Source organism: Streptococcus sp. W151, assembly GCF_053010205.1.
This window is the reverse complement of record NZ_JBRKNT010000001.1, coordinates 633541-690973: the sequence shown is the minus strand read 5'-3', so window position 1 is coordinate 690973 and position 57433 is coordinate 633541. Positions and strand designations below refer to the sequence as shown.

Sequence of the window (57433 nt, the reverse complement as noted above, 5' to 3'; positions counted from 1 at the left end):
AGGCTGAAATACTATTATCTAAACAATTTCCTAAAATAACAGCTAGAATATCAGGCTGAATAGATAATTCTTGAGGGACAAAGCAGTCAATTTCTAATTCAATTTCATCTTCAACATCGTGCAGTTTTTGATTCAGTAAAAAATTAATTGTTGGATTTTTGGAGTAAAAGGTTTGTTTTCCTGAAATACTATCGGTTAACGAGTGAAGATACTCTCTAGCCTCATCTGGATTTTCTTCTAGAAGTGCCAATAGAGTTAAATGTTTATTTTTTAAGTCATGCCGAAGACTTTGCAATCGTTGGTATTCCTCTTGAGACTGTTGTGTTTCTCTTAATTGGAATTGAAGCTGTTCTTTATCTAATTTATTTTGATAATAAGCGTGCTGTTGTTGAGAAAGATGTAGGGTAAAATAAAGCGAGGAAAACGATAATACAATAAGAGACAAGATTGAAATGACAGAAAGATAATCTGGTCCAAATACTTGCCCTTGAATAGCTGATACAGTAAAGGCAAAAATAATCGATAAAATCGGCACAATAAATAGATACAGCCAATTTCTTTTAGATGTTGCCATGCCTAACTTTTGATGTGTTCGAAATAACTGTCGAATAACAAGTGTTATGATGGTTGAAAAAAGAAAACTAATGGCAAGGTAACCACTAATCAGTCCTAAATTTTTCGATACTTTTGACAGTGGAAGAAAAAGTTGGATAGTTTGATTGAGGACAGCTCCTGCTAATAATGTCAGGCTTGTCTGTAAGAATATCCAAAAGGAAGAATCACGAAAGGAGTAGCCAAAATAGAGTCCTACAAGAGAGGATTCTACAATACTTAGAAAGAGATTGCTCACTAAAAAAACGCGACTTTCTAAAAATATAAACACAAGAGCTACATGAAAAAGAAAGCAACAACAAAGGACAAAAAGTGTCTCTTTTGATTGTTTACTTTTGGATATTGGCCTAAAAAATAAAACACTTGCCAGAAATAAGTCGAACAAGATACTAATGATCCGTAATCCTATTAGCATTAGAAATTCCTTTCACTGAGGTAGTTATAGTATTTTTCTTTAAAAGAAGACTGGAACTTACGACTAATTGGAAGTGAATGCTCCTCGGTTCCATTTAGCAAAATAGTCACTGTTTTCGCATCAAAATCTTTGATATATTTGGGATTTACAATATAAGAAGCATGAATTTGAATAAAATAATCAGGTAGTTTATCTAAAATGTCTTGAGTTTTCAGTAAGGACTTATAGGTATCTGCTAGCGTGTAAATAAAAACGGAACGCTTATCTTTCTCAAAATAGGTAATGTCACTTAAAGGAATAGAGTAACTTTGTTTTCCAAATGAGAAGTTAAAGATGGTTTGTCCTAAATCTAAATAACGTAAAACTCTGTCTACTACCTTATTTAGCCTTTGAGGTTCAATTGGTTTTACTAAGTAATCAAAAGTCTGTACTTCAAAAACTTGTTCCATATAATCACGATAGCTAGTCACAAAAATAATGGGGATAAAAGGATTGAACTGCCGAATTTCACGAGCAAGGTCAATTCCAGTAATTTGTGGCATATCAATATCCAAAAAAACACAATGAGTATCCCTTGTTAATTGTTCTAGCATTTTTTGTGGATTGGTATATAGTTTTGTTTCTACAGGAACCTTGTCGTAAGAAAGTAAATACTGTTCTAACTGACTAGCATCTCTAGTTGAGTCATCACAAATAACGACGTTTAACATAAGTCCCCCTTATCAAATTGAGTTGGCTAATTATGACACTAAAATGGTAAATCATGACGTAAACCTTGGAAAGTCATATGTTTATTATACAATAATCTTATCAAAAATGAAGGAAGCTGGGAAAATCTTCTCAGTCTTGAGTGATGAGATGAAGACATTTGCGACACTGACTATTAGAGATTTGACAAAATCATTCGATAAGCAACATTTTGCTAATAACCATATTTCCTTAGAAATAGAAACTGCTAAAATTACAGCCTTTTTGGGACACAATGGTGCTGGTAAGTCCACCCTCTTAAATCAAATGATTGGTTTTACCAAACCTGATCAAGGAGACGTTTGCTATGGAGATATTTCTTTTGTTCAAAATCGTAAACAAGCTCGCTCAATGATGAGCTATATGTCTCAACAGTATGCCCCACTTGAGAAATTGACGGTGGAACAAAACTTAGAAATGCTTGGAAGAATGAGAGGGTTAAACACCTTGGATTTGCAAAAAGAAATGGATCAGCTCTTAACCGAGTTGGAAATTAAGGAGTACCGAGCAAAACAAGGAAAGGACCTTTCAGGTGGTTTAAAGCGCCTGACCTCTTTTGCAATGGCTTTAATCGGGTCTCCGACCATCATTCTTCTGGATGAGCCGACGAACGATGTTGATCCAATACGTCGTGAAAAACAATGGCAATTATTACAGAAGCTAGCGCATAAAGGTCATACCATTATTATCGTGACGCATAATCTCTTAGAAGTTGAAAAATTTGCTGACAACTATGCCTTATTTAACCATGGGAAGTTAATCAAATCAGGACCAGTTCAGCAAATAACCTATCAAAAACAGTATCAAATATCTTTTGAGTTTAGAAATAAAGATAGCTTAGCTCTGTTTCAAGATTACACCATTATCAATGGTTCGATCTGCCAGATTGAAATAGAAGAGAAGGAGTTAACGAGACTGCTACCAAAAATCAAACAGGAATTGGATAGAAAGAATATTTTTAATCTGTCACTTGATCAGAAAAACATGTCCATTTCAGATCTTTATAGAGAGGAGTTGACAAACTGATATGACTCAATTTTTTTACTTACTTCGTTGGAACTATCTTCGTCAAAAAGATCTATTTCTACTCTTTACGCTAGCTCAGGTTCTGTTATCCATTTCACTTCTTTTTGGTTATCCACTAGTGATAGGTGAGATTGATACGACAGCTGCCTACTATCTCTCTTCTGGTTCAGTTCTGATAGGAATTATTTCTATCGGCTGTACTATCTCATCACCTGTTATAGCAAATGCGAAGTCAGAAGGACATGTAGACTATGTACGAGCCCTTCCAATACCACGAATTCTGATTTCCTTAGCAGATCTTTGGATGTGGATGATTGCTATTTTACCTGGAGTGTTCCTTTCTGTTATACTGGGCTATTTTCGTTTTTCTGTCCGCTTAAATGTATCTATTCTGGCTGTTTTCATCCTATTACTTATCTGTCTTACAATGATCAGTCTTGGATTTGCCATTGCGTATACTTTTTCTCCCAATATTGTCACGTTGATGTCTCAGTTAATTCTTATGATCGGTTTGATGTTTTCGCCAATTATGTACCCAGCAAGTCGTCTTCCAGATTGGATAAACCATCTCTACCATATTCTTCCTTTTGTCCCTTCTGTTAACCTCCTACGAGCTTGCGTCTATGGCCATGACCGCATTTCATTGTTTGACTTCACTATTCTGATTATTTGGATTTTGCTAACACAGTTACTAATCTTGAGAGTTCTTTATAAGGAAAAATAAAGGAAGGAGGGTAGATAGAAGGTTCTTCTACGAAACAGTCATCCATTTAAAAGGAGTTCAATTGAAGAGATATTCCTACAACAAAAAGCAACAACTGTGTTCAGATGTTGCTTATTTTAGTATGTTCGTACCCTTTGTATCTTATTTGAAATACCAGTGGTGTTTGAGGCTGGCAAAAATTGCTTTGCTAGTGATCGTGATGATGATCAGTTTAATGAGGTCGGCAAGGATAAAGGGAGCAACGACTAAAGCAAATGCTTTTTGGATATCGGTATGCGTGACCAGCATAAAGCCGATAGCTCCAGCCACAAAGAGGAGAGCACTACTGAACAAATTTGCAAGGAAAATGGTCAGCACGCTGGATTTAGCATTTGTAAATAGAGACGTGATCCATGCTCGGAATGGGAAGAAGAGGAGGAAACCAGCAGTAGGGCCAAGGAAATGCGAAGCACCACTAGCACCACCTGCCAATACTGGGAAACCTAAGAAGCCTAGAAGTAGGTAGAGGCAGACTGTGACAAAGGCATGACTGGGTTTATAGATGGTCCCGATAATCCCGATCATGAGCGTTTGCAGGGTTAAAGGAATTGGACCAAATGGAAGGGTAAATTGAGATAGGACGGAGATCATAGCTACTCCGATGGAGATGAGCGCTAAAGGAAAGATTTTCTTCATAACAGTTAACCTCTATTTTATTTTATGGTAACTATTCTACAATATCGGTTTCAAACTGTCAATAGTCCCAGTCGTTTTAGGTTGTTTTAAGTAAAAATTTAGGCCTGTTTAAGACTTCTAAAGTATAATCGCCTTACTTAAAGGATCGAGCTCCCTTTAAAATTTAAAAGACAAGTACTTGTAAAAAAGATAAAAGGTAAAAAGATGAATCAAAAAGATACAAAACAAGTAGTCGAAACGCAAGAATCCAAAGAAAAAATGGTCGTCCTAAAACGAAGTCCTAAGTGGTGGATCGGCATGGCAGCAGTTGGTGGATTATTGGTCGGTGCTGGAAGTGGCTTTGGGGTCGGTGTCATCGCCTCACAATCTTCCAATAACCAACAATTTTCTAAACCGGTCCAAACGGGTCAGAACCAAGGAACCAATCAGCAACAAAATAGTCAAAATGGCCATGCTTCACATGGAAACCAGCAAACTGGTGGCCCGCAAGGAGGAGGACCTGGTCAAATGCCACAGGAAGGTAATGGTGGCCATCAAGGAAATGGTCCAGAAAATGGCATGAACCAATCTGGCGGACAACAAGAAGGGAACCAGGATTCCTCTAACAAGTCCAACAAAAAGAATTCGAAGAATAAAAACAAGACGAGTGACAGTCAAAGTAACAAAGAAAACACGACAAACTCATAAAACAAGCCTTCCTCTGATAGACTGAATTTGATCATCAAACCAAGTTCTAAACTATAGGAAATGAAGGTAAGTCGTGTTATAATGGTTAAGAATAGATTAGAAAGACTCACTCAGGAAAGAGAAGAGGAAGCCACGATGATTAAAATTCTATTGGTCGAAGATGACCTTGGTTTATCAAATTCAGTATTTGATTTTTTAGATGATTTTGCGGACGTCATGCAGGTCTTTGATGGAGAAGAAGGTCTGTACGAGGCAGAAAGTGGGATCTATGATTTGATTCTGTTGGACCTCATGCTTCCTGAAAAAGACGGCTTCCATGTTTTAAAAGAGCTGCGTGAAAAAGGTGTGACAACACCTGTTTTAATCATGACAGCCAAAGAAAGTTTGGATGACAAAGGGCATGGATTTGAGCTGGGGGCAGACGATTACCTCACCAAGCCTTTCTATCTTGAAGAGCTTAAGATGCGGATTCAAGCTCTTTTGAAGCGCTCAGGTAAGGTCAGTGAAAATACCCTCAATTATGGCAATTTGAAGGTCAACTTATCCACTAACTCGACTTATGTGGACGATAAGGAAGTAGAACTTCTTGGGAAGGAATTTGATCTCTTGGTCTATTTCCTTCAAAACCAAAATGTCATCCTTCCAAAGACACAGATCTTCGATCGCCTTTGGGGCTTTGACAGTGACACAACCATCTCAGTGGTTGAAGTCTATGTTTCAAAAATTCGTAAGAAATTAAAAGGAACAGATTTTGTGGATAGCTTGCAAACATTACGCAGTGTGGGGTATATCTTAAAAGATGCTAACAAGGATTAAGAAAACAGTCGGAGAAGATGACTTTTCTTACTTCATCCGATATTTTGGTCTCTTCACCTTGATATTCTCAGCCATGACCTTAATTATTATTCAGGTCATGCGCTCGAGTCTCTATACAACGGTCGATGAGAATCTCAAGACCTTGAGTCAGGATCCTTACTCGCTTGTAGCTATTGCTTATCGAGATCAGCGACAATCAACTAATAAAGATGATGATAACGATCATGGGATGATGTTACCTGACCATGACAAATCAGAACCTAAAGGAGATGTCACATCGAATACCACTGTTGTTTTGCTCAATAAAAAATATGAAAACTTGACAACTGGTAACGGGTTTCTAAACTTTAAAACAGTGACGTTTGGCCGAAAACTTCTCAACAAGGTTTCTCAGCTTCAAATTACCAATAGCTATGGGAAAAAAGAAAGTTATCGGGCCTATATGGCAGAGTTGAGTCTATCTGATGATGAAGATGAAAGTAATATCAAGTATGCGGTCATCATGACCAATATTAGTCAGCTAGAGCAGACCAGTGAGGAACATGAAAGCCAGATCGCTCTTATCATGATTTGCTTCTGGGGAATCTCCTTATTCGCTAGTCTCTTCCTAGCACGTCTCAGTGTTAAGCCCCTACTTGAAAGTATGCAAAAGCAAAAGTCTTTTGTAGAAAATGCTTCTCATGAGTTGCGGACGCCTCTAGCAGTCTTACAAAATCGCCTCGAAACGCTTTTTAGAAAGCCTGAAGCGACCATTATGGAATCGAGCGAGAGCATTGCATCTAGCTTAGATGAAGTTCGAAATATGAAGCTCTTGACCACCAACCTTCTCAATATCGCCCGAAGAGATGATGGCTTGAAGCCAGAGATGGAAGACATCGAACCAAGCTTTTTCGATCAGACCTTCTCGAATTTTGAGATCATTGCGGAAGAAAATGACAAAATCTTCCGAGGAGACAATCAGGTGGACAAAGTCATTTGTTCTGATAGAACGCTCCTCAAGCAATTGATGACCATTCTCTATGATAATGCTTTGAAATATACCGATGAAGATGGCGAGATCCAGTTTGAAGTTCAATTGAAGGACAAAAATCTACTTTTGAGGGTGCTGGATAATGGTCCAGGGATTCGAGATGAGGATAAGAAACGGATCTTTGATCGTTTTTACCGGGTCGACAAGGCCAGAACCCGTCAAAAAGGTGGATTTGGTTTGGGGTTATCCCTCGCTAAGCAGATTGTAGAAGCCTTCAAAGGGACCATTCAAGTCAAAGATAATAAACCAAAAGGGACCATCTTTGAAGTGAAATTATCCATTAAGACGGAAAGTCGTAAAAAAAATCGTTCATAATCTTTAAAAAATAGAAAAGAGGAAAACCTATGAGTTCAAAAATGTTGCACACTTGCCTTCGTGTGGAAAACTTAGAAAAATCAATCGCTTTTTACCAAGATGCTTTTGGTTTTGAAGAAAAACGTCGGAAAGATTTCCCAGACTACAAGTTCACTATCGTGTACTTAGGTCTGCCTGGAGATGACTATGAGTTAGAATTGACTTACAATTACGATCATGGTCCTTATGTCATTGGAGACGGCTATGCTCACGTCGCATTGAGTACTCCTGATCTAGAAGGTTTGAATGCCGAACACAAGGCTAAAGGCTATGAAGTGACGGAACCAAAAGGTCTTCCAGGAACACAGCCGAATTACTATTTTGTTGTAGATCCAGATGGTTATAAGGTAGAAGTCATTCGCGAAAAATAAGAATGATTAAAAATTAGGGCCGTTGTCGGCGACGACAGTCGGCCTCTTTTTTATGAAACCATTTACAAAAAAGGAATGTTTTTTCGAGAGAAATTTGCTATAATAAAGTAATGAGATTCAAACACACGAAAACTATTTTATTAATCATTATAAATCTCCTTTTTCTGAGTCTTTTGTATATCGGGTATCAAAAGATTCAAAGGCTTCGTGAACAAAAAGCCTATCAGGATCAGTTTGCTAAGGTTACCCAACTAGAGAAAAGCTCTGAAAAAGGGAAAGATGTTCAGGCACAGGAAGGAATTTTAGGAACTTCTTATGTGACCGCTTTTTATCCTACAAAGGATGGACAGCCTGTTGAGATTATTAAAGAGAAGATCCAAGAAGACCTTCAGCGTCTAGGAACCGATGAGAAAACCAAAGAGCCTAAGCATCTGACCTTCTACCATAGTGAAGAAGCAGAAGCACCTTTTGTTGGTTATCATCCTATCCAAATCAAACGGGCTGAATACCAGTACAAAAAAGGGAAATTCATCAAAGATGAGACGGTGAAGTTGCCCCTCTTTTACTTGGATGATGAGAACAATCCTCTGACCCTGAGCCAGGTTTTTGCGGATCCAGATGGAGCCAAGCAGATCTTTTTGGAGGAACTACGAGGGAATCTAGCCTTTCGTCAGCTAGATGAGGAAAGCATTGATCAAATGGTTGCCCACTTCTCAGAGTTGGACTTGAGCCAATGGGAATTCCAATATGAAAAAGGGAATTTCACCATTCCATTTCCAAACAAGGTTAAAGGAGACGATACCTTTACTGTTCCCTTATCTAAATTCTATGACGTGATTGATACAGAGCGCTTGCTTCCTGATGATTTAGCTTCTTACCAATCCTATATTGAAGAACGCCATCGTAAGATGATTGCCCTGACCTTTGATGATGGACCGGATCCAACGACGACTCCTCAGGCACTGGCTATCTTGAAGAAATACAATGCTAAAGCTACCTTCTTTATGGTCGGAAAAAATGTCAGTGCGAATCCTGATATTGCTAAGCAAGTCCGCAAAGAAGGTCATCAAATCGGGAACCATACCTGGGATCACCCTCAATTGCCAAAATTGAGCTTGGATAATGCCAAAAAAGAGATCTTGGATACCCAAGAAGCTATTCAAAAAGCGACAGGTGTGCAGACAAAGATCACGCGTCCTCCGTATGGAGCCATCAATAACGCCATCCAATACAGTGTAGACCAGTCCTTCATCATGTGGGATGTGGATAGCCTGGATTGGAAAACTCATAATACGACGGCTATTCTCAATGAAGTGAAAAAAGAAGTCAAACCGGGTTCGATTATCCTCATGCATGATATCCATCAAACCACGATTGATGCTCTTCCGACCGTCCTTGACTACCTTAAATCACAAGGCTATACCTTTGTAACGGTAGATGAATTGTTGGATTATCAACTTGAAAGTCATCGCATTTATTACAATGGAAATTAACTAAAAAATCCTCTGCAGTAAATTTACTAGCAGAGGATTTTCTTATTCATTTAAAAATAGTTCGGAATTTTTTAAAACAAGTTCACGGACAGAAGCGTATTTTTTCAAAGATTTGAGTTCTTCTGGGTGGGTGATAAAGGTGATCACATAGCCATCACGCCCCATTCGACCTGTTCGACCGACACGGTGGGTATAGGTCTCTACGTCACGAGGAATATCATAGTTAATCACACATTCAAGATGTTCAATATCGATTCCACGAGCGACCAAATCGGTGGCCAGTAAGAGGGTTAGCTGATGATCTTTGAAGCGTTCGAGAATGACCTTGCGGTATTTGACATTGACATCACTAGCCAGCGACACGGCCTCAACACCCCGGTATTGTAGTTTTTCTTCAGCACTACCCAGATCAGATAGGCTGTTGAAAAAAGCCAGACCACGAAAATCTTCGACGTAGGCGAGTTTGCGGAGCAATTCGACCTTGTCACGCCGATCCACTTGCATATAAAAATGTTGAATATTGTCCAAAGAAACTCCATCAACCGTAATGCGAAGGGTATTTTCTTCTAATTGGTCTGGAGCGACCTTGGCTGTGGCGCTCATGTAGATGTGTTGGTGGTCGCGGGGAGCATAGTGGCTGATCTTGTCGACGAAGTGGTACTGAGAATCACTCAGTAATTGGTCAAATTCATCTAAAATGATGGTTTCCACATTCATCATTTTGATCTTTTTCAGCTTGATCAGTTCAAAGATCCGACCAGGCGTCCCAACCAGGATTTCGGGTCCTTTTTTGAGACGTTCGATTTGCCGTTTTTGACTGGATCCTGACAGGAAGAGTTGGGTCTGGAGCCCAAGAGGCTCTGCCCATTGCTTGGTGACATCAAAAATTTGTCCTGCTAACTCTGTATTAGGAGCTAGAATCAAGAGTTGTTGGGCCTTCTTCGGTTTGAGTTTGAGCAAGGTTGGAAAGAGGTAGGCAAGTGTCTTACCAGTACCGGTAGGACTGATCCCAAGGACATTTTCTCCTTCATAGATAGGAGTGAAGATTTGCTCTTGAATTTCAGTGAATGTATCAAATCCGAGTGTTTCTAGCTGATCTTTCCAGCTTTGTGGAAATTGTTCTTTCATTCTTTTTCATCCTTAAATTGTATTCCAGCGCTCTGACGCATCTGGTAGAGGGTTTCATGGACCTGCGCAGCCGTTTGTAACCATTCGAGATAAGCAGCCTCCTTGTGACCAGCCATGGCATGGGCAAAGGCTTCTGCCTCTTCTTGCATGACATGACTGCAAGGCGTGAGAGGAAGGTCGATGACCTCACCAGCATGGCTGATGAAGCGGGCCTGGTTGATGGCTGCTACAGCATTTAGAGTTAGTGTTCCAGTCTTAGTATAGATTTCAGCAGGTAGATGGCTGGTGATATTTTTCCCCGCCTGAATGGCAACCTGAAACTCTGGATAGATCAAAACACCCTGACCATAGAGATCAACCGAATTGGGTAATTGCTGAGCGGTGTAGTGGCTGGAGATTGGAGCTCCAAAGAAGCCAATGGCCAGGTAGAGGCAGTAGATACCCAGATCCATCAAGGCCCCACCTGCATAGACATCTGAGAAAATATTCGGCATCTCACCAGAAAGGAGGGCAGGTAACTTGGAAGAATACTTGGCAAAGGTAAAGTTAGCACCTAGTATGTCCTGATTCGAGAGGAAATCTTTAACGACTTGAAAGGCTGCTTCTTGGTAATTTCTAGCAGCTTCAAAGAGATAGACCTGGTGCTCCTTAGCAAGCTTCACCAGTTCCTTCCATTCAGAAGGCTTCGTCACAGCCGGTTTTTCAATGATGACATGCTTCTTTGCTAAAATAGCAAGCTTGGCCTGAGCGAAGTGAAGAGAATTAGGGCTAGCAATGTAGACCACGTCCAGCTCACTGTCTAAGAAATCGACCAAGTCTGTGTAGCAAGAGCTCACCCCATAAGGCTCACAAAAATCTTGAGCTGTCTTCATTTTTCTCGAATATACAGCCTGCAAGTGATAGTGACCCGTTTGGTGAGCAGCATGTATAAATTCATGTGAAATCCAACTCGTTCCAATAATTCCAAGCCTTAGCATAAGATGTCCTCCCGTAATCAATTCACTCTATTATACCATGAAAAGGAGGAGGGGCGGGGTGAAAAATGTAGGGCAACTTTTGAAATTATTTTTGAATTATGGGATAATTAAGGTAATTTATTTAAATGAGGACAGTATAATGAAATATAAAATATTAGTAACTGGTGGAGCTGGATTTATCGGTTCTCATACCATCATTGAGTTAGTAAATGCAGGTCATGAAGTTGTCATCGTTGATAATTTAGTAAATAGTAGTGAGAAAAGTATACAAGAAGTAGAAAAAATCCTAGGTAAATCTATTACTTTTTATAATGAGGATATTCGTGATAGATCAAAGCTTTTAGAAATTTTTCTAAAAGAAAAACCGACTGGTGTGATTCACTTTGCTGCATTGAAAGCAGTTGGAGAATCAGTTCAAATTCCGCTTACTTATTATGAAAACAATATTAGTGGAACGTTGACTTTGCTTCAGGTGATGGAAGAGGTGCAGTGTAAAAATATCATCTTCAGTTCATCAGCAACTGTCTATGGAGATCCACATACTGTTCCTATCTTGGAAGACTTTCCTTTATCTGTTACAAATCCATATGGTAGAACGAAACTCATGATTGAGGATATCCTTCAAGATATTTACAAAGCGGATCCTTCATGGAATATTGTATTATTGCGCTACTTTAATCCAATTGGGGCTCATGAAAGCGGGAATATTGGTGAAAATCCAAATGGTATTCCAAATAATCTATTACCATATGTAACACAAGTAGCAGTAGGAAAATTAGAGTCTGTGAATGTGTTTGGAAACGATTATCCAACACCAGATGGAACTGGAGTACGCGATTATATCCATGTAGTTGACTTGGCGAAAGGCCACGTTGCTGCATTGAAAAAAATGAACCCAGATTCAGGCTTGAATATCTATAATCTTGGGACCGGTAGAGGTTACTCTGTATTAGAAATTATTCAAAATATGGAGAAGGTTGTGGGAAAACCAATTCCATTCAAGATTATTGATCGACGACCTGGTGACATTGCAACCTGTTATGCAGATCCATCCAAAGCACGTGAAGAACTAGGATGGAGTGCCCAATTTGATATTCATCGGATGTGCCAAGATGCTTGGAGATGGCAGAGTAAACATCCAAATGGATTTGAATAATAACGAATCTTAATGAATCGCTTGATATTTATAACTAATATCAAGCTTTTTTACTTAAAATAATTGTATTTGATAGTATTAAGTTTCTAGATTAGTGGATAAAACATTATGGTTATTGTATAATGGTTAAAAAGAATTTTAATGGAGGACAAAGGAGATTGAAATCCTCAGATTTATTGATTATTATCCCAGCTTATAACGAGGAAGGTTCTATTCAAACGGTAGTAGATAATATTATTCAAAATTATTCTCAGTATGATTATGTGATTATCAATGACGGTTCTCGAGACCGAACTTCAGAAATTTGTCATAAAAATGGGTATAATATTATTGATTTACCAGTTAATCTCGGTTTAGCTGGAGCGTTTCAGACAGGATTATTATATGCTTATCAACATGGCTATGAAAAAGCTGTTCAATTTGATGCAGATGGTCAACATCTTCCAGAATATATTGCCGCTTTAGAAGAAGAAATTGATAAAGGCAATAAAATGGTTATAGGTTCTCGTTTTGTTTCGGAGAAAAGACCAAATTCATTTCGTATGTTGGGAAATACACTCATTAGTTTTGCTATTAAATTAACCACTGGGAAAACGATTAATGATCCAACTTCAGGAATGAGAATGTTTTCTAAAGATCTAATACAAGTTTTTGCAAAGAATATTAACTATGGACCTGAACCAGATACTGTTTCCTATTTATTACGAAAAGGTGTTCCAATTTCAGAAGTTCAAGTTCGTATGGAAGAGAGACAAGCAGGAGAAAGCTATTTAACTTTTTCACGTTCCATTAAGTACATGATTCACATGTTCGTGTCTATTTTATTCATTCAGAATTTTAGAGAGAGAGGAAAATAGAATGTCAATCTGGTTTCAAGTTGTATTAGTTATTGTTTCATTGGGAACATGCGGGTTCATCCTTCAGAATATTAGAAAATCACGTGTTCAGATTAATGACGCCTTGTTTTGGATTTTCTTCTCATTAATTTTATTAGTTTTTAGTATTTTTCCAAAGTTAGCAGAGATTATTGCAGCATCTTTAGGAATTGCATCCGCTGTTAATTTTATTTTTCTTTTTATTATTTTCTTGTTATTAATGAATCAGTTTCAATTAACTGTACGATTGTCAAAATTAGATACTAAGTTAAAAAATCTTGTTCAAGTTATCGCTTTAAACAAAAATGAGGAGAAAGATGAATAATACTCCTTCTCAAAAAAGTATTTACATTTGGAATTTACTAGGCAATCTAGCTGCAGCAGCAGTTTCAGTTTGTTTTCTTATTATAGTTTCTAGGTTTCAAAGTCCTACTATTGCGGATCAGTATAGTTTGGCAATTTCTGTTGGGAATTTATGGGTAATCATAGGCCTCTTTCAAGTCAGGAATTATCAAGCAACAGATATTGTTAATAAGTTTTCATTTAAGAATTATTATATAGCCAGGATTATTTCCACTATATTAATGTGGATAACTCTCTATCCTTACTTAGTTTTTATCCATTATGATTTAAGTTCAAGTTTTGTTATTGGCTTAACTATTCTTATTTTAGCTTACCGTACATGTGATGTATGGTCTGACCTTTATCAAGGTCTGTTTCAACAAAAATCTAGACTTGATATTGCTGGTAAATCTATGTTCTTTAGGTATCTTATAAGTGTAGTTATCTTATTTGTATCCCTAATGATTCAGAAAAATTTATTGGTTGGCTTTCTTCTAGTGGTCATTTATAATATTTTGTTTATAGTCGGTTTCGATATTAAATTTTCAAAGTTGTTTCATTCTTTGGATAATAAACGAACTTTTTCGAAAAATGATCTTAGACAAGGACTTTTAATTTTAAAAGATTGTTTTTCTTTATTTATATATGGTTTTCTTATTAACCTGATTTTTAACGAACCTAGAATTATCATTGCACAACAACTTCTTAGTCAAAAAATGCAATCAGGTGTACAACGTGATTTTAATATATTATTTATGCCAGTGTTTTTCATGAGTTTGTGTATTCTAGTAATAAGACCTCTGATTACTTCGTTAGCAGAAAAAAGACAAGCTGGTAAAATGATCCAATTCTACAGTATTATTAAAAAAATATTTGTTTTTTTGATTCTTGTTGGTTTATTTACTACCTTAGTAAGTTATTTAATTGGTACACCAGTTCTTAGTCTTATTTTCGGAGTTGACTTGAATCGTTACCGACTAGAATTAACCGTTCTAGTATTTTCAGGGATTTTGTATTCAATTGCTTTAGTATTTGAAAATATTTTGACTATTTATAGGAAGCACAATTTATTATTGGTAGTTTATAATATTATGTATATTGCGAGTGTCCTATTAAGTAAACCCTTCATAATCTCTCAAGGTATACTTGGTGCATGTTTAAGTTTTATGCTGGTAATGGTAATATATGTTATCGGGGGATTTAGTTTATTTCTTTATGTGAAAAGGAGATTTTAAATGAATTTAAAAGAAATTCATACTTTTGTTATCTGTGCATACGGGAATTCCTCCTATTTAGAAGAATGTATGCTGTCATTAGTTAATCAACATAATCAATCTTCTATTATTTTATATACTTCAACACCTAGTCTTCAAATTGAGGAATTATGTAAAAAATATAATATTGCATATTATCATGGTAGTGGTGGTTCAATAGGAAAAGATTGGAATAATGCATTGTCATGTGTAAAAACAAGATACGCGACAATCGCCCATCAGGATGATTATTATGAGCCTCAATATTCAGAATTAATTATTAAAAAATTCCAATCAAATCCAGATGCTTTAATAGCATATTCGGATTATTTTGAAGAAAAAAATGGAAAGAAAATTGAACGTACACTCAATCTTAAGATAAAGAGATTAATGTTGAGAACTATAAATTTATTTCCAAAAAGCAAATTATGGAGAACTAGAGTCTTGGCATTCGGGAATGCAATATGTTGCCCTTCAGTTTCATATGATTTATCTGTTTTGAATGGGTTTAAGTTTGATGAAAAGTTGAAAGGAAATCTAGATTGGATTGCTTGGTATCAGATTGGAAAAATGAAAGGCTCATTTGTATATGTAGACAAACCATTAATGTGTCATCGTATTCATGAAGAATCAGAAACCTCGAAAACAATCTCTAATAATACTCGTAGTCAAGAAGATTTAGAAACATTGGAAATTTTTTGGCCAAAATGGATTGCTAAGTTGCTGATGAAGCAATATTTGAAGAGTCAAAATTCGAATAAGTAGGAGAAACTAATGGGATTTTTTGTTGATAGTTATGAGCGAAATAAAAAGTATTTAGGAGCTTTCGCGGTTCTGGCCTTTTGTATGACAGTCATTTATACAAAGCGTTTAGTAGATTTTCCCAAAATTGGTGTGCTACTATTTATAGTATTTGCTTTTCTCATTTTTCTTTTACCGAAGAAAAATATAGGAACCTTCATTGCTATGCTTATTGGCGGTCTTTCCTTTGCTTTCATTACACCTGTTTTGAATACACCCGATGAACAAGTTCACCTATCAAGAACGATTCATATTGTGGAAGGTAACGTCAATATGGGAAATAAAAATATCCATATTACGGAAGATTACTTTGATGTATATAAAAATTTCAAAAAACCATTTACCAAATCTTCTTTGTTTAAAGAAGGGCAGACGACCAAACAAGTGAAGTTTGGTAAAGAAACGGATTACAGGGCAACCAACTCATATTGGTTTATTGGATACATTCCTCAGGCTCTTGGATTCGGGATTGGAAAATTTTTGAACTTGAGCGTAGGAGTCTCCTATTATTTGGGTCGAATTTTTAATGTCATCGCTTACTGTATTTTAGCTCTCATTGCCATTAAATTAAGTGGAAAAGCGAAGCAGTTGATGACAATGGTGGCGATGTTTCCAATGAATCTGGTTCTGGCTGCTTCTTATAATCAAGATAGTGTAGCATTAGGGTTAACCTACATCATTATTGGATTGTTCTTGAACTATGTAACAGATGATGAAAAAGTTGTTAGCATCAAGGATTTATTGCTGTATGCTTTGCTTTGTATCATCCTTGTAACAATGAAACTTCCTTATGTCTTGCTAGTAGGACTATTGCTCTTTATACCGAGAAAGAAAACGAAGTGTAAAAACTACTATCTCATCTCTCTCGCATTGATTATCGCAGTCTTTGTCTTTACGATTTTTTGGTACGTTCTTACCCAGCAAGTTCGAATTGAGAACTTTAAACTGGATGGAGCGGATGTGAAGTCTCAGGTACTTAGTATCATTTCAAAACCTCATTGGTATCTTCCAGTGATTTTGAAGGAGATGCTATTATCAGTCAGTCATTTAAATCAACTCTATACCTTTGGTTGGTTAGATTTGTCGATGTCAGAGGTTCTTATTCCTATCTATGCTGTGTATACCTTGATTACTTTTTCAAATTTTGGGAAGATCAAACTTCCGAAAGTATCAGTAGTAGGAGCAAGTTTGGTTTCTTTTGCAATTGTTGGGTTAATCACTTTAACCTTGTATCTAACCTGGACACCAGTAGGAAATTTTGAAGTTTTAGGAGTTCAAGGTAGATATTATCTAGGCGTTGTCGCTCTGACTCTGCCAGTAATTTGCAGTTTGTTTAAGCAAAGAATTTCAGATGAACAAACGTTTACGGATCATTTTGTAGTAGAAAGTAGTCTCATTATTATAGGGTTAACGATACTACAAACGATTTCTGTTTTATATGCTGTAGTATAATTAAAAGACTAAAATCAGTTAATACTAGGGGAAACCCTAGTTTTTTGTTACAATAGAAAGTGAATAAGTCAAGGAGTAAGAGATGACACTATCAGTTGTAGTCCCATGTTTTAACGAAGAAGAATCAATTCCATTATTTTACAGAGAAATGGAACGTGTTCGGATGGAGATGGGAGAAAAGTTTGAATATATTTTTATAAATGACGGCTCATCAGATAAAACGCTATCTGTCCTTCGGAAGCTACATATTACAGATTTGAATGTGCACTATCTTTCCTTTTCACGGAACTTTGGGAAGGAAGCAGCACTTTATGCCGGCCTTCAACATGCCACCGGTCATTATGTAACCGTCATGGACGTGGATCTACAGGATCCTCCAGAACTATTGATCGAAATGAAGCAGAAGTTGGATGAAGTGCCTGACCTGGACTGTGTCGGAACCCGACGCGTAACCCGGGATGGTGAACCTCCGATTCGGTCTTTCTTTGCTCGGATGTTTTATAAATTGATCAACCATATTAGCCAAGTGGAAATGGTCGACGGGGCGCGTGATTTCCGTCTGATGCGCCGTCCTATGGTCGATGCCATTATGGAGTTATCAGAGTACAATCGTTTTTCAAAAGGGATTTTTGCTTGGGTAGGATTTGAGACAGAATACCTCGAATATAAAAATGTAGAGCGCGTGGCAGGAGAGACGTCTTGGAATTTTTGGTCTCTCTTCAAATACTCGATTGAAGGGATCGTTAACTTCTCAGATGCCCCACTAAATATTGCCTTTATTGGTGGACTTCTATCTTGGATTTTAGCATTTGTCATGATGATCTTGATTGTGATTCGTACTTTGGTGTTTGGAGATCCTACTTCTGGATGGCCATCCCTCATGACAGTGATTCTTTTCCTAGGAGGGTTCCAATTACTAACCATTGGGATTTTAGGAAAATATATCGGTAAAATCTTCATGGAAACCAAGAAACGTCCTATCTATGTTATTAAAGAGAAAAGTGAAGAATGAACAATATCCTAAGTATGAGTCTTGCTGTTAAGCAAAAGATAGATAGATTTTACAAGGAAATTGATCGGCTCCTCGATAAAATCAATCAGTTGGATATGGTAAAAGGGATCCGTAGTCATATTGACCGGCTTATAGATATTTTCAACCAAATTAGTAATAAGTTGATCTATTTATTATTAACTTCCTATGCGTTCATTTTTACATTTGTATCTTTCAATCTGATCAATTTTCAAAGTCGCTCATATGACTATGTGTTCCATTTATCACGCATTGTCGGCTTGGCGGAATCTATTGAACATTGGGATATCATTCCCAATCTGAATTTTTTATTTGCATTTGGTACAGGATATGCTTCTCCCATGTTTTATGGTAATTGGCAGTTTTATCCGTCAGCTATCGTTTATATGATGACGAACGATGGAAATCTTGCTTATAGTATTTTTGCCTTCCTGATCACTCTTTGTACAATTCTATCAAGTTATATTGTTGTTTCGAAAATAGTAAATAATAAGATAACTGGCTTAGTAGTGGCTTTGACAATACCGTGTTATTATACCTTATTTGGTTTTGGAATGACCATGGTAGTGCCGATAGTCCCAATTCTTATATATTCTATTTATCGTGTGCTCTACTTAAATAAAAAGAACCCTATCTATTTGGGGATTGTAGTAGCACTTTTAATTCAAACCCATATTTTATCAACGATTATATTAGCAATCTTTTCTGCGGTATTTTTATGTTTAAATTATAAAAAGCTCACACTTGAAAAGATCGTTTCCTTTGTATTTTCTATCCTGTTTGCCTTATGCTTGTCGGCAGGATACATTTTTCAATATCTTGAACAGGTTTCATCACAAAAGTTTTTCTTCACATGGACAGCGAGAAGTTTTCCTGTCGACGTGAAAGATACTTTTTTGGTTCCTTTCCCATTCCAAGCAGATCGATATGGTTTTTATAAGCCTTTCACACCATTAGAGTGGCCGATCCATCAATTTGTACGAGATGGACTATTTTATGCGAGTATGATCGTATTCTTATTCTATCGTCGTCTAGGAAGATTAAGTAAGACCATGTTTTGGACTTGTTGGATTTTATATTTTTCTGCGACAAGTATTTTGCCTTGGAATTCTATATTGAAATACAGTTTTATAGGGAGTATGCAGTATTCAGGGCGTTTACTATTTTTCATTCCCCTGTTGTTCCTATTCTTTCTTGCTGTTACAAATAGAAATGGTTTCTTCTCGATCGTTTTATGTATCTTGAGTTTATCTTTCTATTTCAGTCATGTTGTTCCTCAATTTGATTCCTCTTCAAAAAATTACAAACAGATGCGTGAGGATAATAAAAAGAATGAAAAATTACTAAAATCGGTTTATAAAGGTGATAAATCCAAATATATTGATCCTGTAGGTGATGAATATTACAATCTTGATGTCAATAACCAAGATATACGCTTACCACAATTTACAGAATTTCAAACAGGGAAGGATGTAAAAATATCAAATATTAAAAAAAGATACAATCTTTTAGAATTTGATATAAAAGTTCCTGATGACAAAAAAGAAACTAGCGTCTCTATACCAATGATATGGTACAAAGGATATCGCGCAGAATATTCTAGGGGAGCTGAAGGATCTCAACCTGTACTGAAACAGCGTGCTTTTACCGAATCGGAATTAAAAGAAAATAAAAAAGCTCGGAGACCAACTGTTTCAGAAAAAGTTTTAAATGATGGTAAAATTTATTTATCTATTAGAAATTCTGGTCATGTAAAAATTTCTTATCACAAGACATTTATACAGTATCTTGGTTTCATGATAGAATGGATCTCTTGGATACTAGTGTTCTTCATTTTTAAACAGAAGTTTTCAAAAAATAAGGGGCAATTCCCATCCTAAAAAGCAGAAAACTTCTGCTTTTTTTGCTATAATGATAGGGAAAAAGCATTCGAAAGGAACGTAACATGATTTTAATTACAGGAGCAAATGGTCAACTTGGGACAGAGCTTCGCCATTTGTTAGATGAACGAAATGAAGAATATGTAGCTGTCGATGTAGCTGAAATGGACATCACAAATGCAGAGAAAGTAGACGAGGTATTTGCGGAAGTAAAACCAACCTTGGTATATCACTGTGCTGCTTACACAGCTGTTGATGCTGCTGAAGATGAAGGAAAAGAGTTGGACTATGCCATCAACGTGACTGGTACGGAAAATGTAGCAAAAGCGTCTGAAAAACACGGTGCAACTTTGGTTTATATCTCAACCGATTACGTTTTTGATGGGAAAAAACCAGTTGGACAAGAATGGGAAGTAGACGATCAACCAGATCCTCAAACAGAGTACGGTCGTACGAAACGTATGGGAGAAGAATTGGTTGAGAAGCATGTTTCTAACTTCTATATCATCCGTACAGCTTGGGTTTTCGGGAACTATGGTAAGAACTTTGTCTTCACCATGCAAAACTTAGCCAAGACACACAAGACTTTGACCGTCGTTAATGACCAACATGGTCGTCCAACCTGGACACGCACTCTTGCAGAGTTCATGACTTATTTGGCTGAAAATCGTAAAGAATATGGCTATTACCACTTGTCTAATGATGCGGAAGAAGATACAACTTGGTATGACTTTGCCGTTGAAATCCTCAAAGATACGGATGTTGAAGTGAAACCTGTTGATTCTAGCCAATTCCCAGCTAAGGCGAAACGCCCACTTAACTCAACGATGAGCTTAGCTAAGGCTAAGGCTACAGGATTCGTGATTCCAAGCTGGAAGGATGCTTTAAAAGAGTTTTACAAACAAGAAGTGAAATAAGATCAGATAGAAGCGGCCCTTGAGGGTCGCTTTTCTGTTTGGATTAGGCAAAAAGCCTAGAAAATGGTATAATTGAATAGACTGTAAATTGTTAGAAAGGGAAAATTATGCAACACGTTTTTATTATCGGAAGTCGTGGGCTTCCGGCTCAATATGGTGGTTTTGAAACTTTTGTAGACCAGTTGGTTTCGCGTCAAGTGTCTTCGGAAATCCAGTACCATGTTGCTTGCCTTTCTAATGATCAAGCCTATCATCATTTTGACTATAAGGGTGTCGATTGTTTCACGATCAAAGCACCCAAGCTTGGACCTGCGCGTGTCATCGCTTATGATATGATGGCCATCAACTATGCCTTGAAGGTTATCAAAAAGCAAGGAATTGCACAGCCGATTTTTTATGTTTTGGGCAATACAATTGGGGCCTTTGTGGCACCCTTTGCGCGTAAGATTCATAAAATGGGTGGGAAATTCTATATCAATCCAGATGGACTGGAGTGGAAGAGAGCCAAGTGGGCTAAACCGATCCAAGCCTATCTCAAGTATTCTGAAAAAATCATGACGCGCCACGCAGATTTGGTGATTTCTGACAACCCAGGAATCAAGTCCTATATCAAAGAAGCCTACCCTTGGTCCAAGACGACCTATATTGCCTATGGGACGGACTTATCTCCGACCAGCCTGACCAGTCAGGATAGGAAGGTCAGAGAACTCTATCAGAAGTGGCAGACACAAGAGAAAAACTATTACTTGATTTTGGGTCGCTTTGTTCCAGAAAATAATTACGAGACTGCCATTCGTGAATTCATGGCCTCTTCTACCAAGCGGGATTTGGTGATCATTTGTAACCATGAAGGCAATCCCTATTTTGAAGAGCTTCGAGCTCGAACGGGCTTTGATCGGGACCCACGTGTAAAATTTGTAGGAACGGTCTACGATCAAGACCTGTTGAAGTATATCCGTAAAGAAGCTTTCGCCTATATTCATGGTCATGAAGTGGGAGGAACCAATCCAGGTCTCCTAGAAGCTCTCGCTCAGACAGATCTGAATTTGGTTCTAGGTGTTTCCTTTAACCAAACGGTCGCAAAGGACACAGCCCAATATTGGACTAAAGAAACTGGGAATTTGGCGCATTTGATTGACCAGGTTGATCCTTTAGAAGATGTCTCTAAATGGGGTCAATTAGCCAAAGCCAACATGAAACAAAACTTTACCTGGGAAAAAATTGTAGGTGAGTACGAGGAATTATTCTTATCATGAAAGTAAATATCTTGTTGTCCACCTATAATGGTGAACAGTATTTAAAAGAGCAGGTCAAAAGTATCCAAGACCAGACGTATCGGGACTGGCAACTCTTGATCCGAGATGACGGGTCAACTGATGGTACGGTAGAGATCATTCAAGAGTTAGTTGCCCAAGATGAGCGCATTCGCTTTATCAATCAAGGAGTCATCGAAAATCTGGGTGTCATCAAGAGTTTTCACACACTCTTAAAATATGAAAAGGCTGATCTTTATTGCTTCAGTGACCAAGACGATGTCTGGCTTCCTGAAAAGATTGCCCTCCAAGTAGCAGAAGCAGAGAAACATCTGCAAGAAGAGCCTTTGCTAGTCTACACAGATTTAAAAGTGGTTGATGAAAACTTGAATGTGCAGCACGAAAGTATGATTCGCACCCAGTCTGATCATGCAAATACGGAACTGATTCAAGAATTGACAGAAAATACAGTAACTGGCGGAGTAGCCATGATTAACCATGCGCTGGCTGACTTATGGACAGGTCAGGAACAACATGCGCTTCTCATGCATGATTGGTACCTAGCCTTGTTGGCAACTGCTTTTGGGAAGCTCATCTATATTGATCAACCGACAGAGTTGTACCGTCAGCACAGTAGCAATGTTCTAGGAGCTCGAACCCTAAGAAAACGGGTTAAAAACTGGGTTCGCCCTCATATTTTGTTTGCTAAATATTGGAATCTCATCGAGTCCAGTCAAGAACAAGCAAAAAATTTATTGGATCTGCCAGTCAGTCCCCAAAATAAAGAAATTATTGAGAACTTTGTGACCATCATGGACGTACCGCTAAGAGAACGTTTGAGACGGATTCGTCAGTATGGTTACCGTAAGAACCGAGCTTTTCACACCTTTGTGTTTACTAGCTTGATTCTGACAAAGTTTGCATATCGAGGTAAAAAATAATGTTTGACGTTTTTAGTCAGAAAAATCGAATTTTATTACGAGAGTTAATTAAAACAGACTTTAAATTACGCTACCAAGGATCAGCAATTGGTTATCTTTGGTCGATTTTAAAGCCCTTGATGACCTTTAGTATTATGTATATTGTCTTCATCCGATTCTTACGCTTGGGTGGAGATGTACCCCATTTCCCAGTTGCCCTTTTGTTGGCCAATGTAGTCTGGGGGTTCTTCTCAGAAGCGACCTCCATGGGGATGGTGTCGATCGTTAGTCGAGGCGACCTGTTGCGGAAGTTGAACTTCTCCAAACACATCATTGTCTTGTCCGCAATTTCAGGAGCAGCGATTAACTTTGTCATTAACCTGGTTGTGGTCTTGATTTTTTCATTCTTTAATGGGGTGACATTTTCTTGGACAGCCTTGATGGTCATTCCGCTATTCTTTGAGTTATTCTTGATGGCGACAGGATGTGCATTGATCTTAGCGACATTTTTTGTCCGTTTCCGTGACCTAGGTCAAGTTTGGGAAGTGCTCTTGCAAGCCGGATTGTATGCAACGCCAATTATCTACCCGATTACCTTTATTGCAGATCGCAATCCATGGGCTGCGAAGTTGGTCATGATGAATCCCTTGGCTCAAATTATTCAAGACATGCGTTATTTCTTAATTGATAAGGCCAACACCCCAGTCTGGCTTTTGGTGGAGAATAAGTTCTTGGTACTGATTCCTTATGTCTTGCCCATTCTTATTTTTATCGCTGGCTTTGCTTACTTTAACAAACATGCTAAGAAATTTGCGGAGATTCTCTAATGACAGATAAACAAATTGCAGTAAAAGTAGACCATGTCAGCAAGTACTTTAAGTTGCCAACAGAAGCAACCAATAGCCTTCGAACTGCCCTGGTCAATCGTTTCAAAGGAATCAAAGGGTACAAAGAACAGCACGTTCTTAAGGATATTTCTTTTGAAGTAGAAAAAGGAGACTTTTTCGGGATCCTCGGAAGAAATGGTTCTGGAAAATCAACCCTCTTAAAAATTATTTCAGAAATCTATGTGCCGGAAAAAGGTTCCGTCACCATCGATGGGAAGTTGGTATCCTTTATCGAGCTTGGCGTCGGTTTTAATCCTGAACTGACTGGTCGAGAAAATGTCTATATGAATGGGGCTATGCTGGGCTTCTCAACAGCTGAAATTGATGCCATGTATAATGATATCGTAGACTTTGCTGAGTTGCATGACTTCATGAACCAAAAACTCAAGAACTACTCATCAGGGATGCAGGTTCGTCTAGCCTTTTCGGTTGCCATTAAGGCACAAGGCGATATCTTGATTTTGGACGAGGTACTAGCAGTAGGAGACGAAGCCTTCCAGCGTAAGTGTAATGATTACTTCCAAGAGCGCAAGAAGTCAGGGAAAACCACGATTCTGGTTACCCACGATATGGGAGCCGTTAAGAAATATTGTAACAAGGCTGTTTTGATTGAAAATGGATTGGTGAAAGCCATTGGTGATCCTTTTGACGTTTCTGATCAATATAGTTTTGACAATTTGGAATCGAGCTCCCATCCTAATGGAAATGAAGATGAGGGCTTGGTCACAGCGGAAGTTAAAGATTTTACAGCTAGATTGCTTTCTCCTAAAAAAGTAACTCCTGATGATGAGGTTGTTATTGAGTTTGCATTCAATCTTTTAGATGATTCTGTGAATCCTCATATAGCCTTTTCATTTGTTGATATTTCTACGGGGAATGGGCTTTATAATGATAATTCCATGGATATTCCATTATCTGGTGTCGGACCCAAAAATATCACTTATAAATGTAAGTTGCCGTACTTTAATCATGTGAAGTTAAGACTAGTAGCATTTTTAAGAGACGAAAATCAAGAAAACTTAGCAATATTGTCGACAACAAACCCTCCAGTCTTTTCAATTGATCGGGTTGTGGATCGGACCAATCGTTCAGAGTTGGATTCATCTACTGGATTGTTAATCCGTCAAGGCAAGTGGGAATAATTTCTTTGGTGTAGACTATGAAAATTTTATTTGTATCTCCTGTTGGAGCCATGTTTAGTGGAGCGGAAGTATCGATTGTGAACCTAATGAAGTTGTTAGTTCAAGAAGGTCACGAAGTATATAATGTGATCCCGGATAATACTCCACACATCGATAAAGACTATCTCCGTCATATGGATACAACTGGAATTAAACTATTTCAGTTAAAAACCAATCAGTGGTGGTGGCCTGAGTCTAAAACGCTGGATATTTCTGATTTAGAAATCCAAGCATCTCAACAAAAGAATATTGATGAAGTAAGAGAAATCATTCAGAATGAACAGATTGAACTGGTTATTTCGAATACAGTAAATGTGTTTCAGGGAGCTATCGCAGCTGCATGTGAAAAGGTGAGACATTTTTATATTATTCATGAATTTCCTTTTGGCGAGTTTGGCTATTATAAAGAGCTAATTCCCTTAATTGATGATTTGTCTGATAAAATTTTTGTAGTCGAAGGGGAATTGTACCACACTCTTACGAATTATTTTACGACTGATAAATTGATTCCCTTTATTCCCTATACAGAAGTTCAAGAGCGTCCGCTCAAGAATTCTACTATTTCTCGTTTTGTATCAATTGGTGGGATTAATGAACGGAAAAATCAGCTTGAATTGCTCGCAGCCTATAATCAGTTAAATCGGAAAGATATTGAACTGGTCTTTATCGGGGGATGGGATGAACAGTATAAAAAGTTGATGGATGACTATATTCAAACGCACCATCTAGATCATGTAACTTTTGTTGGATTTCAATCGGATCCATGGTCCTTGGTGACAGATAAGGATATCCTCGTCTTGCCTGCTACATTAGAAACATTTTCTTTGGTATTTGTGGAATCAGTCCTAAATGGTGTTCCCGCAATCATTTCCGATAATTTAGGTCATTTATCTTCGAGTAAATTTTTAGAAACTGGAAATTTATATACACTAGGGGATAGGGATTTGCTAAGTCAACAAATGGCTACAGTGATTGAGAATTTTGATATCTATAAAGAAAAACAATTACTGGATCAAGAACTTGCTCGAAAGAAATATAATCTTAAGACGATCTATGCTATTTTTAAAGATAACATTGAAGTAGAAACACCAATTGTGAACCAAAAGCTATCCTCGAAGTATGCTCGATTTTTGGGGATGAAATTCAAGAATCATGATATCGAAGTGATTGGTAAATCTCAAGTGGTGATCTCAGCTTCTAATGATGGGCTCCATTCAGCCTACCATGAAATAACAAAAGAGAGAATGGAAAATACGGGCACCATTATCTTTCAGCTTGAAAATGAAAAGAGTCTAAAAATATTACTTTCAGAATTTCCAAGCTCTTATAAAAAATTGTCATTGATAGCATTGGAGGATCAAAGAGAAATTCCTCTTGTAACTTCAAACGGAATTGATTTCGAGGATGTTTTGGTTTTCTTTAATACCCATCCACATATTCTTTTTGATCTTTCGAATAGTTCAGGTAATCAATTTCAATTCTCCTATGAAAAAGAAAGTGACGAAGAATTTAGCAGACACCTATTCAACTTACATGAGAAACATAAAAAATTATCTCATGAATACAATTCCGTCATCCATTCTCGCCGTTGGACGATTCCAACAAAGATCTTGAAATTCTTAAGAATAAGGAAATAATATGCAACGTTTACTTTTGTACGTTCACTTCAATAAATTTAACTTTATTAGTGGACATGTACTTTATCAATTAGAAAAAATTCGCCCCTTGTATTCACGTGTGGTCTTTATCTCTAATAGTCAGCTTCCAGAAGACGTGAAGTCTAATTTAGCAGCACAACATCTGGTGGATGATATTCTTGAGCGCCAAAATAGTGGCTTTGACTTTGCTGCTTGGCGGGATGGAATGAAGACAGTCGGCTTTGATCAACTGGCTCACTTTGATTCTGTTACCCTCATGAATGATACTTGCTTTGGACCTCTTTGGGATCTAGATTCCATTTATCAGCAGTTTGAACATGATGAGGAAGTGGATTTCTGGGGAATGACCAATTACCGGAAAGACAAGGATTTTAACGAGCATATTCAGAGTTATTATCTCAGTTTTAAAAAACAGGTGCTGACATCGAGCGCCTTTCATGAGTTTTGGCAGGGCGTTCAAGACTTTACTAATGTCCAAGATGTAATCGATAACTACGAGACTAAGGTCACAACGAATTTCTTGGATGCTGGTTTTCGCTATAAAACTGTCTTTAATACCATCCATGAAGACACAACAGGGATGCTCTATCCAGACTTTTCTTATTACAATCCTACAGCGATTCTCAAACATAAGGTTCCTTTCATCAAAGTCAAAACCATTGCAAACAATGAAGGAATCATGCCTTATATTTTTGATGAATTGGAGCGTGTATCGAACTATCCATTGGATTTGATTCTTAACCACATGTCTATGATTGACCGTCCGGACTATCCTTATCTTTTATCCCGTAAGTATTTGAAGGATCAAGACTTAGAAGACACATTTGATAAAAAAGTTGCGGTTCATCTCCATGTCTTTTATGTGGACCTCTTGGAAGAATTTCTAGATGCTTTCCAAGCTTTTCATTTTGACTTTGATTTATGGATTACGACAGATGTAGAAGTGAAGAAGCAGGCTATTGAGGAAATTCTTTCTAATCGGGCCCAAGTTGCGACAGTCGTGGTGACTGGAAACATTGGACGAGATGTGTTACCAATGTTGCTCTTAAAAGAGCAACTCTCTCACTATGATTATGTTGGTCATTTTCATACCAAGAAATCCAAAGAAGCGGATTTCTGGGCTGGTGAATCTTGGCGGAAAGAATTGATTGACATGTTGGTTAAACCGGCAGATCAAATCCTTGCCAATATGGAGGCCAATCCAAAAGTTGGAATCACCATCGCAGATATTCCAACCTTCTTCCGATACAATCGAATTGTGGTTGCTTGGAATGAAGCCCTCATTTCACCAGAGATGAACAAGCTCTGGCAACGGATGGGAGCGACCAAGACAATTGATTTCAAGAATCTCAATACCTTTGTCATGAGTTATGGGACCTTTATTTGGTTTAAATACGATGCTTTGAAACCACTCTTTGATTTGAATTTGACAGCAGCAGATGTTCCAGCTGAGCCTTTACCACAAAATTCAATCCTGCATGCGATTGAACGCTTGTTGGTCTATATTGCTTGGGATCAAAAGTATGACTTTAGAATCTCTCAAAACCCACATGTACTCACGCCATTTATTGATAATAAGCAGTTGAACAATCGGGAGGATCTCCAACCACATACCTTCGTGGACTTTAATCAAATCGGTGGGATTAAAGGTGCCTTGAAGTATATCGTGATCGGTCCAGCAAGAGCTGTGAAATATATACTAAAAAGAATGATAAAGAAAGTGAAATAATGAAACGGAAAAAAGAGTTTAAAATTAAAGAATTTATCCTCTCAGCTTTATCGAAAGTTTCAAGAACTCAGTGGTATTATGGGATTACTTTCGTTCTATTTTCTTTTTTAAATTTTTATCTAGCTCAAAATAATCTTGCAATCCATAACCAAGCAACAGGAACAGTTCTACAATATATCAATTTTTTAGGAATTCTATTTGGAATTAGTTTTCTACTGTTAATTCCAATATTATCCCAATTTAATTTTAATAAATGGTTTCCATTTAAACTGATTGTCAGTTATCTGGTTTACAATACTCTTTCTTATTTGACAGAAATCACGATTTATCTGAATAATCCCAAATACAAGGTTTGGAATTTTGATAAGAATCCATTCTTTAGAACAGATTCCTTCCTTGTCATTTTCCTTCTGTTTGCCCTGACAGGTGGTTTGGTTCTATTACGACTGCATTATGATAAGCTACCTACTCGAAAAAAAGGAGGAGAAGAGATAGGTGAGAACTACCAGTATCTGGTCTTGTCACAACTCTTGATCACCTTTATCGTAACAGACAAAAATTTTTCAACCCTGATTTATCGGACAGATAATTTTTTGTATAAGGCCTTTAAAATTGGAAAATACTCAGCCCAGCAATTTTGGTTGACAAATGAATTCTTATACTTTCTATTTCCGTTAATATCCTTACTTGGATTCTTGTATACAAAAGGGCAGCGAGATTTCGTCAAGAACAAACCGAGTTTCTCTTTAGTGTTCTTCTCTAGTACCACTCTTGCGATTGTATTGAATTATTTTATCCAATTCAGTTTAGGTCGAACAGAACCCTTCTTAGGCGTTCATTACACGATTCCAGATGCTATCTTATTTCAAATTCTCATTCTGACAGCGATCCTTATCTTTGTTTATCTTTGTATCAATCAATATTGGATTGCTACCTGTCTCGTTTCCATTGTTTCCATTACTTTTGTAATTGCAAACTCCATCAAGTTTGGAATGAGGAATGAGCCGGTTTTACCGAGTGATTTAACTTGGTTAACTAAACCAATGACGCTTTTGAGCTTTATGGACAAAGCGCAAATATTTTACATCCTTTTATTGGTGGCCTTTCTGGTTTGTCTACTAATTGTTGGGAAAAAGTACCTGTTCAAAGGAAAAATTATTTCTTCATGGAAAATACAAATTGGAGCTATTATATTAATCCTCTTATGTTTTAAGAGTGTCAATGGGATATTCAGTGATAAAGAAAATGGGAAGATCAAAGCTAATGTACCAATTATTAGCACCTTGAATAATTACCAGGATATTAATTGGTTAGGAAATACGACCAATGCTCGTTATAAAGGATTGTCATATGTTTGGATGAATCAATTGACGACAGAAGTTATTCCAAAACCGGATGGTTATTCAAAAGAACGTCTCCAGAAAATAGCTCAAAAATATACCAACTTGTCGAATGTGATCAATAAGGAGAGAAGCAACTACTTAAACGATCAAACGGTCATCTATATTCTGAGTGAAAGTTTTTCTGATCCTAGAAAAGTCGAAGGAGTAGAGCTTACGCAAAATCCGATTCCAAATATTGAAAACATTATGAAAAACCACACGAGTGGTCAAATGCATTCAGATGGTTATGGTGGTGGAACAGCAAATATGGAGTTTCAAACTTTAACAAGCTTGCCATTCTATAATATATCACCAACTGTCTCGGTTCTGTATACAGAGGTATTCCCGAAAATACATGATGTTCCTTCTATAAGTAATGTGTATGCTCATAAAAATAAAATAGCAGTTCACTTAGCTGAAAAATCAAATTATTCAAGAGATATAATCTATTCTAGATTAGATTTTAAAGATTTTATTACGATTAATTCTAAAGGGATAAAATATAGAAAAGAAGGAATTAGTCCGAGTGATGAATCCACCTATAATATTGTTTTAGATAACTTAATCGACAAATCTGGACAGTTCTTCTCAGTTATGACGATGCAGAACCACACACCTTGGTTAGAAGCAAATCCTGAAACCCTGGATGCAAAAGGTAAAGGATTTAGTGATGAAGAAAATTCAAAACTAACTTTCTACAGTCGTTTACTCGCTCAGACCGACACCGCCACCCAATCCTTCCTGGAAAGTCTTTCTAAAATAGATAAGAAAATTACAGTGGTATTCTATGGGGATCACTTACCAGGTCTCTATCCTGAGTCGGCCTTTAAGAATAATCCGGAGAGTCAGTATCAGACAGACTACTTTATTTGGAGTAATTTTGATGCACCGAAATTGAATTATCCTTTGGTCAATTCAAGTGATTTCTCTGCTATGGTCTTTGAACAGACCAATTCAAAAGTTTCACCTTACTATGCTTTGTTGACGGAAGTATTGAAAAAAGCAAGTGTCGATAAAAAGGCCTTAGAAGGGGAAGCACAAGAGATTGCAGAGGATTTGAAAATGGTTGAATATGACCTGATTAGTGGGAAAGCTTACCTTTCTAAAGACTTCTTTAAAGTCCCAATCAACAAATCCAATTAAAAGGAGAGCAAGCAGTTAAAAATCTTTGTGATTTTGGCTGTCTGGCTCCCTTTTTTTTGTTTTTTATGCTAAACTATTAGATGGGGGTACGCTCATGATTAAGATATTTGGAAAGGTCCATTATCATTGGCAACCGGACTTATCCGTTCTTGTGACTTATTGGTCCATTGCAGTGATTCCGGTCTTTATTGGACTGGCCTTGATGTATGAGAGCTCTAGTGTGCCAACGCTAGTTTTGTTTTCTTTCTTTTTATTTATGGCCTTGCTCGCGATTGGGGTCCATCGTTACTTCACGATTTATCAGGATGGGATCTTGCGGATTATTACTGCCAATCCTTTTACTCCAATCAAGGTGAAGATTAACTCGATCGAAAAGGTCGAAGTAAATAAGAAGTCGATCAAGCTCATTTTTAATGATGGTTCGCGCAGTCGGACATTCTGTATGCGCAAATGGCCGAAAAAATACTTTATCAATGCACTTGCCTTAAATCCCTATTTTAAGGGAGAAGTAATCTTGACGGATAATTTCATCCATGTGGATTACTATGAGATGTATTATGCAGACAAATAAAAAGCCCTCTTAATCTTTTAAGAGAGCATGAGTGGGGCATTCTTTAACAGCCTCGAGAACATCGTTTGTGACAGGGACTTCCTTTTCAAGGAGGTCATCGTCTTCAGTAGCAAATTTAACGATGCCATTGTCATGGTAATCAAATAATTCAGAATAGGTCTGACAGAGACCGCAAGCGATGCAACGATCTGGTATTAACGTAACTTTCATACTTCTATTGTAATGATTTTTACGAGAAAAAACAAGGAGGAAGTCATGGCAAAAGAACCATGGGAAGAAGATATTTACGATGATGGAGAAGAAACATTGAAAAGAACGAGTAAGTTAAATGGAATAAAGGCAGATCGTCTGTTGACGATTTTAGCCATTATTTTCTTTGTAGTAGTAGTAGCGATGGTCTGCTTGTTGATTTTCCTTTCAACAGGTGGCAGCAATAAATCAAAACAAATGTCTGGTTTCTACAATGGAGAGACTAAGGTTGAACAGAAATCATCAGCCCCTGCAGCACAAACTGACCAAGCAGCTAAAGACGATAGTTCAAAAGATGAGAACTCTGAAGAAGGTACGATCACTGTTCAAGCAGGTGAAGGGGAAGCAGCGATTGCTGCGCGTGCTGGTATTTCCATTGCCCAATTGGAACAGTTAAATCCTTCTCATATGTCTACAGGATCTTGGTATGCCAATCCTGGTGATGTCGTTAAGATTCAGTAGGAGTTGAGGACAGCATGAAACAAATTCAAATTGCCATTGATGGACCGGCTTCTAGTGGAAAATCCACAGTTGCAAAGATCATTGCCAAGGATCTAGACTATACGTATCTAGATACGGGGGCTATGTATCGTGCAGCGACATACCTAGCTTTACAAAATAATCTGACAGCCGAACAGGTAGATGACTTGTTAGCCATTTTAGATCAATATCCAATTAGTTTTGGTCGTTCGGAAGAAGGAGAGCAGCTTGTCTTTGTAGCAGATGTGGATATTACCCACCCGATTCGCGATAACCAAGTGACCAACAATGTTTCATGGGTTGCAGCGCTTGCGCCAGTTCGTGAAAAACTTGTCGCTCTACAGCAAGAGATTGCAGAGAAGGGTGGCATCGTCATGGATGGTCGTGATATTGGGACGGTCGTCCTTCCACATGCAGAGTTGAAGATCTTTTTGGTCGCTTCTGTTGAGGAGCGGGCAGAACGTCGCTACAAGGAAAATGTTGAAAAGGGCATCACAGCGGATCTTGAATTGTTAAAAAAAGAAATCGCTGAACGTGACTATAAGGACAGCCACCGTGCTGTGTCTCCTTTGAAACCTGCAGCAGATGCCATTCATTTTGACACAACGGGTGTTGGAATTGCAGATGTTGTGGCCTTTATTGAAGAAAAAGCAAAAAAACTTCTTGACAAAGAATAAAAAACTTGATATCATATAAAAGTTGAGAAAAGCAGAAGTGAGAACTTCTCGCCTTGTGACGCAAGTTGCCTGGCCCCTACGGATCAAGTTTCAGTAATGAAATACATCATGTAGTTCGGGCCTGTATTGCAGGTCCGTTCTTTGTTTTTCTCGAATAATAAAAAAGAGGTGAAAACCATAGCAAAGCAAGACTTATTCATCAATGATGAAATTCGTGTACGTGAAGTTCGCTTAATCGGTCTTGAAGGTGAGCAATTGGGTATCAAACCACTTAGCGAAGCGCAAGCACTTGCGGACGACGCTAATGTTGACTTGGTTCTCATTCAACCTCAAGCTAAACCTCCTGTTGCGAAAATTATGGACTACGGTAAGTTCAAATTTGAGTACCAGAAGAAGCAAAAAGAACAACGCAAAAAACAAAGCGTTGTGACCGTGAAAGAAGTTCGTTTGAGCCCAGTGATTGACAAGGGTGATTTCGATACAAAACTTCGCAATGCTCGCAAATTCCTTGAAAAAGGAAATAAAGTGAAGGTATCCATTCGCTTTAAGGGTCGTATGATTACCCACAAAGAGATTGGTGCTAAAGTTTTAGCCGACTTCGCTGAAGCGACACAAGATGTGGCGATCATCGAACAACGTGCTAAGATGGATGGACGTCAAATGTTCATGCAATTGGCGCCAGCAACTGACAAGAAATAATCTGTCAGAAAGTTAAAAAAAGGAGAAAATATCATGCCAAAACAAAAAACACACCGCGCATCAGCTAAACGTTTCAAACGTACAGGTTCTGGTGGACTTAAACGTTTCCGTGCTTACACTTCTCACCGTTTCCACGGAAAAACTAAGAAACAACGTCGTCATCTTCGTAAAGCATCTATGGTGCATTCAGGAGATTTCAAACGTATCAAAGCAATGCTTACTCGCTTGAAATAATTGCGTATTCGTAAGTAAAGAATTCTAGGAAATATTGGAGGAAATATAAATGGCACGTGTTAAAGGTGGCGTTGTATCACGCAAACGTCGTAAACGTATTCTTAAATTAGCTAAAGGTTACTATGGAGCTAAACACATCTTGTTCCGTACTGCAAAAGAACAAGTAATGAACTCTTACTACTATGCATACCGTGACCGTCGTCAAAAGAAACGTGACTTCCGTAAATTGTGGATCACACGTATCAATGCGGCAGCTCGTTTGAACGGACTTTCATACTCACAATTGATGCATGGTTTGAAATTGGCTGAGATCGAAGTGAACCGTAAAATGCTTGCTGACTTGGCTGTTAACGATGCAGCAGCTTTCACAGCTCTTGCAGATGCAGCTAAAGCAAAACTTGGTAAATAATGTTTATAAGGCTGAGAAGATTTTCTCAGTCTTTTTTTCTTGCTGATTTCATGCTATAATGAAATCAATTATAGGAATAATCATATTAGATGGAGGACCTAAAGGTGACACACAATCGGCTAGCATGGGATGAGTATTTTGCAGCTCAGGCCTTACTGATTTCGAATCGGGCGACCTGTAATCGGGCGAAAGTAGGGGCTGTTCTGGTTAAGGATAATAAGGTCATTGCAACCGGCTATAATGGATCTGTTTCTGGAACAGATCATTGTTTAGAGGATGGCTGTCTCATGGTCGAGGGACACTGTGTCCGGACGATTCATGCAGAAGTTAATGCGATCTTGCAGGGAGCTGAAAGAGGAATTCCCAAAGGCTTCACAGCTTATGTCACGCATTTTCCTTGTCTCAATTGTACTAAGCAGTTACTTCAAGTTGGCTGCAAGCGGGTGGTATACATCCATCAATACCGCATAGATGAATATGCCGAATACCTCTACCGTGAAAAAGAAGTAGAACTGGTCCATCTCCCATTGAAAGTGGTTAAAGAAGCTATTGCAGAGGCAGAATTCATTTAAAAAAATCCTGTCTAAAACTTGATATAGATCTAATAGAAAGCTTGCTTTTGAGATCACGCTTGGCTGATTCGTCTAGAGGAAGGAGAGTGTGATGATACGTAAAATTTGCTATCTAATTTTCTCATTCGCCCAGGGACCTGGGGTTGTTGTTATATGAAAGGTGGGAAACCGTGATGACAGACCAAGAGAAACATTTTGAAGAAAATAACGAACCTAGTAAGATCAGTGAAGATCATCCCAATTCTGTATTAGTTCAGAATCCTCCAAAAGAAAATAGCTTACATTCTATTCTTCTTTCAGTGACCTTTTACTTATCCATTATCTATCTTGTATTGTTTGTCTCTCTCTTTGCACTTTCGGGTAACGCTTGGGGATTTGTGGTTTTAATTTTCCTTGGACCAAACTTATTAAGTCTTGCGATTGGGGCCTTTCTAATTCGAATAGGGATGAAAAAGGGGAATAAAAGCCTTATTTATGCAAGTATTGGACTCTATCTGCTGTCTATCATCTTGGCTTTTGATCCAGACTGGGCAATATTTCGAATTGCTCCCTTATGTTTAGGTGTTCTGGATTTAATCGGAACACTCCTGGTTAAAGAAGAGAAAAGCTTTTAATTAAAAGATAGGTATGGGCCACTTTACTTAATAAAAAGTATTCGGGTCGATTAAAGCGATCGTTAAATCAATTCTTTTTGTCGATTTTTGAGCACTATTATTTTAAAGGATAACTAAGAACTTTAGGAAGAAATGAAATGTCAGATCAACCAAAACATTCTGAAGTAAAAAAAGAAAAAGAGGAAAGGATTACAGATGAAGTTCGTTCACCTGTTGGTGAATTTGATTTAGAAAAGAGAATTGGGAAATCTGGAATACTTACTTTTGCCTCGGTCCTAGCCATTGCTTATATCGTTTTGTTTTTATTAGGTCTCTTTTCACTAGGATCATGGGTTGGTGGTTTTTTGTACTTTTTGGGAATCCATATTATTAGCTTTGTTATTGCAACTATCCTGCTTTGGAATGGAAATGTGAACGGCAATAAAGCAACTCTTTATATAGCAGCAGCTATTTATGTTTTTTCATTTATTGCTGCGGGTGATCCTTCTTGGGTGATTAATCATATACCACCGCTTGTGGTAGGAGTGCTGGTATTGATTGGAACTATCTTTCTTCGAGATGTGGAAGAATGACTGCAGAGGGGTTTTATTTTTTTGTTAAATAGCGCACTAAATGTAAATAATTACCCGAAATTCTTGATTAAGATTAAGTAATAAGATATAATGAAGTGTTATATGGTCCCGATAAGATGATAGACTGTCTATCAGTACTTTGTAACTCTATAACAACATTTTTTAAGGGGGGACATTTTTATGTCAGAACGTAAACTTTTCACGTCTGAATCAGTATCTGAGGGGCATCCAGATAAGATTGCAGACCAAATTTCAGATGCTATTTTAGATGCTATTTTAGAGCAAGATCCAGAAGCACACGTTGCGGCTGAAACAGCTGTTTATACAGGTTCAGTCCATGTTTTTGGTGAAATTTCCACAAATGCCTATGTCGATATTAACCGTGTTGTTCGCGATACCATTGCAGAAATTGGCTATACCAATACAGAATATGGTTTCTCTGCTGAAACTGTTGGAGTACACCCATCATTGGTGGAACAATCTCCTGATATCGCTCAAGGGGTAAACGAAGCCCTAGAAGTACGTGGGAATGCGGATCAAGATCCACTCGATTTGATCGGTGCAGGAGACCAAGGTCTCATGTTTGGTTTTGCGGTGGATGAAACAGAAGAACTCATGCCATTGCCGATTTCATTGAGCCACAAGTTGGTTCGTCGCTTGGCAGAATTGCGTAAGTCAGGTGAAATCAGCTATCTTCGTCCAGATGCGAAATCGCAGGTCACTGTTGAGTACGATGAAAACGACCGCCCAGTGCGCGTGGATACGGTTGTTATTTCAACCCAACACGATCCAGATGTCAGCAATGAACAAATCCACGAAGATGTGATTAACAAGGTCATCAAAGAAGTGATTCCAGCTTCTTACCTAGATGATGAGACTAAATTCTTCATCAACCCAACAGGACGCTTTGTTATCGGTGGTCCTCAAGGAGACTCAGGTTTGACGGGTCGTAAGATCATCGTGGATACTTATGGTGGTTATTCACGTCACGGTGGAGGTGCCTTCTCTGGTAAAGATGCGACTAAGGTGGACCGTTCGGCTTCTTATGCAGCTCGTTACATTGCCAAAAACATTGTGGCAGCTGGTCTTGCTAAGAAGGCAGAAGTGCAATTGGCTTATGCGATCGGGGTGGCTCACCCGGTATCTGTTCGTATCGATACTTTCGGTACAAGTACTGTTGCTGAGAGCAAATTAGAAGCAGCAGCGCGTGAGATCTTTGATCTTCGTCCTGCCGGGATTATCCAAATGCTAGACCTTAAACGTCCAATCTACCGTCAAACAGCGGCTTATGGACATATGGGACGGACTGATATTGATCTTCCATGGGAACGCTTGGATAAGGTAGAAGCCTTGAAAGATGCTGTAAAATAATTCGTTGAAATGGAAAAGTTAGGTTCAAGATGATCCTGGCTTTTTTTCGTGTTGAAAATTCCTACAGATGGAAAAATAGGGCGATCTGTGGTATAATAGATGCAGTATTTTAAATACATTGTCCCTTTTATTTCCGTTAAAAAAAACGATAGTAAAAGGAAAAAGATTTGAAAGAGCTAATGAAATAGTAAGATGAAAAAAATTGTAATAAATGGTGGTCGCCCTCTAAAAGGAGAGGTGACCATTAGTGGTGCAAAAAACAGCGTAGTGGCCCTGATTCCTGCAACCATTTTGGCGGATGATATCGTGACCCTTGATGGGGTACCTGATATCTCAGATGTTGCAAGTTTGATTGACATCATGACCATCATGGGCGCTAAGATCGAGCGCAAAGAAGACAGTTTGATCATTGATCCTCGTGGGGTGAAGGATATGCCCATGCCATTTGGAAAGATCAATAGTCTCCGTGCCTCCTATTATTTCTATGGCAGTTTATTAGGGCGCTACGGTCAAGCAACGGTTGGACTACCTGGCGGGTGTGATCTTGGCCCGCGTCCGATCGATTTGCATTTGAAGGCCTTTGAAGCGATGGGAGCTGCTATGACCATGGATGGCTCCAGTATGAAGCTTGCGACAGACGGCAAGCCCCTTCAAGGAGCGATTATCTATATGGACACTGTTAGTGTTGGTGCAACGATCAATACGATTTTGGCAGCGGTCAAGGCTGAAGGTCGGACAGTGATCGAAAATGCTGCTCGTGAACCTGAAATTATCGATGTGGTAACCTTGCTTAACAATATGGGAGCCCATATTCGGGGAGCAGGGACGGATATCATTACCATTGATGGTGTTCCGCATTTGCATGGGACGAGACATCAGGTTATTCCTGATCGCATCGAAGCAGGAACCTATATTGCGCTTGCGGCTGCTATCGGAGAAGGCATTCAGATCAATAATGTCTTGTACGAGCATTTAGAGAGCTATATTGCCAAGTTAGAGGAAATGGGTGTGCGCATGACCATTTCTGAAGATAGCATCTTTGTAGAAAAACAAACAGGCTTGAAGGCGATCCAGATCAAAACGTCTCCTTATCCTGGTTTTGCGACAGATCTGCAACAACCCATCACTCCTTTGCTCTTAACTGCTACAGGACGTGGTCGAATTGTTGATACGATTTATGAAAAGCGGGTCAACCATGTGCCAGAATTGGCTAAAATGGGGGCTACTATTTCGACCTTGAACGACCACATTATTTATGAAGGGCCAAATCAATTGACAGGATCCAGTGTGAAAGCGACGGATCTTCGAGCTGGTGCGGCTTTAGTGATCGCAGGTCTCATGGCTTCTGGAACAACAGAAATTACAAATGTGGAATACATCCTTCGCGGGTATTCAGATATTATTCATAAATTGACCCAACTTGGAGCAAATATCCAGTTGGTAGAGGAATAGTGACAGAGCTAGGAATCTGATAGTGGCAGCTGGATACACGAACAATGGAGTTTGAGATGAATATTTGGACGCACTTAGCTGCCTATTCACTAATTGAAACACAAAGGTTGTATTTACGACCTTTTCTCTTTGAGGATGCGGAAGATTTTTATAAAATTGCTTCTAATCCTGAAAATTTACAATTTATCTTTCCTGCACAAGCCGATCTTGCCGAAACCCAGTATGTACTAGCCAATTATTTCATGAAAAATCCTTTGGGGGTTTGGGCCATCTGTGATAAGGAAACTAATCAGATGATCGGCTCCATCAAATTTGAAAAGTTGGATGAAATCAAGGGTGAGGCTGAGTTAGGCTACTTTTTACGCAAAGATTTTTGGGGAAAGGGCCTCATGACTGAAGCGGTCAAAGAGTTGGTTTATCTCTCATTTGAGAAATTTCAATTGAAGGAGCTTAAGATTGTCACCCATGTTGAAAATGCAGGGAGTCAAAAGGTCGCTTTAAAGGCTGGCTTTCGTCTCTTTCGTCAATTTAAAGGGAGTGACCGTTATACGCGTAAAATGCGCGATTATTATGATTTCCGCCTAGGTAGAGGGGACTTCTATGAGTAAACACCAAGAGATTTTAGACTATCTCGAAAAATTACCGATTGGAAAACGGGTCAGTGTTCGGAGTATTTCCAATTTTTTGAATGTCAGTGATGGGACGGCTTATCGTGCCATTAAAGAAGCTGAAAATCAAGGAATTGTAGAAACGCGTCCTAGAAGTGGGACCATCCGTGTTAAATCGAAAAAGGCTGTACTAGAGCATTTGACATATCGAGAAATTCAGGAAATTACCGGTTCGGAAATTTTAGCTGGTGAAGAGGGGCTCGAAAAAGAATTTAATAAATTCTACATCGGTGCCATGACGGAGAAGCACGTCCTAGACTATGTATCTGAAGGGGGCCTTTTGATCGTGGGAGACCGCACCAGCATTCAACGATTGGCATTAAAGCATGACAATGCAGTTTTGGTGACAGGTGGCTTTGAGGTGAGTGAAGATGTGATTGATCTGGCCAATCAGGTACAAATCCCAGTCATCCGAACTTCACACGATACCTATACCGTCGCTACTATGATCAATAAGGCTTTGTCTAACATGCAGATCAAGACAGATATCTTGACGGTGGAGCAGGTCTATCGGCCTTTCCATGAGTACGGTTATCTTTCTGAAACGGATACGGTACGGGATTATTTAGATCTGGTTCGAAAGAATCGCTTTAGTCGCTTTCCGGTTGTCAATCAACACCAGATGGTGGTGGGTGTCGTGACCATGCGAGATGCTGGTGATAAGGCACCTCAGACGACCCTAGATAAGGTGATGTCGCGGACTATTTTTACTACTAATTTGTCCACCAGCATTGCGACCATTAGCCAGCGGATGATCGCTGAAGATTATGAGATGATTCCTGTGATTCGCACTAACCAGACCTTGCTAGGTGTCATTACGCGTCGGGATGTCATGGATCGGATTAGCAAGGTGCAATTTTCGAGCTTGCCAACCTTTAGTGAGCAAATTGGTCAAAAGATTCAAACAGAGAACGACCATTACCAATTCACAGTAGAGCCAAGTATGTTGGAGAAAAGTGGTGTTTTGGCCAATGGGGTCATGATCGAAGTGCTGATGAAGGTTGTTCGCAAGATGATGCAACACAGTGGGCGTAGCTTGATCGTCGAACAGCTGATCATCAATTTTTTACAAGCTGTGCAGGTGGACGATGTGATCCGCATTGAACCACAACTTGTTCGGCGAACCAGACGTTCAGCCTTGGTTGATTTTAGCTTGTATCTAGATTTGCAGCTGGTCGCGAAAGCAACCATTACCATTAAGATTAATTAAACAAGAGAAATGAGGAGACAATGATTACATTAAAATCACAACGTGAAATTGAAGCCATGGATCGTGCAGGAGATTTCCTTGCCAGCATCCATATTGGATTGCGTGACTTGATCAAGCCAGGGCTTGACCTTTGGGAAGTAGAAGAATATGTCCGCCGTCGCTGTAAAGAAGCCAATGTCTTACCACTTCAAATCGGAGTAGAAGGCAGTCTCATGGACTATCCTTACGCGACTTGTTGCGGTTTAAATGATGAGGTTGCCCATGCTTTTCCCCGTCATGTTATCCTGAAAGATGGTGATCTCCTCAAGGTAGATATGGTCTTATCTGAGCCACTCGACAAGTCTGTTCTGGATGTTTCAAAATTAGATTTTGATAATGTAGCCCAAGTGAAGAAATACACGGAGTCCTATACTGGTGGCTTGGCGGACTCTTGCTGGGCTTATGCGGTTGGAGATGTTTCTCAAGAAGTTAAAGATTTGATGGACGTGACTAAAGAATGTCTTTACAAAGGAATTGAGAAAGCAGTCGTAGGCAATCGCTTGGGAGATATTGGCGCAGCGATTCAAGAGTATGCAGAAAGCAAAGGCTATGGTGTAGTGCGTGACTTGGTCGGCCACGGTGTCGGCCCTACCATGCATGAAGAACCAATGGTACCGCATTACGGTCGTGCTGGACGCGGTCTTCGTTTGCGTGAAGGCATGGTCTTGACGATTGAGCCAATGATCAATACCGGTACTTGGGAGATTGATACTGATATGGAAACTGGTTGGGCCCATAAGACCCTCGACGGTGGCCTTTCTTGTCAATACGAGCATCAATTTGTGATTACAAAAGATGGTCCAGTGATCCTAACTAGTCAAGGTGAAGAAGGAACTTACTAAAAGATTGAGAGGAAAGAATGGAGCTGAAGGCACGTGTCTGGTTTCGCTCTTTGCTCTTTTTTAGTAAAAATGGGGAGGTGAGGAATGAAAAAGGTCCTACAAAAAGTGTTCGATCAGCCATTTATAAAAGGCTTCGTGCGGTTTTATCAGAGTGCTGAGTCTGATATCACTAGCATTGCTGTAGCCTATTATTTGTTGATCTCTATTTTCCCTTTGATGCTGATTGCAGCCAATATTCTGCCTTACTTTCATATTCGTCCTACCCAGATTCTTTTGAGCTTACAAAAAGTCTTGCCAGCCTCCTTATATCGAATAGTGGCACAGATGATTTCGAGTGTGTTGACCAAGCCTTCGACAGGGTTACTGAGTTTCTCGATTATTTCTGCTTTGTGGATCTTCTCTCAGAGCATTGCCTACCTTCAAAAAGCCTATAATAAGAGTTATGGGGTGGAAAAGGAACGTGGTATTATCTGGGGGCGACTCTTTAGCTTTCTGATCAGTTTTGCCTTGCAGGGTTTGTTTGGGCTCTCGCTGATCCTTTCCATGTTTGGAAAAATGATCGTTCGCTATCTCTATCAGACCTTTTCATTTGATCGGACAATTTATGTGCGTTTATTGAATTTGACAGAGCCGACCATCTACCTCTTGCTCTTTGTCAGCTTGGTTTTGCTCTATTACACGCTTCCAAATGTTAAAATTCCAAAATTTAGATATGTTTTTCCAGGGGCGACTTTTGTGGTTGTTGTCCTTTATGCAATCTTGAATATCTTTTGGAAATATGTAGATCGCTATGTGAGTCATTTCTTGGATGCTCGTTTCTTCGGTTCGGTCGTCCTAGCGGTTATTATGTTTTGGTTTATCTTGGTAGCTAAAATCATGATTATTGGTTGTATTTTAAACGCCAGTGTCCAATTTGCCAGAGAGGCCAAATTCCAAACGCGTAATGGAGAAATTGTTTCCAAATTAAAAATGGAAGAAGTAGCCTTTCGGCATAAAGAAGTTTCACAAAAATTAAAGCGTCGCTTACGCTTGATAAAAAAAGATAAAACGGAATAAGGAAATCAGATGGTATCTGGTTTCTTTTTTCGTTGATTTTTATTGCATTTGCAACAAAAATATGTTACTCTATTTCTAACAAGAAAGGAGGAGTGGGATGAGTATTTTGCGTGAGATTGGTATCATTGCGCGCGCTCTGGATTCTATTGCAAATATCGAATTTAGAGATTTAGATTTAGCACGTGGTCAATATCTCTACCTGGTGCGAATTGCAGAGCAACCTGGAATGATTCAGGAAGAACTCTCTGAAGTCTTGAAAGTAGATCGATCCACCGTTGCAAGGTCCGTAAAAAAACTAGAAGAGCGTGGTTTGATTCAGCAACGTCCGAGAGGGGAAAATCTCAAAACAAAGGAATGGGAGTTAACTGAAAAAGGTAAGCAGATTTACCCCTTCATTTTAGGGGAGCATCTTTACTCTGAGAGAACTGCTTTAAAAGGATTTTCCAAAAAAGAAGTCGCACAGTTAGAAGAGTATCTCATCCGAGTTCGTGAGAATATCACCTTGGATTGGGAACTAGTTAAAAAAGGTAAAAAAAGAAATTATAGTGAGGTAAAGAAATGAAAGTAACAGTCAATCAAGCATTTTGGGATTTGTTCCCAACAGCTAGAATTACAGTGATGTCCTTGTATGGCATTGATAATACAGTAGATGAAGCCAAGGATCCTTATTTCAAAGAATTGTTGGACAAGGGTGCCAAGAGAGCATGGGAATTTATCGATGAAGAAAACTATACCCAGAGTGAGTTCGTTCAAGAGTGGCGCCAAGCTTTTAGCAAGTTTAAAACAAAAAAAGGAGCCCGATCTTCCATCGAAGCACTCTTAAAACGGGTTCACCAAGGTCGTGAATTTTATCCGATTAATCCCTTGGTTGATTTATACAATAGTGTGTCTATGGCTTATGCCCTTCCTTGTGGAGGAGAAGACATGGATAAATTAGTGGGTGGACTCTCTCTAGGACAAGCGAAAGGAGGCGAACCGTTCTTTCCATTAGGGGCTGAAGAAGATGCGCCAGCTTTGGAAGGGGAGATCATCTACTATGACCAAGAAGGAGCCGTTTGTCGTTGTTTGAATTGGCGAGAAGCGCAAAGAACCATGCTAACTGAAGATACGAAGGATGCTATTTTGGTGATTGAAGCCATTGATGAGGAGCAGGCCAAACGTGCACAAACAGCTATGCAGGAATTGAAAGACCTAGCCAAGGATTATTTTGGGGTTGAAGGAACGATCTATCAATTAAGTGCAGAGCATACAAGTATAGAAGTTTAAAATAATAAGGCTGAAACAATTGTTTCAAGCCTTGTTTTTATTTTTAAAGACAAAGAGTTTACTAAAGACATAATTGAGGACCACTATAGCAACTTGCGCAAAGAGGGTTTCAATTAGATTGATTTGACTCTTGTTGTTGTGGACAAATTGCCCGATGATTCCTGGGAATTGCTTGACAAAAATCTCGGTCAAGGCCATGTCTAGTATAAAGGTCCCAGAGCGCGCAATCGCAAATCGGATCAAGCGCTGAAACCAGCCCTTTCTTTCTTGCTTAAAGACGATGGTATCGTTGGTCGCAAAGGCAAAGAGGATCCCAGCAATGTTTCCAATCGCTGTCGCCAATCGTTCATCGCTAGTCACATGATAGATGAAGAGGCGGGTTCCGACGGAAACAAAGGTTGTGGCGACACCAAAGAAGAGATAGGATAAAATTTCATTATCAAAAAATTTTTTAATTAGTGTTTTCATAAATTCAGTCTACCATAAAACCTCAAAATATGCTATACTTGAAAAGTTGAAGAAATCAAACCTTCGACCCTTGGTGCTTAAGATCCTTTCGCCAAGCATATTAAACGCGGGAAAACCGCTAAAGGAGAATAGATGAAACAGTTAACTGCTCGTGATATGGCACAAATTGCCATTGTTGCTGCGATTTATATCGTATTGACCATTACCCCACCTCTCAATGCTATGGCCTACTATGGCTATCAATTCCGTGTTTCGGAGATGATGAATTTCTTAGCCTTCTACAATAAGAAGTACTTGATTGGAGTGACTCTTGGTTGTATGATTGCTAACTTATTTAGTTTTGGGTGGATCGATGTCTTTGTTGGTGGAGGTTCAACCTTTGTCTTCTTAGGACTTGGAATCATTCTATTTGGTCGTTTTAAAAACAAGTTCTTGTTTGACGGTCTTATTCGATTGGACCATTTCTTGTTTGCGATTTTCTTTTCCATTTCCATGTTTACGATTGCCTTGGAACTTTATTACCTTCAAGGCCAACCATTCTTCTATAACTGGTTGACCATGGGAGTGGGTGAATTTGCATCCTTGATTTTTGGAGCGATTGTGATCAATCAACTTTCTAAACGGATTGATTTTACAAAATAAGAAAAGGGAGCTTTGGCTCCTTTTTTTCATGCTAAGAATGCAGTAAATTCAAGGCTAAATTAAGATTTTATGATAAAATAAGAACATGAAAACCAGAATGAAAGAATTAGTGGAATTACTCAATCGCTATGCTTATGAGTATTACACAAAAGACGCTCCATCTGTTTCAGATAGTGAATATGATCAATTATATCGGGAGTTGGTGAAACTAGAAACTGCTCATCCAGATGAGATCTTACCAGAGAGTCCAACTCACCGTGTAGGTGGTGTGGTTTTAAAAGGCTTTACTAAATACCAGCACCAGTATCCCCTTTATAGTTTGCAGGATGCTTTTTCGCGTGAAGAATTAGAAGCTTTTGATCAGCGTGTCCGTAAGGAATTTCCTTCAATCAGCTATGTATGCGAGTTGAAGATCGATGGCTTGTCCATTTCCCTCACCTATGAAAATGGTGTCCTTGTAACAGGAGCAACACGTGGGGATGGTTCTGTCGGTGAGGATATTACAGAGAATCTCAAGCGGGTCAAGGACATTCCTTTGGTGTTACCAGAGCCAGTGAACATTACAGTTCGAGGCGAGTGCTACATGCCACGGGCTTCCTTTGATCGCGTCAATCAGATCCGTCAAGAAAATGGCGAGCCTGAGTTTGCCAATCCACGGAATGCTGCTGCGGGAACGCTTCGCCAATTGGATACGAAAATCGTGGCCAAGCGAAATCTCGCGACCTTCTTGTATCAAGAAGTGAGTCCCACTGATCAAAGCAGTCAGGAAGGCGTGCTTGAGAAACTAGCTCGCTTAGGGTTTGTCGTAAACCAAGAGCGAGTGCTGGCTGAGGATATGGAGCAAATTTGGGACTTTATCCAAAAAGTAGCTCAGTTTCGAGAGGATCTTCCCTATGATATCGATGGGATCGTCATCAAGGTCAATGACCTAGCTGTTCAAGAAGAACTAGGCTTTACCGTAAAAGCTCCTAAATGGGCTGTCGCGTATAAGTTTCCAGCTGAAGAAAAAGAAGCGAAAATCCTATCGGTGGATTGGACGGTTGGACGGACCGGTGTCGTGACGCCAACTGCCAATCTAACTCCAGTCCAACTAGCAGGAACCACCGTTAGTCGCGCAACCTTGCACAATGTGGACTATATTGCTGAAAAAGATATTCATCAGGAAGATACCGTCATTGTCTACAAGGCTGGTGATATCATTCCTGCGGTCTTACGTGTCGTCAAAGATAAACGGGTCTCTGATCAAGCATTAGCCATTCCAAGTCATTGTCCGAGCTGCCAAAGCGAGTTGCTTCATTTTGAGGATGAGGTGGCTCTTCGCTGTATCAATCCGCTCTGTCCAGCTCAGATTAAGGAAGGATTGAACCACTTTGCAAGTCGGGATGCTATGAATATCACAGGCTTGGGTCCAGCTGTTGTAGAGAAACTCTTCGCGGCTCAGTTGGTAGAGGATGTAGCTGGGATCTACCGGCTCACTGTAGAGGATCTATTGACCTTAGAAGGCTTCAAAGAAAAATCTGCTGAAAAACTCTATGAAGCCATTCAAGCTTCAAAAGAAAATTCAGCTGAAAAGTTACTCTTTGGTTTGGGAATCCGCCATGTCGGAAGCAAGGTCAGTCAAATCTTGCTCCAAGAATTCCATGATCTCGATCAACTGGCTACCGCTGATCCAGAACGGATTGCCAGCATTGATAGTCTCGGTATGGTCGTGGCTGAAAGTCTTAAGTCTTATTTCGCACAAGAGGGATCCAAGCGTCTCCTGCATGAATTGAAAGAAGCTGGAGTCAATCTGACCTATCTTGGTGAAAAAGTTGCTGCTGATGCGGCCCTTTCAGGGATGACAGTTGTGTTGACTGGGAAGCTAGAGCGGCTCACACGTTCAGAAGCAAAGGCCAAATTAGAGAGCCTGGGTGCTAAGGTAACTGGATCAGTTTCCAAAAAAACAGATTTGGTCGTTGCTGGGGAAGACGCTGGTAGCAAATTAACCAAAGCACAAGAATTAGGAATCCAGGTAGAAGATGAGGCCTGGCTTGAAAGTTTGTAGAGGATCTTTATGGTAGAACGAATCAAAAAAGCCCGTTTAATTTATAATCCGACCTCTGGGCAAGAAATTATCAAGAAAAATATTGCGGAAGTCTTGGACGTACTCGAAGATGTGGGCTACGAAACAAGCGCCTATCAAACGACTCCAGAACCATTTTCTGCTCAAAATGAAGCAGAAAGAGCCGCCAAAGCAGGCTTTGATTTAATCATTGCTGCTGGTGGAGATGGCACGATTAATGAAGTGGTCAATGGAGTTGCAGGTTTGGAGAATCGTCCGCAGATGGCCTTTATTCCAACAGGCACAACCAATGACTATGCGCGTGCCTTGAAGATCCCGATGGGAGATCCAGTGGCAGCTGCCCGCATTATCGAAAAGAATCAAACCATTCAAATGGACATTGGTCGTGCTTATGGCAGTAAGTATTTCATCAATATTGCTGCAGCAGGAACCATGACAGAATTGACCTTCAGTGTTCCAAGTAGTGTTAAATCTCGCCTGGGTTACTTTGCCTATGTGGCAGAAGCAGCTAAAATGTTGCCGAGAAATAAGGCTCGTAAGGTGCGGATCGAACACGATAATGGCGTTTTTGAAGGTCCAGCTTCGATGATTTTTGTGGCCTTGACCAACTCTATTGCTGGCTTTGAAAGTGTCGCACCGGATGCCAAGCTAGATGATGGAAACTTCACCTTGATTATCGTAAAAACTGCTAAGCTCTTTAACATGTTGTCCTTGATGATTCAGGCCATTAATGGTGGCAAGCATGTGCACGATGAAAATGTAGAATATCTCAAGACCAAGAAGTTGACGATCGAAATGTTAGGGAAAAATGCTCAACCATTCCGCATCAATTTAGATGGCGAATATGGGGGAGATACTCCAGTTGAATTGGAAGTCTTTCATAATCACTTGGAATTCTTTGCGAATATTGATGAAATCAACAACGATGCTTTGGTTCACACATCTGAAGAATAAAAACAAATAGTTAGAGCCATGTACGTGTTTTACGAGGAATGGTTCCTTCGGTATTAAATTGGAAATAGGAAAATGTTATGCGACAATACCATGTAAAGCTTCATTTTCATAAGCAAAAAGGAAATTATTTTGCCTATGATATGTGGCAGTGGCAGGATCAAGTAGAAGGAAAATCAGTCTCTTTCTCCAAGTTGGATTATTTTGGAGTAGAGGGAAATCTGGTATATGAGAGTGAGGATGCCTTGAGTCGGGGTCATGTCTTGGTTAAAGAGGGAGATTGGCTCACCAAAACCCGTGATTTTGAAATCGAACTCTTACCAGAAGGGCATGTTCGAGAAGTTTGGATTCTCGATGGGGACGATACTGTCTATTATTCTTTGCAAGCTGCTTTGACGAGTCATGCTTATAGTCATCGTCAGCCTCATGCCTACGATATGGCGACCCATGCCAAGGAATTTGACACCAAATGGGCTTATCAAGGCTGGCTCGGTCATCGTGAGGAAGAAGGGGAACATTGCTTTAAACTGTGGGCTCCTACTGCTAAGAAAGTTGAATTGTTGCTTTATCAATCAACAGACTTGGATGCGCCTATTTGGAAGACTATTCCAATGATGCGTGGCAAACAAGAGTCTAGCTACCATCCAGAAAACACCCAAGGTGTTTGGATTCTAGATTTTCTAGGAAATTTAAGTGGTATGGCTTATCACTATCGTGTGCATTTTGAACACCAGACTCAAGTGACACGCGATCCTTATAGCATTGCAACGACAGCCGATGGAATGCGCTCAGCCATTCTCTCAAGAGCAGATCGTCAGTTTGATTGGGGCACTAAAAAAGGCGCCGATGCGACTCCTTGGCGCTTGGACAATCCCTGTCAAGCAGTGATTTATGAGATGCACCTTCGAGATTTGACCAAGTCACCGACATCAGGTGTGGACGAGTCTTTACGTGGAACCTATCTTGGTGCCTGCCAAGAAGGAACCGTCAATAGCCATGGTGATGCAACTGCCTTTGATTATATCCGTCAGTTAGGGGTCAATGTCGTGCAATTACAGCCGATATCTGACCGCTATAAACAGTACGATGAAGAAGGTCGTGTGACCTACAATTGGGGTTACGACGTTCAGAATTATTCTGCACCAGAAACCAGTTTTTCAACGGATCCATCCAATCCCAAACAAACCATGAAAGAGCTTAAAACTATGATCCGGGCCTATCATGACGCTGGGATTTCTGTAGTCATAGATGTGATCTACAATCATACCTACTCAACTGAGCATGGTCCTTTTCAAAATACAGTTCCGGATTATTATTACCGGATGGAGCCAGATGGGCGCTTCCAAAATGGGACAGGTGTCGGTAATGAGACGGCGAGTGAGCATGAAATGTACCGCAAGTACATGATTGATTCCCTCACGCACTGGGTAAAAGAGTACCAGATCGATGGTTTCCGCTTTGATTTGATGGGCATTCATGATGTGACGACAATGAATGCTATTCGGGAGGCGATGGATGCTCTGGATCCTCGCATTCTCCTTTATGGAGAAGGTTGGGACATGGGAACCGGTCTCGCACCGGAGGATAAGGCTAAGAAAGACAATGCAGCGCAATTGCCACGTATTGGATTCTTTAACGACACGGAGCGCGATGCTATTAAAGGGGCTGAGGTTTATGGTTCCATCAAACGTGGCTTTGTCAGCCGAAAATCAACAGAGAATATCGTTGCACGTGCTGTTCTAGGTAGTGCGGAGCTGGGTCATTATTTAAGTCCGAATCAGGTTTTGAATTATGTGGAGGCTCATGACAATTATAATCTCTATGACTTGCTTCAGACCCTCCATCCAAATGAAGAAGTAGCAGGCTTGGTCAAGCGCTCAGAGTTGGCTACGGCCATGAACCTACTCTTCCAGGGTATGACCTTTATGCAATTGGGTCAAGAGTTTATGCGGACTAAATTGGTAGCGACAGGTCCTGATGGAGAGATCACACCTTTGGATCGTGAGCGGGCCATGAATTCCTACAATGCTCCAGATTTTGTGAATCAGGTCAATTGGGATTTGGTCAGTCAGAACAAGGAATCGATTGCTTACATCCGAAGCTTGATCGCCTTGAAGACCAGTATTCCTGTCTTAGGGCTTGAAAGCTATGATAACATCTACCAACAAGTCTTTATTCAATCTGCGACAGATACCAGTGGTCTTGTCATCTATGAACTAACAGGAGACAAGAAGTACTTGGTCATCTTCAACGCCAGCGGGCTTCCATATTACCTCCAAAATTCAGATAAATTGAAATTAATGGTTGGTAATAGTCGCCATAAACGTCCCTTCTATGTGGAGAATTTAACAGCTTCTATTTTTGAAGTCTTAGATAAAAGTAAGGTATGATACTTCTTTAAGAAATCGCAAAACCCCTGAGATTTTACTCAGGGGTTGCTTTTATTTTGAGGAACTGCTACTCGTCTCAGTTGAGGAAGAACTATCATCTTCTGGGTGCAATTCTTTATAAGTCGGTGCCTTGAAGAGATCGACAGTGGACTGGTTGCCACGTTGGTTATAAAGGCTGGTTGATTTGTCACCTTTTTCCTTTTCAATCTTCTTCAATGCCTTGAAGGAATTGGTATAGGAATAATCATCTGGATTGACTTTTCCAAGATCATTGCCCTTGAAGAAGCGGAGGAGGTCACCGGTCTGGATGCTATCGCTAATCTTTAATTGAAGGTTAGCGGCTTCCCTAATCTTGTCCAATTCTTCCTTGGTTTTTTCGTCTGGGTTCGTGATTTCTTCACCTGTTTTAGTGTAATAGGTCCGGCCACTATAGCTTGTATACTCAGGAGTTACAAAGTAGTTAGCGGAGCGGAAGGCAACGATTTGATCATGATCTGGTGAGAGCATATCTTGACCAACTTGGAGGAATTTGTTGGATTCAATACCTAGCAAATGTTCCAAGGTTGGGAGCATATCAATTTCGCCACCATAGGTATCAATGATGCCACCCTTATCCATGCCTGGAACGACTACCATATAAGGTACGCGTTGCAACATGGCATTGTCATAGCTTGACCACGTTTCAGAGTTCTTACCAAGCAGTGGGGCGAGAGCTGGGTTGCGAGAGTTTGAAATTCCGTAGTGATCCCCGTAGAGGACGATGATGGAGTTTTTGTAAAGACCAGATTCTTTCAAGTAATCAAAGAAGGCCTTGATCGAAGAATCTAGGTAGTTAGCGGTCGCAAAATAGCCATTAATGGTTTCGTCTTGTGTCTTAGCAAGAGGGAAGCCAAGATCATCTCCTGACAAGCTAGTCGTATAAGGGTAGTGGTTGGAAACCGTAATGAACTTAGTATAGAAAGGCTGTTGCAATCTTTCCAGGTATTTGATGGAATCCTTGAGCATGTACTTGTCATTGAGACCATACTGGAAGGAATTACTACTGTCTTGTTTGGTGAAGTAGCTGGCATCAAAGAAATAATTGTAGCCCCATTGTTTATAGGCCGTATTTCGATTCCAGAAACTTCCAGCATTCCCGTGGAAAACAGCGCTAGAGTTGTAACCATTTTTTGAAAGAATAAATGGTGCAGCCTGTTGGGTATTGGTTCCGCCATAGTTAACCATAAAGGAACCTTGGTTGAGTCCGAAGAGGCCTGTTTCAATCATGGTCTCAGCATCAGATGTTTTCCCTGCTTTGACTTGGTTAAAGACGTTTGAAAAGGCAAAGGTTTCCTTCGAGTGGTAAAGTGAATTTAAGAAAGGCGTTACTTCATATTCTTTATCGTCTACTTTCAACTTGTAATCGATCAAGAATTGTTGGAAACTTTCCAAGTGAATGTAGATGACGTTACGGCCTTTGGCCATTCCAAAGTATTCAGGATTAGGCTTGGCGTAATGCTGTTGGATATATTCTTCCACCGGTTTTAAATCTGCTTCGGAGGCTTTGGAACGTTCTTTGTTGGCAGCATAGGTCTGATTAGCGCTATAACCCAGAAAGGCTGGTAAGCCCAGGGCACGAACAACATAGTAGTTTGAGAACCCACGAGTCAAGAGCTCAGGTCGGTCAATTTCTGCAAGGAAAAGATTGGCCGAAAAGAGCATAGCAGACAAAGATGTGATCGCAAAACTAGCTCGTTTATTGAAGGGACGGTTATCCATTCGAATCCATTTCTTAAAAAAGAAGAAAGCTAGAATCGGGAAATCCAAAATATAAATCACATCCCAAGGGCGGAACAATTCTAAAGCTGCAGCTCCAAGACCGGCGGAAACCTTGCTGGAAGCCAACATGGTATTAACTGTTACAAAGTCTGTAAATTCTCGATAATAAATGGAATTGGAAATCAACCAGATAAATAAGAGAAGGTAGATCCCAAAAGCCAAACTATAAAAGAGCTTGGTAGGTTTGATATAGAGTGCTAGACCGATTAACAGTAAGCTGACCGGAAATGGGTTGATCACTGCTAGAAAGATCTGATAAGGTCCCTGAATGTCTAAATTAAAATCAACTGAATAGGCCCACATGGTTTTGAACCAATAGAGCAGCAGAAGGGTCAAGACAAATCCTAGTCTGGTACTCATGAAATGGAGTATCGAATTCGTAATTTTTTTCACAAAATGTTACTTCCTTGTCTTATTTCCTAAAAATTTTCATATACAAGTATACCACATTTTTATGGAGAAAGAAAAAAATGACTGTAAAGAAGAGGAAAGAAATAGGAGAGATCCGGTATTTTATATCGTTTAAAGCTAAATGATGAGAGCTACGATAAAATGGTAAAAAAAGTTCCAGTAAATAAAGCCTCCCTTTGTGAAAACTGCAGACTTTTGCTATAATAGAGGGTATGAAAAAACTCACAGTCAGTCGGCAAGTAGCTCGAAAACTAAAACAAGGACAATCGCTCCTTGAAAAGCAAGACTTTGATTCGCATCCTACCTTGGATCAAGCGATTCAATTGCTTTCAGGTGATGGACAATCCCTCGGAGTCGGATACTTATCTGAACAGAATAAAGGGATTGGATGGTTTGTTTCTCAAGAGTTGGTTGTTTTTGATCAAGCCTTTTTTATGGAACTTTTCATCAAAGCTAAGCAATATCGTCGTTCTTATTATGAGGATGAGAAGACAACTGCTTTTCGTCTCTTTAACCAAGAGGGAGATGGTTTTGGCGGTTTTACGGTTGACTTATATGATGAGTTTGTTGTCTTTTCTTGGTACAACCTTTATGTGTATCAGATTAAGGAAATCATTTTAGCAGCTTTTCAAGAAGTTTTTCCTGAAGTCCGAGGGGGCTATGAAAAGATTCGTTTTAAAGGCTTGGACTATGAATCGGCCCATGTGTATGGTGAAGAAGCTCCGCAAGAATTTTTGATTCTGGAAAATGGAGTCTTTTACCAGGTCTTTCTCAATGATGGCTTGATGACGGGGATCTTTTTGGATCAGCATGAAGTTCGAGGAGGTTTGGTCGATGGCTTAGCTGCTGGACAGTCCTTGCTCAATATGTTCTCTTATACAGCGGCCTTTTCTGTTGCTGCGGCAATGGGTGGAGCAGTTGAAACAACTTCGGTCGATCTGGCTAAGAGAAGTAGAGAATTATCAGAAGCGCATTTTGTGGCAAATGGCTTGGCGCTGGATGGTCATCGTTTTGTCGTGATGGATGTCTTTGATTATTACAAATATGCCAAACGCCATGAGCTAAGCTATGATGTGATCGTACTCGATCCGCCTAGCTTTGCGCGGAATAAAAAACGGACCTTTTCAGTCGCTAAAGATTACCATCGGTTGGTGAGCGAGGCCCTCGAGATTTTAAATCCAGGTGGGACCTTGATTCTCAGTACCAATGCGGCAAATGTGACCAAAGAAAAATTTAAAAAACAAATCGAAAAGGGATTTCAAGGGCGTAAACATCGTTATGTAGCAGAATACGGCCTTCCGGGAGATTTTCGATGGAATAAGAAAGAAGAAAGTAGTAATTACTTAAAAGTATTTACGATTAGGGTAGATGTATGAAGTTAGTTGTGTCGATTATGCCTCGCTCCTTAGAAGAGGCGCAACAACTAGATGGTTCGCGTTACGATGATGCGGATGTCATTGAGTGGCGTGCGGACTTTTTAGAAAAAAATGAGATCTTAACCGTTGCTCCAGCAGTATTTGAAAAATTTGCTGGACGCGAAATTTTATTCACCTTACGGACTCGAGCTGAAGGTGGGGAGATGGAGCTGACCAATGAGGAATATGTTGGGATCCTGAAAGATATTCAATCTATCTATCATCCGGATTATATCGATTTCGAGTTTTATAGCCATCGTGACGTCTTTGAAGAGATGTTGGAATTTTCAAATCTTGTGCTCAGCTACCATAATTTCCAAGAGACACCGGAAAATATGATGGAGATCTTATCGGAATTAACTAGCTTTTCTCCAAAATTGGTCAAGGTATCGGTCATGGCCCACAATGAACAAGATGTCCTTGACTTGATGAATTATACGCGAGGTTTCAAGACGCTGAATCCTGAGCAAGAATATGTAACGATTTCTATGGGTAAGGTCGGGAAGATTTCGCGCTTGACAGCTGATTTGACAGGCTCTTCTTGGTCTTATGCTAGAGTCGGAGAAGGAAGTGCGCCTGGTCAAATCCCTCTTGAAAATATGCGAAGAATTCGGGAATTATTAAATGAAGATTGATGGCTACACTCGGATGGCAGCAGTCATTGCCCATCCTATCCGCCATAGTATCTCCCCCTTTATCCATAATCTAGCCTATGAACTAACAGCGACCAATGCGGTTTATTTAGCCTGGGATATAGCAGAGGAAGATCTGGAAAGTACTATCTACCAAATTCGTAAGTTAGATATGATTGGGGCCAATATTTCCATGCCTTTTAAACAAAAGGTCTTTCCTTACTTAGATGAAGTGGATGAGATGGCTCTAAAGATCGGCTCTGTCAATACCATCGTTCACCGTGATGGCAAGCTTAAGGGCTATAATACGGATGGGATTGGTTTCTTTCGTAGTTTACCTCCAGCTTTCTCCATTAAGGGAAAAACAATGGTTCTCTTAGGTGCAGGTGGTGCAGCTTTAGCGATTATTGCACAGGCGATTCATCTAGGTGTAAAACGAATCCTTGTCTTTGTGAGAGAGGAGAGATTGGTTCATTATTGTTCAATCGTTCAGTTGATTGAAGATGGCTTTGATTTCTTGATAGAATTGTATGCGATTGAGAAAAATGAAGAGGTTCAAAGCTCCTTTAATCAAGCCGATCTCATCTTAAATGCCACTGGTGTTGGGATGGATGGTCAGTCTCTTCCGATAGCGAGTCACTTGACGTTTCCCCCACATGCCTTAATCGTAGAGATGGCCTACTATCCAGCAGTGACCCCCTTTTTGCAACTAGCAGTGAATCAAGGAAACCAGAGGGTAAATGGGTTGGGAATGCTCTTTTATCAAGCTGAAGCAGCCTTTGAATTGATGACTGGGAAAGTATTTCCTACAGAGTCTATATGGGAAGCATTGACAACAGAATATCACCAATTTGTATGTGACTAAGAGAGGGTTTTACCTTTTCCTATTGAAAAAGCCTTATGAGATTAGAACAAGAACTGATTTTTAAAAAACAGTCTTGCTCTAGTCTCTTTTTCATTTTGTTTGAGACATGTGACTTATTTCATGATAAGATAGAATGGAAGAATAACACGAAGGAGATTCCTATGAACGTATCAGTACCTATTCCAGGACATTCCTATGAAATTGTGATTGAAAGAGGTGGGCTCAACCAGGTCGGTACTTGGCTCCACTCTCTTTGGGGTGAGAAAAAGGTTGCGATCATTTCAGATAACCGGGTGGCTAAGCTGTATGCCTCTATCGTAGAGAAAAGCTTGCAGGAAGCCGGTTTTCAAGTGGTGCGCTTTGAGTTTCTTCAAGGAGAAGCCAGTAAGAATTTGACCACTGTTTCAAAAGTTTATGACTTTCTAGCTACCCAGGGCATGACGCGCAGTGACGGGATCGTCGCCCTTGGGGGTGGCGTAGTTGGTGATTTGGCTGGTTTTGCTGCCTCGACTTATATGCGGGGAATTTCCTTTGTTCAGATTCCGACTAGCTTAACCGCCCAGGTGGACTCTTCTATCGGTGGAAAGACTGGAGTCAACACAGTATTTGCCAAAAACATGGTGGGCACCTTTGCTCAACCGGACGGTGTGTTCATTGATCCTGAAGTGTTGAGTACTTTGGGGCACCGTGAATTAATCGAAGGAATGGGGGAGGTCATCAAGTACGGTCTCATCCAAGATACGGAACTTTGGCAAGAGTTGGAAGAGATGGATGGCTCTGTCGAAAGTATTTTAGAACATGCCGAGAGCATCATTTCTCATTCCTGTCTGGTGAAGCGAGACCATGTTGTGGTAGATGAGCTGGACAATGGTATTCGACTGTATCTCAATTTTGGGCATACCATTGGTCATGCCATTGAAGCGACAGCGGGTTATGGACAGGTCATGCATGGGGAAGCCGTTAGTGTGGGCATGGTGCAGCTGTCACGAGTTGCAGAAAAAAAGGGCTTGATGCCAAAGGGAATCAGCCAACAAATCGAAGAAATGTGTCAGAAATTTGGACTTCCGGTGGCCTATGAGAACTGGGATAAAGAAGCCCTTTATCAAGCCTTGACCCATGACAAAAAAGCGCGCGGAAATAGCTTGAAACTAGTGATTGTTCCAGAGTTGGGGCAAGCTGCGATTCATCAAATCCCTCTTCAAGAAATGACGGACTTTTTAGAAAGAAAGGAATAAGGTCGTATGAGATATTTAACAGCAGGAGAGTCCCATGGTCCTCGATTAACAGCCATCATCGAGGGGATCCCGGCAGGACTTCCTTTATCTGAAGAGGATATTAATAAAGAGCTTAAACGTCGACAAGGTGGATACGGTCGTGGGGCACGGATGAAAATCGAGAGTGACCGTGTTGAGATAACATCAGGGGTCCGTCATGGCATGACCATGGGAGGTCCGATTACTCTGAACGTGACCAATCTGGATCACCAAAAATGGCTGGAAATCATGAATGTAGCACCGGTCGAAGAGAAAACGAAACATCTGCGAAAGATTACGAAGCCACGTCCTGGTCATGCTGACCTAGTCGGAGGGATGAAATACCGTTTTGATGATCTCCGTAATTCGCTAGAACGTTCTTCTGCCCGTGAGACGACTATGCGCGTAGCCGTTGGTGCGGTTGCTAAACGAATTTTAGAAGAAATTGGCGTGGAAGTGGCCAGCCATATTATCAATTTTGGAGGAATCGAGATTGCAATTCCTAAAAATCTAACCGTTTCAGAAATCAAGGAAAAGGCAGCACAATCTGAAGTTTCGATTATTGTCCCAGAACAAGAAGAAGCCGTTAAGGCTTACATTGACCAAGTGAAAAAAGATGGGGATACCATCG

The 57433-nt window shown here is 39.6% G+C and carries 57 protein-coding genes, 1 riboswitch and 1 other annotated feature (2 of these 59 running past the window's edge); of the genes, 49 read left to right on the top strand and 8 right to left on the bottom strand.

Annotated elements, in window-relative coordinates; genetic code table 11:
* Positions 1–1027: the 5' portion of a sensor histidine kinase gene (locus ACVC7Q_RS03325; protein ID WP_447264831.1), read on the bottom strand. The gene continues 251 nt to the left of window position 1, outside the view; 1027 of the gene's 1278 nt are visible here — the first part of the coding sequence; the start codon lies at positions 1025–1027; its stop codon lies beyond the left edge, outside the window.
* Entirely contained in the window at positions 1027–1737 is a 711-nt protein-coding gene (locus tag ACVC7Q_RS03320; RefSeq protein ID WP_371605350.1) for a LytR/AlgR family response regulator transcription factor, read from the bottom strand. The genes ACVC7Q_RS03325 and ACVC7Q_RS03320 overlap by 1 nt, the downstream gene beginning before the upstream one ends.
* A 106-nt stretch (positions 1738–1843) precedes the next feature.
* Between ACVC7Q_RS03320 and ACVC7Q_RS03315 the strand changes: the two genes are divergently transcribed.
* Positions 1844–2800 carry an ABC transporter ATP-binding protein gene (locus tag ACVC7Q_RS03315; RefSeq protein ID WP_447265035.1) on the top strand — a complete coding sequence of 319 codons (957 nt, stop codon included), beginning with the start codon at positions 1844–1846 and terminating at the stop codon, positions 2798–2800.
* A 1-nt stretch (position 2801) separates the two neighbouring features.
* The gene (locus ACVC7Q_RS03310) at positions 2802–3524 is read left to right on the top strand and encodes an ABC transporter permease (RefSeq protein ID WP_447264830.1); all 723 of its coding nucleotides are present in this window, start codon (positions 2802–2804) and stop codon (positions 3522–3524) included.
* A 141-nt stretch (positions 3525–3665) separates the two neighbouring features.
* Here the strand turns inward: ACVC7Q_RS03310 and ACVC7Q_RS03305 are convergent, their stop codons facing one another.
* A complete protein-coding gene (locus ACVC7Q_RS03305; RefSeq protein WP_447264829.1) occupies positions 3666–4199 on the bottom strand; it encodes a biotin transporter BioY in 534 nt (177 codons plus the stop codon).
* A gap of 204 nt (positions 4200–4403) precedes the next feature.
* Between ACVC7Q_RS03305 and ACVC7Q_RS03300 the strand changes: the two genes are divergently transcribed.
* The 5 genes from ACVC7Q_RS03300 (at position 4404) to ACVC7Q_RS03280 (ending at position 8950) form a co-directional block, all read left to right on the top strand.
* Positions 4404–4886 (top strand): hypothetical protein, encoded by a 483-nt coding sequence (locus ACVC7Q_RS03300; RefSeq protein ID WP_447264828.1) that lies wholly within the window; start codon positions 4404–4406, stop codon positions 4884–4886.
* A 135-nt stretch (positions 4887–5021) separates the two neighbouring features.
* A complete protein-coding gene (locus ACVC7Q_RS03295) occupies positions 5022–5702 on the top strand; it encodes a response regulator transcription factor (protein WP_447264827.1) in 681 nt (226 codons plus the stop codon).
* Positions 5686–7047 carry a sensor histidine kinase gene (locus ACVC7Q_RS03290; RefSeq protein WP_447264826.1) on the top strand — a complete coding sequence of 454 codons (1362 nt, stop codon included), beginning with the start codon at positions 5686–5688 and terminating at the stop codon, positions 7045–7047. The genes ACVC7Q_RS03295 and ACVC7Q_RS03290 overlap by 17 nt, the downstream gene beginning before the upstream one ends.
* Positions 7048–7076: 29 nt before the next feature.
* The gene (gloA, locus tag ACVC7Q_RS03285; protein ID WP_023917784.1) at positions 7077–7457 is read left to right on the top strand and encodes a lactoylglutathione lyase; all 381 of its coding nucleotides are present in this window, start codon (positions 7077–7079) and stop codon (positions 7455–7457) included.
* Between the two features lie 110 nt (positions 7458–7567).
* Positions 7568–8950, top strand: coding sequence for a polysaccharide deacetylase family protein (locus tag ACVC7Q_RS03280; RefSeq protein WP_447264825.1), 1383 nt, complete (start codon positions 7568–7570; stop codon positions 8948–8950).
* Positions 8951–8992: 42 nt separating this feature from the next.
* Here ACVC7Q_RS03280 and ACVC7Q_RS03275 read toward each other — a convergent pair whose 3' ends face one another.
* Complete coding sequence (locus ACVC7Q_RS03275; RefSeq protein WP_447264824.1) at positions 8993–10078, bottom strand: DEAD/DEAH box helicase; 1086 nt, start codon at positions 10076–10078, stop codon at positions 8993–8995.
* Positions 10075–11055, bottom strand: coding sequence for a Gfo/Idh/MocA family protein (locus tag ACVC7Q_RS03270; protein WP_447264823.1), 981 nt, complete (start codon positions 11053–11055; stop codon positions 10075–10077). The genes ACVC7Q_RS03275 and ACVC7Q_RS03270 overlap by 4 nt, the downstream gene beginning before the upstream one ends.
* A gap of 139 nt (positions 11056–11194) precedes the next feature.
* Between ACVC7Q_RS03270 and galE the strand changes: the two genes are divergently transcribed.
* From galE to ACVC7Q_RS03185, 17 genes are all read left to right on the top strand, one after another.
* A complete protein-coding gene (gene galE / locus ACVC7Q_RS03265) occupies positions 11195–12211 on the top strand; it encodes a UDP-glucose 4-epimerase GalE (RefSeq protein ID WP_223142082.1) in 1017 nt (338 codons plus the stop codon).
* Between the two features lie 158 nt (positions 12212–12369).
* On the top strand, positions 12370–13068 hold the full coding sequence (locus ACVC7Q_RS03260) for a glycosyltransferase family 2 protein (protein ID WP_223142081.1): 699 nt from the start codon (positions 12370–12372) through the stop codon (positions 13066–13068).
* 1 nt (position 13069) lies between these two features.
* The gene (locus tag ACVC7Q_RS03255) at positions 13070–13411 is read left to right on the top strand and encodes a DUF2304 domain-containing protein (protein WP_223142026.1); all 342 of its coding nucleotides are present in this window, start codon (positions 13070–13072) and stop codon (positions 13409–13411) included.
* On the top strand, positions 13404–14663 hold the full coding sequence (locus ACVC7Q_RS03250; protein ID WP_447264822.1) for a lipopolysaccharide biosynthesis protein: 1260 nt from the start codon (positions 13404–13406) through the stop codon (positions 14661–14663). The genes ACVC7Q_RS03255 and ACVC7Q_RS03250 overlap by 8 nt, the downstream gene beginning before the upstream one ends.
* The gene (locus ACVC7Q_RS03245) at positions 14664–15446 is read left to right on the top strand and encodes a glycosyltransferase family A protein (RefSeq protein WP_223142024.1); all 783 of its coding nucleotides are present in this window, start codon (positions 14664–14666) and stop codon (positions 15444–15446) included. It begins immediately after the preceding gene.
* A gap of 9 nt (positions 15447–15455) precedes the next feature.
* Positions 15456–16934, top strand: coding sequence for a DUF2142 domain-containing protein (locus ACVC7Q_RS03240; RefSeq protein WP_223142023.1), 1479 nt, complete (start codon positions 15456–15458; stop codon positions 16932–16934).
* 82 nt (positions 16935–17016) lie between these two features.
* On the top strand, positions 17017–17946 hold the full coding sequence (locus ACVC7Q_RS03235) for a glycosyltransferase family 2 protein (protein ID WP_223142022.1): 930 nt from the start codon (positions 17017–17019) through the stop codon (positions 17944–17946).
* Positions 17943–19844 carry a hypothetical protein gene (locus ACVC7Q_RS03230; protein WP_447264821.1) on the top strand — a complete coding sequence of 634 codons (1902 nt, stop codon included), beginning with the start codon at positions 17943–17945 and terminating at the stop codon, positions 19842–19844. Before ACVC7Q_RS03235 ends, ACVC7Q_RS03230 begins: the two co-directional genes overlap by 4 nt.
* Positions 19845–19909: 65 nt before the next feature.
* Positions 19910–20761 carry a dTDP-4-dehydrorhamnose reductase gene (rfbD, locus tag ACVC7Q_RS03225; RefSeq protein WP_447264820.1) on the top strand — a complete coding sequence of 284 codons (852 nt, stop codon included), beginning with the start codon at positions 19910–19912 and terminating at the stop codon, positions 20759–20761.
* Positions 20762–20868: 107 nt separating this feature from the next.
* Positions 20869–22017, top strand: a complete 1149-nt coding sequence (gene cps2T / locus ACVC7Q_RS03220) for a beta 1-4 rhamnosyltransferase Cps2T (protein ID WP_447264819.1) — start codon at positions 20869–20871, stop codon at positions 22015–22017.
* Positions 22014–22955 carry a glycosyltransferase family 2 protein gene (locus ACVC7Q_RS03215; RefSeq protein ID WP_447264818.1) on the top strand — a complete coding sequence of 314 codons (942 nt, stop codon included), beginning with the start codon at positions 22014–22016 and terminating at the stop codon, positions 22953–22955. The genes cps2T and ACVC7Q_RS03215 overlap by 4 nt, the downstream gene beginning before the upstream one ends.
* A complete protein-coding gene (locus ACVC7Q_RS03210; protein WP_126404439.1) occupies positions 22955–23761 on the top strand; it encodes an ABC transporter permease in 807 nt (268 codons plus the stop codon). The genes ACVC7Q_RS03215 and ACVC7Q_RS03210 overlap by 1 nt, the downstream gene beginning before the upstream one ends.
* Positions 23761–24963: an ABC transporter ATP-binding protein gene (locus tag ACVC7Q_RS03205; RefSeq protein WP_447264817.1), complete on the top strand. Its 1203-nt coding sequence runs from the start codon at positions 23761–23763 to the stop codon at positions 24961–24963. The genes ACVC7Q_RS03210 and ACVC7Q_RS03205 overlap by 1 nt, the downstream gene beginning before the upstream one ends.
* Before the next feature lie 17 nt (positions 24964–24980).
* Complete coding sequence (locus ACVC7Q_RS03200; protein ID WP_447264816.1) at positions 24981–26639, top strand: glycosyltransferase family 4 protein; 1659 nt, start codon at positions 24981–24983, stop codon at positions 26637–26639.
* Position 26640: 1 nt separating this feature from the next.
* Positions 26641–28389, top strand: a complete 1749-nt coding sequence (locus ACVC7Q_RS03195) for a rhamnan synthesis F family protein (RefSeq protein ID WP_447264815.1) — start codon at positions 26641–26643, stop codon at positions 28387–28389.
* Positions 28389–30914, top strand: coding sequence for an LTA synthase family protein (locus ACVC7Q_RS03190; protein WP_447264814.1), 2526 nt, complete (start codon positions 28389–28391; stop codon positions 30912–30914). The genes ACVC7Q_RS03195 and ACVC7Q_RS03190 overlap by 1 nt, the downstream gene beginning before the upstream one ends.
* Before the next feature lie 94 nt (positions 30915–31008).
* Positions 31009–31485, top strand: coding sequence for an EbsA family protein (locus ACVC7Q_RS03185; protein ID WP_447264813.1), 477 nt, complete (start codon positions 31009–31011; stop codon positions 31483–31485).
* A gap of 9 nt (positions 31486–31494) precedes the next feature.
* Here ACVC7Q_RS03185 and ACVC7Q_RS03180 read toward each other — a convergent pair whose 3' ends face one another.
* On the bottom strand, positions 31495–31695 hold the full coding sequence (locus ACVC7Q_RS03180; RefSeq protein ID WP_447264812.1) for a ferredoxin: 201 nt from the start codon (positions 31693–31695) through the stop codon (positions 31495–31497).
* A gap of 45 nt (positions 31696–31740) precedes the next feature.
* On the opposite strand from ACVC7Q_RS03180, the gene ACVC7Q_RS03175 reads away from it, so the two are divergent.
* The 16 genes from ACVC7Q_RS03175 (at position 31741) to ACVC7Q_RS03100 (ending at position 43895) form a co-directional block, all read left to right on the top strand.
* Positions 31741–32196 (top strand): SAG1386/EF1546 family surface-associated protein, encoded by a 456-nt coding sequence (locus tag ACVC7Q_RS03175; protein WP_003006692.1) that lies wholly within the window; start codon positions 31741–31743, stop codon positions 32194–32196.
* A gap of 14 nt (positions 32197–32210) precedes the next feature.
* Positions 32211–32891, top strand: a complete 681-nt coding sequence (cmk, locus tag ACVC7Q_RS03170) for a (d)CMP kinase (protein ID WP_447264811.1) — start codon at positions 32211–32213, stop codon at positions 32889–32891.
* Positions 32892–32914: 23 nt separating this feature from the next.
* Positions 32915–33043: a sequence feature (ribosomal protein L20 leader region), on the top strand.
* Between the two features lie 16 nt (positions 33044–33059).
* On the top strand, positions 33060–33590 hold the full coding sequence (gene infC, locus ACVC7Q_RS03165; protein WP_003003721.1) for a translation initiation factor IF-3: 531 nt from the start codon (positions 33060–33062) through the stop codon (positions 33588–33590).
* A gap of 33 nt (positions 33591–33623) precedes the next feature.
* Positions 33624–33824, top strand: a complete 201-nt coding sequence (gene rpmI / locus ACVC7Q_RS03160; protein WP_001125942.1) for a 50S ribosomal protein L35 — start codon at positions 33624–33626, stop codon at positions 33822–33824.
* Positions 33825–33873: 49 nt separating this feature from the next.
* Positions 33874–34233, top strand: a complete 360-nt coding sequence (rplT, locus tag ACVC7Q_RS03155) for a 50S ribosomal protein L20 (RefSeq protein ID WP_000124830.1) — start codon at positions 33874–33876, stop codon at positions 34231–34233.
* 104 nt (positions 34234–34337) lie between these two features.
* Entirely contained in the window at positions 34338–34805 is a 468-nt protein-coding gene (locus ACVC7Q_RS03150) for a deoxycytidylate deaminase (RefSeq protein WP_447264810.1), read from the top strand.
* A gap of 173 nt (positions 34806–34978) precedes the next feature.
* Positions 34979–35419 carry a hypothetical protein gene (locus ACVC7Q_RS03145; RefSeq protein ID WP_447264809.1) on the top strand — a complete coding sequence of 147 codons (441 nt, stop codon included), beginning with the start codon at positions 34979–34981 and terminating at the stop codon, positions 35417–35419.
* 137 nt (positions 35420–35556) lie between these two features.
* Positions 35557–35991 carry a hypothetical protein gene (locus tag ACVC7Q_RS03140; RefSeq protein ID WP_447264808.1) on the top strand — a complete coding sequence of 145 codons (435 nt, stop codon included), beginning with the start codon at positions 35557–35559 and terminating at the stop codon, positions 35989–35991.
* A gap of 180 nt (positions 35992–36171) precedes the next feature.
* Entirely contained in the window at positions 36172–37362 is a 1191-nt protein-coding gene (gene metK / locus ACVC7Q_RS03135; protein WP_023917824.1) for a methionine adenosyltransferase, read from the top strand.
* A 192-nt stretch (positions 37363–37554) separates the two neighbouring features.
* Entirely contained in the window at positions 37555–38814 is a 1260-nt protein-coding gene (locus tag ACVC7Q_RS03130) for a UDP-N-acetylglucosamine 1-carboxyvinyltransferase (protein WP_447264807.1), read from the top strand.
* Between the two features lie 56 nt (positions 38815–38870).
* Positions 38871–39422 (top strand): GNAT family N-acetyltransferase, encoded by a 552-nt coding sequence (locus ACVC7Q_RS03125; protein WP_023917828.1) that lies wholly within the window; start codon positions 38871–38873, stop codon positions 39420–39422.
* Positions 39415–40692, top strand: a complete 1278-nt coding sequence (gene spxR, locus ACVC7Q_RS03120; protein ID WP_447264806.1) for a CBS-HotDog domain-containing transcription factor SpxR — start codon at positions 39415–39417, stop codon at positions 40690–40692. Before ACVC7Q_RS03125 ends, spxR begins: the two co-directional genes overlap by 8 nt.
* 20 nt (positions 40693–40712) lie before the next feature.
* Entirely contained in the window at positions 40713–41573 is an 861-nt protein-coding gene (locus ACVC7Q_RS03115) for a methionyl aminopeptidase (protein ID WP_447264805.1), read from the top strand.
* An 84-nt stretch (positions 41574–41657) separates the two neighbouring features.
* On the top strand, positions 41658–42629 hold the full coding sequence (locus ACVC7Q_RS03110; protein WP_447264804.1) for a YihY/virulence factor BrkB family protein: 972 nt from the start codon (positions 41658–41660) through the stop codon (positions 42627–42629).
* Positions 42630–42726: 97 nt separating this feature from the next.
* Positions 42727–43191: a MarR family winged helix-turn-helix transcriptional regulator gene (locus ACVC7Q_RS03105; protein WP_447264803.1), complete on the top strand. Its 465-nt coding sequence runs from the start codon at positions 42727–42729 to the stop codon at positions 43189–43191.
* Entirely contained in the window at positions 43188–43895 is a 708-nt protein-coding gene (locus ACVC7Q_RS03100; RefSeq protein ID WP_447264802.1) for a B3/B4 domain-containing protein, read from the top strand. Before ACVC7Q_RS03105 ends, ACVC7Q_RS03100 begins: the two co-directional genes overlap by 4 nt.
* Positions 43896–43919: 24 nt before the next feature.
* Here ACVC7Q_RS03100 and ACVC7Q_RS03095 read toward each other — a convergent pair whose 3' ends face one another.
* The gene (locus ACVC7Q_RS03095; RefSeq protein ID WP_447264801.1) at positions 43920–44363 is read right to left on the bottom strand and encodes a GtrA family protein; all 444 of its coding nucleotides are present in this window, start codon (positions 44361–44363) and stop codon (positions 43920–43922) included.
* A 28-nt stretch (positions 44364–44391) separates the two neighbouring features.
* Positions 44392–44498, top strand: a riboswitch (PreQ1 riboswitch).
* Here ACVC7Q_RS03095 and ACVC7Q_RS03090 point away from each other — a divergent pair.
* From ACVC7Q_RS03090 to pulA, 4 genes are all read left to right on the top strand, one after another.
* Complete coding sequence (locus ACVC7Q_RS03090; RefSeq protein ID WP_447264800.1) at positions 44496–45005, top strand: QueT transporter family protein; 510 nt, start codon at positions 44496–44498, stop codon at positions 45003–45005. Its footprint overlaps the riboswitch before it by 3 nt.
* 85 nt (positions 45006–45090) lie before the next feature.
* Positions 45091–47049, top strand: coding sequence for an NAD-dependent DNA ligase LigA (gene ligA / locus ACVC7Q_RS03085; RefSeq protein ID WP_447264799.1), 1959 nt, complete (start codon positions 45091–45093; stop codon positions 47047–47049).
* A 9-nt stretch (positions 47050–47058) separates the two neighbouring features.
* Complete coding sequence (locus tag ACVC7Q_RS03080) at positions 47059–48021, top strand: diacylglycerol kinase family lipid kinase (protein ID WP_003014385.1); 963 nt, start codon at positions 47059–47061, stop codon at positions 48019–48021.
* Positions 48022–48098: 77 nt separating this feature from the next.
* Complete coding sequence (gene pulA / locus ACVC7Q_RS03075) at positions 48099–50408, top strand: type I pullulanase (RefSeq protein WP_447264798.1); 2310 nt, start codon at positions 48099–48101, stop codon at positions 50406–50408.
* A 51-nt stretch (positions 50409–50459) separates the two neighbouring features.
* On the opposite strand, the gene ACVC7Q_RS03070 is transcribed toward pulA, so the two are convergent.
* A complete protein-coding gene (locus tag ACVC7Q_RS03070; protein WP_447264797.1) occupies positions 50460–52619 on the bottom strand; it encodes an LTA synthase family protein in 2160 nt (719 codons plus the stop codon).
* A gap of 230 nt (positions 52620–52849) precedes the next feature.
* Between ACVC7Q_RS03070 and ACVC7Q_RS03065 the strand changes: the two genes are divergently transcribed.
* The 5 genes from ACVC7Q_RS03065 to aroC form a co-directional block, all read left to right on the top strand.
* Positions 52850–54013 carry a class I SAM-dependent rRNA methyltransferase gene (locus tag ACVC7Q_RS03065; protein WP_447264796.1) on the top strand — a complete coding sequence of 388 codons (1164 nt, stop codon included), beginning with the start codon at positions 52850–52852 and terminating at the stop codon, positions 54011–54013.
* On the top strand, positions 54010–54687 hold the full coding sequence (aroD, locus tag ACVC7Q_RS03060) for a type I 3-dehydroquinate dehydratase (protein ID WP_447264795.1): 678 nt from the start codon (positions 54010–54012) through the stop codon (positions 54685–54687). Before ACVC7Q_RS03065 ends, aroD begins: the two co-directional genes overlap by 4 nt.
* The gene (aroE, locus tag ACVC7Q_RS03055; RefSeq protein ID WP_447264794.1) at positions 54677–55549 is read left to right on the top strand and encodes a shikimate dehydrogenase; all 873 of its coding nucleotides are present in this window, start codon (positions 54677–54679) and stop codon (positions 55547–55549) included. Before aroD ends, aroE begins: the two co-directional genes overlap by 11 nt.
* A gap of 161 nt (positions 55550–55710) precedes the next feature.
* A complete protein-coding gene (gene aroB, locus ACVC7Q_RS03050; RefSeq protein WP_447264793.1) occupies positions 55711–56784 on the top strand; it encodes a 3-dehydroquinate synthase in 1074 nt (357 codons plus the stop codon).
* Between the two features lie 6 nt (positions 56785–56790).
* A protein-coding gene (aroC, locus tag ACVC7Q_RS03045) for a chorismate synthase (RefSeq protein ID WP_447264792.1) crosses the window boundary here: on the top strand, positions 56791–57433 show its 5' portion. 524 nt of this gene lie beyond the right edge of the window; 643 of the gene's 1167 nt are visible here — the first part of the coding sequence; it begins with the start codon at positions 56791–56793; its stop codon lies beyond the right edge, outside the window.

What these genes read in the sequence shown, in the direction of transcription:
- ACVC7Q_RS03305 (WP_447264829.1), bottom strand. Translation starts at nt 4,199, where the DNA reads ATGAAGAAAATCTTTCCTTTAGCGCTCATCTCCATCGGAGTAGCTATG.
- aroE (WP_447264794.1), top strand. Translation starts at nt 54,677, where the DNA reads ATGAAGATTGATGGCTACACTCGGATGGCAGCAGTCATTGCCCATCCT.
- ACVC7Q_RS03095 (WP_447264801.1), bottom strand. Translation starts at nt 44,363, where the DNA reads ATGAAAACACTAATTAAAAAATTTTTTGATAATGAAATTTTATCCTAT.
- spxR (WP_447264806.1), top strand. Translation starts at nt 39,415, where the DNA reads ATGAGTAAACACCAAGAGATTTTAGACTATCTCGAAAAATTACCGATT.
- rplT (WP_000124830.1), top strand. Translation starts at nt 33,874, where the DNA reads ATGGCACGTGTTAAAGGTGGCGTTGTATCACGCAAACGTCGTAAACGT.
- gloA (WP_023917784.1), top strand. Translation starts at nt 7,077, where the DNA reads ATGAGTTCAAAAATGTTGCACACTTGCCTTCGTGTGGAAAACTTAGAA.
- ACVC7Q_RS03080 (WP_003014385.1), top strand. Translation starts at nt 47,059, where the DNA reads ATGGTAGAACGAATCAAAAAAGCCCGTTTAATTTATAATCCGACCTCT.
- ACVC7Q_RS03190 (WP_447264814.1), top strand. Translation starts at nt 28,389, where the DNA reads ATGAAACGGAAAAAAGAGTTTAAAATTAAAGAATTTATCCTCTCAGCT.
- ACVC7Q_RS03310 (WP_447264830.1), top strand. Translation starts at nt 2,802, where the DNA reads ATGACTCAATTTTTTTACTTACTTCGTTGGAACTATCTTCGTCAAAAA.
- ACVC7Q_RS03315 (WP_447265035.1), top strand. Translation starts at nt 1,844, where the DNA reads ATGAAGGAAGCTGGGAAAATCTTCTCAGTCTTGAGTGATGAGATGAAG.
- ACVC7Q_RS03270 (WP_447264823.1), bottom strand. Translation starts at nt 11,055, where the DNA reads ATGCTAAGGCTTGGAATTATTGGAACGAGTTGGATTTCACATGAATTT.
- ACVC7Q_RS03145 (WP_447264809.1), top strand. Translation starts at nt 34,979, where the DNA reads ATGACAGACCAAGAGAAACATTTTGAAGAAAATAACGAACCTAGTAAG.
- ACVC7Q_RS03175 (WP_003006692.1), top strand. Translation starts at nt 31,741, where the DNA reads ATGGCAAAAGAACCATGGGAAGAAGATATTTACGATGATGGAGAAGAA.
- ACVC7Q_RS03280 (WP_447264825.1), top strand. Translation starts at nt 7,568, where the DNA reads ATGAGATTCAAACACACGAAAACTATTTTATTAATCATTATAAATCTC.
- aroD (WP_447264795.1), top strand. Translation starts at nt 54,010, where the DNA reads ATGAAGTTAGTTGTGTCGATTATGCCTCGCTCCTTAGAAGAGGCGCAA.
- ACVC7Q_RS03195 (WP_447264815.1), top strand. Translation starts at nt 26,641, where the DNA reads ATGCAACGTTTACTTTTGTACGTTCACTTCAATAAATTTAACTTTATT.
- aroB (WP_447264793.1), top strand. Translation starts at nt 55,711, where the DNA reads ATGAACGTATCAGTACCTATTCCAGGACATTCCTATGAAATTGTGATT.
- ACVC7Q_RS03245 (WP_223142024.1), top strand. Translation starts at nt 14,664, where the DNA reads ATGAATTTAAAAGAAATTCATACTTTTGTTATCTGTGCATACGGGAAT.
- pulA (WP_447264798.1), top strand. Translation starts at nt 48,099, where the DNA reads ATGCGACAATACCATGTAAAGCTTCATTTTCATAAGCAAAAAGGAAAT.
- ACVC7Q_RS03200 (WP_447264816.1), top strand. Translation starts at nt 24,981, where the DNA reads ATGAAAATTTTATTTGTATCTCCTGTTGGAGCCATGTTTAGTGGAGCG.
- ACVC7Q_RS03235 (WP_223142022.1), top strand. Translation starts at nt 17,017, where the DNA reads ATGACACTATCAGTTGTAGTCCCATGTTTTAACGAAGAAGAATCAATT.
- ACVC7Q_RS03130 (WP_447264807.1), top strand. Translation starts at nt 37,555, where the DNA reads ATGAAAAAAATTGTAATAAATGGTGGTCGCCCTCTAAAAGGAGAGGTG.
- ACVC7Q_RS03105 (WP_447264803.1), top strand. Translation starts at nt 42,727, where the DNA reads ATGAGTATTTTGCGTGAGATTGGTATCATTGCGCGCGCTCTGGATTCT.
- rpmI (WP_001125942.1), top strand. Translation starts at nt 33,624, where the DNA reads ATGCCAAAACAAAAAACACACCGCGCATCAGCTAAACGTTTCAAACGT.
- ligA (WP_447264799.1), top strand. Translation starts at nt 45,091, where the DNA reads ATGAAAACCAGAATGAAAGAATTAGTGGAATTACTCAATCGCTATGCT.
- ACVC7Q_RS03205 (WP_447264817.1), top strand. Translation starts at nt 23,761, where the DNA reads ATGACAGATAAACAAATTGCAGTAAAAGTAGACCATGTCAGCAAGTAC.
- cps2T (WP_447264819.1), top strand. Translation starts at nt 20,869, where the DNA reads ATGCAACACGTTTTTATTATCGGAAGTCGTGGGCTTCCGGCTCAATAT.
- metK (WP_023917824.1), top strand. Translation starts at nt 36,172, where the DNA reads ATGTCAGAACGTAAACTTTTCACGTCTGAATCAGTATCTGAGGGGCAT.
- ACVC7Q_RS03320 (WP_371605350.1), bottom strand. Translation starts at nt 1,737, where the DNA reads ATGTTAAACGTCGTTATTTGTGATGACTCAACTAGAGATGCTAGTCAG.
- rfbD (WP_447264820.1), top strand. Translation starts at nt 19,910, where the DNA reads ATGATTTTAATTACAGGAGCAAATGGTCAACTTGGGACAGAGCTTCGC.
- ACVC7Q_RS03125 (WP_023917828.1), top strand. Translation starts at nt 38,871, where the DNA reads ATGAATATTTGGACGCACTTAGCTGCCTATTCACTAATTGAAACACAA.
- ACVC7Q_RS03140 (WP_447264808.1), top strand. Translation starts at nt 35,557, where the DNA reads ATGTCAGATCAACCAAAACATTCTGAAGTAAAAAAAGAAAAAGAGGAA.
- ACVC7Q_RS03255 (WP_223142026.1), top strand. Translation starts at nt 13,070, where the DNA reads ATGTCAATCTGGTTTCAAGTTGTATTAGTTATTGTTTCATTGGGAACA.
- ACVC7Q_RS03240 (WP_223142023.1), top strand. Translation starts at nt 15,456, where the DNA reads ATGGGATTTTTTGTTGATAGTTATGAGCGAAATAAAAAGTATTTAGGA.
- galE (WP_223142082.1), top strand. Translation starts at nt 11,195, where the DNA reads ATGAAATATAAAATATTAGTAACTGGTGGAGCTGGATTTATCGGTTCT.
- ACVC7Q_RS03185 (WP_447264813.1), top strand. Translation starts at nt 31,009, where the DNA reads ATGATTAAGATATTTGGAAAGGTCCATTATCATTGGCAACCGGACTTA.
- ACVC7Q_RS03215 (WP_447264818.1), top strand. Translation starts at nt 22,014, where the DNA reads ATGAAAGTAAATATCTTGTTGTCCACCTATAATGGTGAACAGTATTTA.
- ACVC7Q_RS03275 (WP_447264824.1), bottom strand. Translation starts at nt 10,078, where the DNA reads ATGAAAGAACAATTTCCACAAAGCTGGAAAGATCAGCTAGAAACACTC.
- ACVC7Q_RS03100 (WP_447264802.1), top strand. Translation starts at nt 43,188, where the DNA reads ATGAAAGTAACAGTCAATCAAGCATTTTGGGATTTGTTCCCAACAGCT.
- ACVC7Q_RS03210 (WP_126404439.1), top strand. Translation starts at nt 22,955, where the DNA reads ATGTTTGACGTTTTTAGTCAGAAAAATCGAATTTTATTACGAGAGTTA.
- ACVC7Q_RS03065 (WP_447264796.1), top strand. Translation starts at nt 52,850, where the DNA reads ATGAAAAAACTCACAGTCAGTCGGCAAGTAGCTCGAAAACTAAAACAA.
- ACVC7Q_RS03295 (WP_447264827.1), top strand. Translation starts at nt 5,022, where the DNA reads ATGATTAAAATTCTATTGGTCGAAGATGACCTTGGTTTATCAAATTCA.
- ACVC7Q_RS03230 (WP_447264821.1), top strand. Translation starts at nt 17,943, where the DNA reads ATGAACAATATCCTAAGTATGAGTCTTGCTGTTAAGCAAAAGATAGAT.
- ACVC7Q_RS03110 (WP_447264804.1), top strand. Translation starts at nt 41,658, where the DNA reads ATGAAAAAGGTCCTACAAAAAGTGTTCGATCAGCCATTTATAAAAGGC.
- cmk (WP_447264811.1), top strand. Translation starts at nt 32,211, where the DNA reads ATGAAACAAATTCAAATTGCCATTGATGGACCGGCTTCTAGTGGAAAA.
- ACVC7Q_RS03290 (WP_447264826.1), top strand. Translation starts at nt 5,686, where the DNA reads ATGCTAACAAGGATTAAGAAAACAGTCGGAGAAGATGACTTTTCTTAC.
- ACVC7Q_RS03180 (WP_447264812.1), bottom strand. Translation starts at nt 31,695, where the DNA reads ATGAAAGTTACGTTAATACCAGATCGTTGCATCGCTTGCGGTCTCTGT.
- ACVC7Q_RS03250 (WP_447264822.1), top strand. Translation starts at nt 13,404, where the DNA reads ATGAATAATACTCCTTCTCAAAAAAGTATTTACATTTGGAATTTACTA.
- ACVC7Q_RS03300 (WP_447264828.1), top strand. Translation starts at nt 4,404, where the DNA reads ATGAATCAAAAAGATACAAAACAAGTAGTCGAAACGCAAGAATCCAAA.
- ACVC7Q_RS03115 (WP_447264805.1), top strand. Translation starts at nt 40,713, where the DNA reads ATGATTACATTAAAATCACAACGTGAAATTGAAGCCATGGATCGTGCA.
- ACVC7Q_RS03090 (WP_447264800.1), top strand. Translation starts at nt 44,496, where the DNA reads ATGAAACAGTTAACTGCTCGTGATATGGCACAAATTGCCATTGTTGCT.